Origin of the sequence: Streptomyces naganishii JCM 4654 (assembly GCF_014650575.1) — a bacterium.
Taxonomy (GTDB): Bacteria; Actinomycetota; Actinomycetes; order Streptomycetales; family Streptomycetaceae; genus Streptomyces; species Streptomyces naganishii.
Genome location: NZ_BMVF01000006.1, coordinates 115,343 through 172,199 on the forward strand (window position 1 = coordinate 115,343; position 56,857 = coordinate 172,199).

At 73.2% G+C, this 56,857-nt stretch carries 53 protein-coding genes and 1 riboswitch (2 of these 54 cut by a window edge); of the genes, 33 read left to right on the forward strand and 20 right to left on the reverse strand.

What is annotated here, in order from left to right:
* Positions 1–432, forward strand: partial view of a citrate synthase/methylcitrate synthase gene (locus IE217_RS12835; RefSeq protein WP_190177960.1) — the final stretch only. Its footprint begins 735 nt before the window's first position; the window shows 432 of its 1,167 coding nt (coding positions 736–1,167); the start codon falls outside the window, past its left edge; the stop codon is at positions 430–432.
* A gap of 102 nt (positions 433–534) precedes the next feature.
* Here IE217_RS12835 and IE217_RS12840 read toward each other — a convergent pair whose 3' ends face one another.
* Complete coding sequence (locus IE217_RS12840) at positions 535–771, reverse strand: hypothetical protein (RefSeq protein WP_190177961.1); 237 nt, start codon at positions 769–771, stop codon at positions 535–537.
* A gap of 197 nt (positions 772–968) precedes the next feature.
* On the reverse strand, positions 969–1,733 hold the full coding sequence (locus IE217_RS12845; RefSeq protein WP_308432724.1) for a DUF6082 family protein: 765 nt from the start codon (positions 1,731–1,733) through the stop codon (positions 969–971).
* Between the two features lie 122 nt (positions 1,734–1,855).
* On the opposite strand from IE217_RS12845, the gene IE217_RS12850 reads away from it, so the two are divergent.
* The gene (locus IE217_RS12850) at positions 1,856–2,995 is read left to right on the forward strand and encodes a CobW family GTP-binding protein (protein ID WP_190177963.1); all 1,140 of its coding nucleotides are present in this window, start codon (positions 1,856–1,858) and stop codon (positions 2,993–2,995) included.
* Between the two features lie 531 nt (positions 2,996–3,526).
* On the opposite strand, the gene IE217_RS12855 is transcribed toward IE217_RS12850, so the two are convergent.
* Complete coding sequence (locus tag IE217_RS12855; RefSeq protein ID WP_190177964.1) at positions 3,527–5,983, reverse strand: DNA gyrase/topoisomerase IV subunit A; 2,457 nt, start codon at positions 5,981–5,983, stop codon at positions 3,527–3,529.
* Between the two features lie 345 nt (positions 5,984–6,328).
* Here IE217_RS12855 and IE217_RS12860 point away from each other — a divergent pair, with 345 nt between their 5' ends.
* The 4 genes from IE217_RS12860 to IE217_RS12875 all read left to right on the forward strand — a co-directional run bounded on the left by IE217_RS12860 (position 6,329) and on the right by IE217_RS12875 (position 11,154).
* Positions 6,329–7,702 (forward strand): M16 family metallopeptidase, encoded by a 1,374-nt coding sequence (locus tag IE217_RS12860; RefSeq protein ID WP_190177965.1) that lies wholly within the window; start codon positions 6,329–6,331, stop codon positions 7,700–7,702.
* The gene (locus IE217_RS12865; RefSeq protein ID WP_190177966.1) at positions 7,699–9,087 is read left to right on the forward strand and encodes a M16 family metallopeptidase; all 1,389 of its coding nucleotides are present in this window, start codon (positions 7,699–7,701) and stop codon (positions 9,085–9,087) included. Before IE217_RS12860 ends, IE217_RS12865 begins: the two co-directional genes overlap by 4 nt.
* A gap of 237 nt (positions 9,088–9,324) precedes the next feature.
* A riboswitch (cyclic di-AMP (ydaO/yuaA leader) is annotated at positions 9,325–9,489 on the forward strand.
* A 12-nt stretch (positions 9,490–9,501) separates the two neighbouring features.
* Positions 9,502–10,260 carry a M23 family metallopeptidase gene (locus IE217_RS12870; RefSeq protein ID WP_190177967.1) on the forward strand — a complete coding sequence of 253 codons (759 nt, stop codon included), beginning with the start codon at positions 9,502–9,504 and terminating at the stop codon, positions 10,258–10,260.
* A gap of 195 nt (positions 10,261–10,455) precedes the next feature.
* Positions 10,456–11,154, forward strand: coding sequence for a GntR family transcriptional regulator (locus IE217_RS12875; protein WP_190177968.1), 699 nt, complete (start codon positions 10,456–10,458; stop codon positions 11,152–11,154).
* Between the two features lie 186 nt (positions 11,155–11,340).
* Here IE217_RS12875 and IE217_RS12880 read toward each other — a convergent pair whose 3' ends face one another.
* Positions 11,341–11,622, reverse strand: a complete 282-nt coding sequence (locus IE217_RS12880; protein ID WP_190177969.1) for an HPr family phosphocarrier protein — start codon at positions 11,620–11,622, stop codon at positions 11,341–11,343.
* Between the two features lie 191 nt (positions 11,623–11,813).
* On the opposite strand from IE217_RS12880, the gene IE217_RS12885 reads away from it, so the two are divergent.
* From IE217_RS12885 to IE217_RS12900, 4 genes are all read left to right on the forward strand, one after another.
* Positions 11,814–14,960: a bifunctional acetate--CoA ligase family protein/GNAT family N-acetyltransferase gene (locus tag IE217_RS12885; RefSeq protein ID WP_190177970.1), complete on the forward strand. Its 3,147-nt coding sequence runs from the start codon at positions 11,814–11,816 to the stop codon at positions 14,958–14,960.
* An 89-nt stretch (positions 14,961–15,049) separates the two neighbouring features.
* Positions 15,050–15,646 (forward strand): DUF5998 family protein, encoded by a 597-nt coding sequence (locus IE217_RS12890; protein WP_190177971.1) that lies wholly within the window; start codon positions 15,050–15,052, stop codon positions 15,644–15,646.
* The gene (locus IE217_RS12895; RefSeq protein ID WP_190177972.1) at positions 15,646–16,836 is read left to right on the forward strand and encodes an alkaline phosphatase family protein; all 1,191 of its coding nucleotides are present in this window, start codon (positions 15,646–15,648) and stop codon (positions 16,834–16,836) included. The genes IE217_RS12890 and IE217_RS12895 overlap by 1 nt, the downstream gene beginning before the upstream one ends.
* A gap of 60 nt (positions 16,837–16,896) precedes the next feature.
* A complete protein-coding gene (locus tag IE217_RS12900) occupies positions 16,897–17,547 on the forward strand; it encodes a thymidine kinase (RefSeq protein WP_189705029.1) in 651 nt (216 codons plus the stop codon).
* A 13-nt stretch (positions 17,548–17,560) separates the two neighbouring features.
* Here IE217_RS12900 and IE217_RS12905 read toward each other — a convergent pair whose 3' ends face one another.
* Positions 17,561–18,373 (reverse strand): VOC family protein, encoded by an 813-nt coding sequence (locus tag IE217_RS12905; protein ID WP_190177973.1) that lies wholly within the window; start codon positions 18,371–18,373, stop codon positions 17,561–17,563.
* Between the two features lie 295 nt (positions 18,374–18,668).
* On the opposite strand from IE217_RS12905, the gene IE217_RS12910 reads away from it, so the two are divergent.
* Positions 18,669–19,520 carry a sulfurtransferase gene (locus IE217_RS12910; RefSeq protein ID WP_190177974.1) on the forward strand — a complete coding sequence of 284 codons (852 nt, stop codon included), beginning with the start codon at positions 18,669–18,671 and terminating at the stop codon, positions 19,518–19,520.
* Between the two features lie 126 nt (positions 19,521–19,646).
* On the opposite strand, the gene sepH is transcribed toward IE217_RS12910, so the two are convergent.
* The 4 genes from sepH to IE217_RS12930 all read right to left on the reverse strand — a co-directional run bounded on the left by sepH (position 19,647) and on the right by IE217_RS12930 (position 24,532).
* Positions 19,647–20,678 carry a septation protein SepH gene (gene sepH / locus IE217_RS12915; protein WP_190177975.1) on the reverse strand — a complete coding sequence of 344 codons (1,032 nt, stop codon included), beginning with the start codon at positions 20,676–20,678 and terminating at the stop codon, positions 19,647–19,649.
* A gap of 650 nt (positions 20,679–21,328) precedes the next feature.
* Positions 21,329–21,787 carry a hypothetical protein gene (locus IE217_RS35240; RefSeq protein ID WP_190177976.1) on the reverse strand — a complete coding sequence of 153 codons (459 nt, stop codon included), beginning with the start codon at positions 21,785–21,787 and terminating at the stop codon, positions 21,329–21,331.
* Positions 21,788–22,014: 227 nt separating this feature from the next.
* Positions 22,015–23,334: a D-arabinono-1,4-lactone oxidase gene (locus IE217_RS12925; RefSeq protein ID WP_190177977.1), complete on the reverse strand. Its 1,320-nt coding sequence runs from the start codon at positions 23,332–23,334 to the stop codon at positions 22,015–22,017.
* Complete coding sequence (locus IE217_RS12930; RefSeq protein WP_190177978.1) at positions 23,294–24,532, reverse strand: MFS transporter; 1,239 nt, start codon at positions 24,530–24,532, stop codon at positions 23,294–23,296. Before IE217_RS12930 ends, IE217_RS12925 begins: the two co-directional genes overlap by 41 nt.
* Positions 24,533–24,658: 126 nt before the next feature.
* Between IE217_RS12930 and IE217_RS12935 the strand changes: the two genes are divergently transcribed.
* Positions 24,659–25,786: a ferrochelatase gene (locus IE217_RS12935; protein ID WP_190177979.1), complete on the forward strand. Its 1,128-nt coding sequence runs from the start codon at positions 24,659–24,661 to the stop codon at positions 25,784–25,786.
* A gap of 8 nt (positions 25,787–25,794) precedes the next feature.
* Complete coding sequence (locus IE217_RS12940; RefSeq protein ID WP_190177980.1) at positions 25,795–26,610, forward strand: inositol monophosphatase family protein; 816 nt, start codon at positions 25,795–25,797, stop codon at positions 26,608–26,610.
* Positions 26,611–26,786: 176 nt separating this feature from the next.
* Here IE217_RS12940 and IE217_RS12945 read toward each other — a convergent pair whose 3' ends face one another.
* The gene (locus IE217_RS12945; RefSeq protein WP_019981855.1) at positions 26,787–26,960 is read right to left on the reverse strand and encodes a hypothetical protein; all 174 of its coding nucleotides are present in this window, start codon (positions 26,958–26,960) and stop codon (positions 26,787–26,789) included.
* Between the two features lie 429 nt (positions 26,961–27,389).
* Between IE217_RS12945 and IE217_RS12950 the strand changes: the two genes are divergently transcribed.
* The 4 genes from IE217_RS12950 (at position 27,390) to IE217_RS12965 (ending at position 30,966) form a co-directional block, all read left to right on the forward strand.
* Positions 27,390–28,043 (forward strand): response regulator transcription factor, encoded by a 654-nt coding sequence (locus IE217_RS12950; protein ID WP_028424348.1) that lies wholly within the window; start codon positions 27,390–27,392, stop codon positions 28,041–28,043.
* 6 nt (positions 28,044–28,049) lie between these two features.
* Positions 28,050–29,282, forward strand: coding sequence for a sensor histidine kinase (locus IE217_RS12955; RefSeq protein ID WP_190177981.1), 1,233 nt, complete (start codon positions 28,050–28,052; stop codon positions 29,280–29,282).
* A gap of 405 nt (positions 29,283–29,687) precedes the next feature.
* On the forward strand, positions 29,688–29,984 hold the full coding sequence (locus tag IE217_RS12960; protein ID WP_005481602.1) for a DUF4193 domain-containing protein: 297 nt from the start codon (positions 29,688–29,690) through the stop codon (positions 29,982–29,984).
* 13 nt (positions 29,985–29,997) lie between these two features.
* Positions 29,998–30,966 (forward strand): hypothetical protein, encoded by a 969-nt coding sequence (locus IE217_RS12965; RefSeq protein ID WP_190177982.1) that lies wholly within the window; start codon positions 29,998–30,000, stop codon positions 30,964–30,966.
* Between the two features lie 42 nt (positions 30,967–31,008).
* On the opposite strand, the gene IE217_RS12970 is transcribed toward IE217_RS12965, so the two are convergent.
* Complete coding sequence (locus tag IE217_RS12970) at positions 31,009–31,485, reverse strand: DUF3093 domain-containing protein (RefSeq protein WP_190177983.1); 477 nt, start codon at positions 31,483–31,485, stop codon at positions 31,009–31,011.
* 57 nt (positions 31,486–31,542) lie between these two features.
* Between IE217_RS12970 and IE217_RS12975 the strand changes: the two genes are divergently transcribed.
* The 8 genes from IE217_RS12975 to IE217_RS13010 all read left to right on the forward strand — a co-directional run bounded on the left by IE217_RS12975 (position 31,543) and on the right by IE217_RS13010 (position 38,946).
* Positions 31,543–32,127: a PaaI family thioesterase gene (locus IE217_RS12975; RefSeq protein WP_190177984.1), complete on the forward strand. Its 585-nt coding sequence runs from the start codon at positions 31,543–31,545 to the stop codon at positions 32,125–32,127.
* A gap of 83 nt (positions 32,128–32,210) precedes the next feature.
* Positions 32,211–32,747 (forward strand): dUTP diphosphatase, encoded by a 537-nt coding sequence (gene dut / locus IE217_RS12980; RefSeq protein ID WP_190178200.1) that lies wholly within the window; start codon positions 32,211–32,213, stop codon positions 32,745–32,747.
* 1 nt (position 32,748) lies between these two features.
* Entirely contained in the window at positions 32,749–33,510 is a 762-nt protein-coding gene (locus IE217_RS12985) for a DUF3710 domain-containing protein (RefSeq protein WP_190177985.1), read from the forward strand.
* Between the two features lie 137 nt (positions 33,511–33,647).
* Entirely contained in the window at positions 33,648–34,340 is a 693-nt protein-coding gene (locus IE217_RS12990) for an ABC transporter ATP-binding protein (protein ID WP_190177986.1), read from the forward strand.
* 142 nt (positions 34,341–34,482) lie between these two features.
* Positions 34,483–37,053: an ATP-binding protein gene (locus IE217_RS12995; RefSeq protein ID WP_229865248.1), complete on the forward strand. Its 2,571-nt coding sequence runs from the start codon at positions 34,483–34,485 to the stop codon at positions 37,051–37,053.
* Entirely contained in the window at positions 37,050–37,736 is a 687-nt protein-coding gene (locus IE217_RS13000; protein WP_190177987.1) for a response regulator, read from the forward strand. Before IE217_RS12995 ends, IE217_RS13000 begins: the two co-directional genes overlap by 4 nt.
* A 43-nt stretch (positions 37,737–37,779) precedes the next feature.
* Positions 37,780–38,178 (forward strand): OB-fold nucleic acid binding domain-containing protein, encoded by a 399-nt coding sequence (locus tag IE217_RS13005; RefSeq protein WP_105968602.1) that lies wholly within the window; start codon positions 37,780–37,782, stop codon positions 38,176–38,178.
* A 3-nt stretch (positions 38,179–38,181) separates the two neighbouring features.
* On the forward strand, positions 38,182–38,946 hold the full coding sequence (locus tag IE217_RS13010; RefSeq protein WP_190177988.1) for a DUF3159 domain-containing protein: 765 nt from the start codon (positions 38,182–38,184) through the stop codon (positions 38,944–38,946).
* Between the two features lie 77 nt (positions 38,947–39,023).
* On the opposite strand, the gene IE217_RS13015 is transcribed toward IE217_RS13010, so the two are convergent.
* Together IE217_RS13015 and IE217_RS13020 are read right to left on the reverse strand one after the other, a co-directional pair.
* A complete protein-coding gene (locus tag IE217_RS13015) occupies positions 39,024–39,701 on the reverse strand; it encodes a potassium channel family protein (RefSeq protein WP_190177989.1) in 678 nt (225 codons plus the stop codon).
* Positions 39,701–40,372, reverse strand: coding sequence for a potassium channel family protein (locus IE217_RS13020; RefSeq protein ID WP_190177990.1), 672 nt, complete (start codon positions 40,370–40,372; stop codon positions 39,701–39,703). The genes IE217_RS13015 and IE217_RS13020 overlap by 1 nt, the downstream gene beginning before the upstream one ends.
* 711 nt (positions 40,373–41,083) lie before the next feature.
* Between IE217_RS13020 and IE217_RS13025 the strand changes: the two genes are divergently transcribed.
* From IE217_RS13025 to IE217_RS13045, 4 genes are read left to right on the forward strand one after another with little or no spacing between them, the layout of a single operon-like run.
* Positions 41,084–41,920 (forward strand): AfsR/SARP family transcriptional regulator, encoded by an 837-nt coding sequence (locus tag IE217_RS13025; protein WP_229865249.1) that lies wholly within the window; start codon positions 41,084–41,086, stop codon positions 41,918–41,920.
* Between the two features lie 43 nt (positions 41,921–41,963).
* Positions 41,964–45,119 carry a beta-ketoacyl [acyl carrier protein] synthase domain-containing protein gene (locus IE217_RS34670; protein WP_229865250.1) on the forward strand — a complete coding sequence of 1,052 codons (3,156 nt, stop codon included), beginning with the start codon at positions 41,964–41,966 and terminating at the stop codon, positions 45,117–45,119.
* Positions 45,116–46,291 (forward strand): L-prolyl-[peptidyl-carrier protein] dehydrogenase, encoded by a 1,176-nt coding sequence (gene redW, locus IE217_RS13040; protein WP_190177992.1) that lies wholly within the window; start codon positions 45,116–45,118, stop codon positions 46,289–46,291. Before IE217_RS34670 ends, redW begins: the two co-directional genes overlap by 4 nt.
* A 49-nt stretch (positions 46,292–46,340) precedes the next feature.
* Entirely contained in the window at positions 46,341–46,688 is a 348-nt protein-coding gene (locus IE217_RS13045) for a RedY/HapK family protein (RefSeq protein ID WP_190177993.1), read from the forward strand.
* Here IE217_RS13045 and IE217_RS13050 read toward each other — a convergent pair.
* From IE217_RS13050 to IE217_RS13080, 7 genes are all read right to left on the reverse strand, one after another.
* Positions 46,652–47,287 carry a helix-turn-helix transcriptional regulator gene (locus IE217_RS13050; protein WP_190177994.1) on the reverse strand — a complete coding sequence of 212 codons (636 nt, stop codon included), beginning with the start codon at positions 47,285–47,287 and terminating at the stop codon, positions 46,652–46,654. The genes IE217_RS13045 and IE217_RS13050 overlap by 37 nt on opposite strands.
* Before the next feature lie 262 nt (positions 47,288–47,549).
* Positions 47,550–48,740 (reverse strand): RedV protein, encoded by a 1,191-nt coding sequence (locus IE217_RS13055; RefSeq protein WP_229865251.1) that lies wholly within the window; start codon positions 48,738–48,740, stop codon positions 47,550–47,552.
* 49 nt (positions 48,741–48,789) lie between these two features.
* Positions 48,790–49,605, reverse strand: a complete 816-nt coding sequence (locus IE217_RS13060) for a 4'-phosphopantetheinyl transferase family protein (protein ID WP_190177995.1) — start codon at positions 49,603–49,605, stop codon at positions 48,790–48,792.
* On the reverse strand, positions 49,592–50,482 hold the full coding sequence (locus IE217_RS13065; protein ID WP_190177996.1) for a DUF6206 family protein: 891 nt from the start codon (positions 50,480–50,482) through the stop codon (positions 49,592–49,594). The genes IE217_RS13060 and IE217_RS13065 overlap by 14 nt, the downstream gene beginning before the upstream one ends.
* A gap of 7 nt (positions 50,483–50,489) precedes the next feature.
* The gene (locus tag IE217_RS13070; protein ID WP_190177997.1) at positions 50,490–50,930 is read right to left on the reverse strand and encodes a DUF6041 domain-containing protein; all 441 of its coding nucleotides are present in this window, start codon (positions 50,928–50,930) and stop codon (positions 50,490–50,492) included.
* 54 nt (positions 50,931–50,984) lie between these two features.
* The gene (locus IE217_RS13075; RefSeq protein WP_190177998.1) at positions 50,985–52,259 is read right to left on the reverse strand and encodes a beta-ketoacyl-[acyl-carrier-protein] synthase family protein; all 1,275 of its coding nucleotides are present in this window, start codon (positions 52,257–52,259) and stop codon (positions 50,985–50,987) included.
* On the reverse strand, positions 52,256–52,501 hold the full coding sequence (locus tag IE217_RS13080; RefSeq protein ID WP_190177999.1) for an acyl carrier protein: 246 nt from the start codon (positions 52,499–52,501) through the stop codon (positions 52,256–52,258). Before IE217_RS13080 ends, IE217_RS13075 begins: the two co-directional genes overlap by 4 nt.
* Positions 52,502–52,870: 369 nt before the next feature.
* Here IE217_RS13080 and IE217_RS13085 point away from each other — a divergent pair, with 369 nt between their 5' ends.
* From IE217_RS13085 to IE217_RS13100, 4 genes are all read left to right on the forward strand, one after another.
* Positions 52,871–53,881 carry a beta-ketoacyl-ACP synthase III gene (locus tag IE217_RS13085; protein ID WP_190178000.1) on the forward strand — a complete coding sequence of 337 codons (1,011 nt, stop codon included), beginning with the start codon at positions 52,871–52,873 and terminating at the stop codon, positions 53,879–53,881.
* Between the two features lie 31 nt (positions 53,882–53,912).
* Positions 53,913–54,176 (forward strand): acyl carrier protein, encoded by a 264-nt coding sequence (locus tag IE217_RS13090; protein ID WP_190178001.1) that lies wholly within the window; start codon positions 53,913–53,915, stop codon positions 54,174–54,176.
* Positions 54,173–56,119 (forward strand): aminotransferase class I/II-fold pyridoxal phosphate-dependent enzyme, encoded by a 1,947-nt coding sequence (locus IE217_RS13095; RefSeq protein WP_190178002.1) that lies wholly within the window; start codon positions 54,173–54,175, stop codon positions 56,117–56,119. Before IE217_RS13090 ends, IE217_RS13095 begins: the two co-directional genes overlap by 4 nt.
* A gap of 142 nt (positions 56,120–56,261) precedes the next feature.
* On the forward strand, positions 56,262–56,857 hold the 5' end (the start) of the coding sequence (locus tag IE217_RS13100) for a D-alanine--poly(phosphoribitol) ligase (RefSeq protein ID WP_190178003.1). Its footprint extends 1,003 nt past the window's final position; 596 of the gene's 1,599 nt are visible here — the first part of the coding sequence; it begins with the start codon at positions 56,262–56,264; its stop codon lies off the right edge, out of view.

Here is a 56,857-nt window from a genome sequence, read left to right on the forward strand (position 1 = left end):
GACGCGATCGGCACACCCGATCGCATCGACTCCTGGATCCGTGCGCGCGTCCTGGCCGGCGACCGCATCATGGGCTTCGGGCACGCCGTGTACCGCACCGAGGACCCGCGTTCCCGCATGCTGCGGGAGACGGCCCAGCGCTTCGGCGGCCCGCGTGTGGAGTTCGCCGTGGAGGTCGAGCGCCGGGTGGAGGCCATCCTCGCCGAGCTCAAACCGGGGCGCGAACTCCACACGAACGTGGAGTTCTACGCGGGCGTGGTCATGGAACTGTGCGGCCTGCCGCGGGAGATGTTCACGCCGACCTTCGCGGCGGCCCGGGTGGTCGGCTGGAGCGCCAACATCCTCGAGCAGGCCGAGGACTCGAAGATCATCCGCCCGGTCGCGCGCTACGTCGGCCCGAAGGCCCCGGTGGCCGTGCCGCACGCGGCCTGACGCGGCGGGCCGGGGCACCGCACCGAACCGCACCGAACCGCACCGAACCGCACCGAACCGCACCGAACCGCACCGAACCGCACGGAGCCGGGCCGGAGTTCGTCAGGCGTCGGGGATGTCGTGCTTGGCGCGCACCAGAGTCTCGCGGGTGATGACCACGATCCGCTCGTAGTCGGCCCGTGCGGCGTCGGTCGGCAGTTCCGGGTCGAGCTCCGCGGTGGCCTCGCGGCCCACGACCGCGAAGTCGCCGTTGCTGAGCTCGAAGATGTCGGGGCACGTCTGGCCCGTAGCACTGCCGCGCTCCCGGGGCGAGGCCCCGACACGTCGCACGATCTTCACCGAGAGATACCGCCTCACAGCTCGAAGGGATGGTTCTTCTTCCTCCGAGCCTGCATCTCCGAACCGGTGTCTGAACGGAGCGATCTGTCTCCGGGCGTGCGGGTGTTCGCCGGAGTGCCCGGAGAGGGCCAGGCGACAAGATATCCACTCCGGAGCGCGAGTTGAGCGACTTCACACCTGGCGAGTGAGTGAAATTCCTACTCCGGTTCGTCCGGCGGCTCGCCGACGACCCACCACTCGTCGGAGTCCGAGTCGGTCAGCTCCTGGATCAGATCGTCCATCATCAGCCCCAGCGCGTACTCCTCCGAGGTCACCGGCAGGCTCTTGCGGTGATGCCGGGTCGCCTCCCAATAGTCCCGGAACACCTGGTTCTGCCCCATGACCCGCAGATGCCCGTACAACTCGCCGCGGGACATGGCCCCGATCCGGTGGAAGTGCAGCGCGTTGATGTAGAGGGCGTTCGCGAAAAGGAACTGGCGCTGCTTGTCCAGGGGGATCTCGGTCTCGTAGGTGTCGAGGACTGCGGTCAGTGCGGGGTCGTCCATCGCTTTGCAGAGCAGGTCGAAATGGAGCCGGTGCTGTTCGGTGAGGGCGACTCTGCGCCGGTGCCGTGACGCCGGTGCGGCGACGGACTCGGTAGCGGCAGCGAACCCCGCTTTGAATGCCGAAACGATCCTCCGTACTCCGGAACTCTGTGTGGCCATGTCAACCCCCGAATCCAGGCGGCCGTCCGCCGGTCGTCGGGGCGTGGGGCGGGTGACGGGGACCGGCGAGCGGTGGGCGGCGCTTGCCGTCTCCCAGGGTGCCGAGCGGCTCCGATCGGCGGGGAGGCGGAGAGGAGGCGCACGGAGGGAAGCGAGGGTCGCACGGTCCGGCGCCATGTCCATCGTCTGCCCCGCGCGTGCTGCTAACAATCGTTCACCACAGCGGGGATTCCGGCGGCTCGTATCCTGGACCGGCATTCCATCCCCCCAGGTGCACCGCGGACGTGAGCCGGTGCACGCGTCGGCGTGAGAGAGGTCGCACGGTGAGTCAGCCGAGTCCGGGTCAGGGGCCGCATCCGAGCACACAGGCCGTTTCGGGCGTGGAGACGGGCGTGCCGCAGATCCCCGTGGTGGTGCTCGCCGGATTCCTCGGCTCCGGCAAGACGACGCTCCTCAACCACCTTCTGCACCACAGCGGCGGCACCCGCATCGGCGCGATCGTGAACGACTTCGGCGCGATCGAGATCGACGCCATGGCCGTCGCCGGAGCGCTCGGGGACTCCACGGTCTCGCTCGGCAACGGGTGTCTGTGCTGCGCGGTCGACGCCGGCGAACTCGACCACTACCTCGGCCGGCTCACCGCCCCCGCCACCGGCATCGACGTCATCGTCATCGAGGCCAGCGGGCTCGCCGAACCCCAGGAACTCGTCCGCATGGTGCTGGCCAGCGAGAACCCCCGAGTCGTCTACGGCGGCCTCGTCGAGGTCGTCGACGCCGCCGAGTTCGACGACACCCGCGCCCGGCACCCCGCGATCGACCGGCACCTCGCGCTCGCCGACCTCGTCGTCGTCAACAAGCTCGACCGGGCCGCCGACGGCGAGCGCGTCCTCGGGCTCGTGCGGTCCCTCGTCGACGGCGGCGCGGTCGTGCCGGCCCGCCACGGCCGCGTCGACCCCGAGTTCCTCTTCGACAAGAGGCCGAGCGAGGAGCGGATCGGCCAGCTGTCCTTCGACGACCTGGCCGCGCCCCACGAGGACGACGGGGCCGAGGGCCACGCCGGGCACTTGCACGCCGGCTACGATAGCCTGGCCTTCGTCTCCGCCGCACCGCTCGACCCGCGGCGGCTGATGGGGTTCCTCGACAGCCGGCCCGAGGGCCTGTACCGGATCAAGGGTTACGTCGACTTCGGCCCCCACGACACGCGGAACCGCTACCTCGTGCACGCGGTGGGCCGCTTCCTGCGCTTCTATCCGCAGCCGTGGCCTGCCGTCGAGCCCGCCCGGCTCACCCAGCTCGTGCTCATCGGCTCCGGCGTCGACACCGAGGCGCTCGGCAAGGAACTCAGGGCGTGCGAGAGCGACGCCCCGCACGCCGACGAACACGGCATGTGGGGCGTCCTGCGCTACGTACGCGACGGCGAGGACCCGGAGGCCGGGGGACAGGACCGCGAGGACCCGTACCCGGCCGACGCGTACGCCGAGGATCCGGCCGCGGCGGCCCTGGACCCCGAGACCCCTTAACCCCGGCCCCGGAGCCGACGCTCCGGACCCGAGGCCCGGCCGCCGAGGCCCAACCCCCGTCACGGGCTTGCGGGGTGAAACCGCCGAGCCCCTAACCTTCGGCACCGGCCCGGAGGGTCCGGCCGCCGAGGCCCGCACCTCCGGCGCCCGGACCCGAGTACGCGCCCGCCGGGGCCGGCCCCCGGCCGGGTGCCGAGGACCGGGATGCCCACGATCGGGCCATCCAAGCCCGGAATTCCCGCGCACCCGGCCTCGCCACCCCGGCCCCGAAACCCGAGCCTGCGCGTCCCCGGACCCGAGGCCCGCCACCGAAGCCCAAGCGGCCGTGCACCCGGTCCCGAGTCCCCGCACCCGAGGCCTAAGCCCCGCGCCCCGCACCCCGGACCGAGACCCTGGCCCCGAAGCCCGAGACCCTGGTCCCGAAGCCCGAAGCCCGAAGCCCGAAGCCCGAAGCCCGAAGCCCGAAGCCCGAAGCCCGAAGCCCCGCCCCCGAGAGCCCGCCCCCCGGTCGATCTCCCGTCGATCTCCCGTCTACGCCGGTCCCGCCACCGCTGCCACCGTCTTCGCCAGGGACACGCCCGAGCCGTCGCGGCGGGGGTCGATGTCCGGGAGTTCGGCCGGGTTGCCGTTCTTCTGGGCGGCGCGGGCCGGGACCGGGCCCGCCCAGGCGAAGGACAGGCAGTCCTCGCCCTTGAGGAACCGCTGGCAGCGGACGCCACCGGTGGCGCGGCCCTTGCGCGGGAACTGGTCGAACGGGGTCACCTTGGCCGTCGTCTGCACGGAGTCGTCGAGTGTCCCGCGCGAGCCGGCGACCGTGAAGACGATCGCGTCCGCGGCCGGGTCGACGGCCGTGAACGAGATGACCTTGGCGCCCTCGGCGAGTTTGACGCCCGCCATGCCGCCGGCCGGACGGCCCTGCGGCCGCACCTGGGAGGCCTGGTAGCGCAGCAGCTGGGCGTCGTCCGTGATGAAGACCAGGTCCTCCTCGCCCGTGCGCAGCTCGGCCGCGCCGACGATCCGGTCGCCCTCCTTGAGGGTGATGACCTCCAACTCGTCCTTGTTGGAGGGGTAGTCGGGGACCACGCGCTTGACGACACCCTGCTCGGTGCCCAGCGCGAGGCCCGGCGAGGACTCGTCCAGCGTGGTCAGGCACACCGCCGTCTCGTCGCCCTCCAGGGTGACGAACTCGGCGAGCGGCGCGCCCCCGGAGAGGTTCGGCGCGGACGCCGTCTCCGGGAGCTGGGGCAGGTCCACGACGTTCACCCGCAGCAGGCGGCCCGCCGAGGTCACCACGCCCACCTCGCCGCGGGCCGTGGAGGGCACCGCCGAGATGATCACGTCGTGCTTGTGCCGCTTGCCGTCGGCGTCCTTGGGGAGCGGATCGCCGTTGGCCGTACGGGCCAGCAGACCCGTGGAGGACAGCAGCACGCGGCACGGGTCGTCCGCCACCTGCAGCGGCACCGCGGCGACCGGGACCGAGGCGGACTCCAGCAGCACCGTGCGCCGAGGGCTGGCGAACTTCTTGGCGACCGCGGCCAGTTCGGCCGAGACCAGCTTGCGCAGCTCGGCGTCCGACTCCAGGATCCGGGTCAGCTCCTCGATCTCCGCGGTGAGCTTCTCCTTCTCCGCCTCGAGCTCGATGCGGTCGTACTTGGTCAGGCGGCGCAGCGGGGTGTCGAGGATGTACTGGGTCTGCACCTCGCTCAGCGAGAAGCGCTCCATCAGGCGCTGCTTGGCCTGCGCGGAGTTCTCGCTGGAGCGGATCAGCCGGATGACCTCGTCGATGTCCACGAGGGCGGTGAGCAGGCCCTCGACCAGGTGCAGCCGGTCGCGTCGCTTGCCGCGGCGGTACTCGCTGCGGCGCCGCACGACGTCGAAGCGGTGGTCGAGGTAGACCTCCAGCAGCTCCTTCAGGCCCAGCGTCAGGGGCTGGCCGTCGACCAGGGCGACGTTGTTGATGCCGAAGGACTCCTCCATCGGCGTCAGCTTGTAGAGCTGCTCCAGGACGGCCTCCGGCACGAAGCCGTTCTTGATCTCGATGACCAGGCGCAGTCCGTGCTCGCGGTCGGTGAGGTCCTTGACGTCGGCGATGCCCTGGATCTTCTTGGAGCCGACCAGGTCCTTGATCTTGGCGATCACCTTCTCCGGGCCGACCGCGAACGGCAGCTCGGTGACGACCAGGCCCTTGCGGCGGGCCGTCACGGTCTCCACCGACACCGTGGCGCGGATCTTGAACGTGCCGCGCCCGGTCTCGTAGGCGTCGCGGATCCCGGACAGGCCGGCGATCCGGCCGCCCGTGGGCAGGTCGGGGCCCGGGACGTGCTTCATCAGCGCGTCCAGGTCCGCGTTCGGATAGCGGATCAGGTGGCGGGCGGCCGCGATCACCTCACCGAGGTTGTGCGGCGGCATGTTGGTGGCCATGCCGACGGCGATGCCGGAGGAGCCGTTCACCAGCAGGTTCGGGAAGGCGGCGGGCAGGGCGACCGGCTCCTGCTCCTGGCCGTCGTAGTTGGGTGCGAAGTCGACGGTGTCCTCGTCGATGGACTCCGTCATCAGGGACGTCGCCTCGGCCATCCGGCACTCGGTGTACCGCATGGCGGCCGGCGGGTCGTCGTTGCCCAGCGAGCCGAAGTTGCCGTGGCCGTCGACCAGGGGGACGCGCATCGAGAAGGGCTGGGCCAGGCGGACCAGCGCGTCGTAGATCGACGCGTCGCCGTGGGGGTGCAGCTTGCCCATGACCTCGCCGACGACACGGGCGCACTTGACGTAGCCGCGGTCGGGGCGCAGGCCCATCTCGTTCATCTGGTAGACGATCCGGCGGTGCACCGGCTTGAGCCCGTCCCGGGCGTCCGGCAGGGCGCGGGAGTAGATGACCGAGTACGCGTACTCGAGGAAGGAGCCCTGCATCTCGTCGACGACGTCGATGTCGAGGATCTTCTCCTCGTACGGGTCGTCGGGCGGCGGGTTCTTGGTGCTGCGGCGGGCCATCGCTGCCGGCTCCTTGCTGAAGCGAGAGACGGATCTGACGCGGACCATTGTGGACCGCCGCACTGACAACACCGACCAGCCCCCGGCAACCGGCCGCCCGCCCCACCGCTGCCGAGCCCCCCGACACGCCGGTGACTCCCAGGTCAGGGACCGTCCCGCCGGGATCTCGCCGGCGCGCGGGCCGGAACGGGCCCCGCCCCACAGGCGTCCGGCGCGCCACCCGGGGTCTCGCTCTCGGCGTACGGCCTCCGGGAACTTCGCCAGGCGTCCGCACGCTTGCATACAGTGGCAGGACCGGCAGGGAAACGGCGGTTTCCGGACCGCCAAGCGATCGAAGGGACGTACATGCCCATGGGTCACACGGCCACAGCCGAGGCAGGCTCCGGCGGCCTGACAGCGACCGAGCACCGCCTGGCCAACGGGCTGCGCGTGGTGCTCTCCGAGGACCACCTGACCCCGGTCGCGGCGGTGTGCCTCTGGTACGACGTCGGCTCCCGCCACGAGGTCAAGGGACGCACCGGTCTGGCTCACCTTTTCGAGCACCTGATGTTCCAGGGCTCCGCCCAGGTCAAGGGCAACGGTCACTTCGAGCTGGTGCAGGGCGCGGGCGGCTCGCTCAACGGCACCACCAGCTTCGAGCGCACCAACTACTTCGAGACCATGCCCGCCCACCAGCTGGAGCTCGCCCTCTGGCTGGAGGCCGACCGCATGGGCTCCCTGCTCGCGGCCCTGGACGAGGAGTCCATGGAGAACCAGCGGGACGTGGTCAAGAACGAACGCCGGCAGAGGTACGACAACGTGCCCTACGGCACCGCCTTCGAGCGGCTCACCGCCCTCGCCTACCCGGAGGGCCACCCGTACCACCACACGCCGATCGGGTCCATGGCCGACCTGGACGCGGCCACCCTGGAGGACGCGCGCGCGTTCTTCCGCACGTACTACGCGCCCAACAACGCCGTCCTGTCGGTCGTCGGCGACATCGACCCGCAGCAGACGCTCGCGTGGATCGAGAAGTACTTCGGCTCCATCGCCTCCCACGACGGCAAACCCGCGCCCCGCGACGGCGCGCTGCCCGACGTGATCGGCGAGCAGCTGCGCGAGGTCGTCGAGGAGGAGGTCCCGGCGCGCGCCCTGATGGCCGCCTACCGGCTCCCGCACGACGGCACGCGCGCGTGCGACGCGGCCGACCTCGCGCTCACCGTCCTCGGCGGCGGCGAGTCCTCCCGCCTCTACAACCGGCTGGTGCGCCGCGACCGCACGGCGGTCGCCGCCGGCTTCGGCCTGCTGCGGCTGGCCGGGGCGCCCTCGCTCGGCTGGCTGGACGTCAAGACCTCCGGCGACGTCGAGGTCCCCGTCATCGAGGCCGCCATCGACGAGGAGCTCGCCCGGTTCGCCGAGGAGGGCCCCACCGCCGAGGAGATGGAGCGCGCCCAGGCCCAGTTGGAGCGCGAGTGGCTCGACCGGCTCGGCACGGTCGCCGGCCGCGCCGACGAACTGTGCCGCTACGCCGTCCTGTTCGGCGACCCGCAGCTCGCGCTGACCGCCGTCAAGCGCGTCCTCGAGGTCACGCCCGAGGAGGTCAGAGAGGTCGCCAAGGCCCGCCTGCGCCCCGACAACCGCGCGGTGCTCGTCTACGAGCCGACCGCCGCCGACGCGACCGAACAGGCACCGGACGCGGAAGCCGCGGCCACCGACGACACCGAGGAGGCGGCGAAGTGACCGAGCTCGCCACGATGGAGTTCCACCCCCGCCCCCAGGCCGGCGAGGCCAGGCCGTGGGCGTTCCCGGCGCCCGAGCGCGGCACGCTGGACAACGGCCTGACGGTGCTGCGCTGCCACCGCCCGGGCCAGCAGGTCGTCGCCGTGGAGGTGCTCCTGGACGCGCCCCTGGACGCCGAGCCGGCCGGCCTCGACGGCGTCGCCACGATCATGGCGCGGGCGTTCTCCGAGGGCACCGACAAGCACTCGGCCGAGGAGTTCGCGGCCGAGCTGGAGCGCGCGGGCGCCACCCTCGACGCGCACGCCGACCACCCCGGCGTACGGATCAGCCTGGAGGTCCCGGCCTCCCGCCTGGCCAAGGCCCTCGGCCTGCTCTCCGACGCGCTCAGGGCCCCCGCGTTCGCCGACTCCGAGGTCGAGCGGCTGGTGCGCAACCGGCTCGACGAGATCCCGCACGAGCTGGCCAACCCCTCGCGGCGCGCCGCGAAGGAGCTCTCCAAGGAGCTGTTCCCGGCCACCGCGCGCATGTCGCGCCCGCGCCAGGGCACCGAGGAGACCGTCCGCGCCATCGACTCGGCCGCCGTACGCGCCTTCTACGACCGGCACGTGCGCCCGGCCACGGCCACCGCGGTGATCGTCGGCGACCTCGACGGCGTCGACCTGGAGAAGCTGCTCGGCGAGAGCCTGGGCGCTTGGGCCGGCTCCCCGGCCAAGCCGCGCCCCGTGCCGCCGGTGACCGCCGACGACACCGGCCGCGTGGTGATCGTCGACCGCCCCGGCGCCGTGCAGACGCAGCTGCTCATCGGCCGCATCGGAGCCGACCGGCACGACCGCGTGTGGCCCGCCCAGGTGCTCGGCACCTACTGCCTCGGCGGCACCCTCACCTCCCGCCTGGACCGGGTCCTGCGCGAGGAGAAGGGCTACACCTACGGTGTGCGCGCGTTCGGCCAGGTCCTGCGCTCCGCGCCGGACGGCTCGGGCGCCGCGATGCTCGCGATCAGCGGCTCCGTCGACACCCCGAACACCGGCCCGGCCCTGGACGACCTGTTCACCGTGCTGCGCAGGCTCGCCGCCGAGGGACTCACCGACGCCGAGCGGGACATCGCCGTGCAGAACCTCGTCGGCGTGGCGCCGCTGAAGTACGAGACGGCGGCCGCCGTGGCGGGCACCCTGGCCGACCAGGTCGAGCAACACCTGCCCGACGGCTACCAGGCGACGCTCTATCAGCAGCTCGCCGCCACCGGCACGGTCGAGGCCACCGCGGCCGTCGTCAACGCCTTCCCGGTGGACCGCCTGGTGACGGTGCTCGTCGGCGACGCGGCCCGGATCAAGGAACCCGTCGCGGCGCTCGGCATCGGTCAAGTCACCGTCGTCCCGGCCGAGTAGAGGACGCCGTCGCGCACCCGCGCGGGAGCGCGACGGCGGCGCGCTGCGGGCACGCGCGCGTGGGGCCCTGGTGACCGGAGCGTCACCAGGGCCCGCTCATGTCCGAATTGCGGGAGAGGCTGCCCGTCTGCCCTGTGGCCTGCGCTACAAAACCTCTGATCCGTTTGAGGATCGAAAGCGCCCCCGTCTAGCGTCGGGACGGCTGTCCGTCAGGCAGTGCGCCGCACCCGCGGCACCGGACAGTCATCGCCGAGTCCCCGTACGGCGCGAGCCAGGGGAGCCGGGGACCCATCGAAGTCCCTGGGGTGAATCGGGCGCCCGCGCGAGCCGCGAGGGGGCCCGTAGGAGACCTTCCTGCTCCGAACCCGTCAGCTAACCCGGTAGGCGAGAGGGAAGGAAAGGACCAGCCACCACATGGCGTTCACGCGCGCCACCGGGAAGCACCGCCGTCCCAGCCGGGTGCACCGCACCACCGCCCGCGCGGCCGGCGTCGCGGCCCTCACCACCACGGGCGTCATCGGCACCCTCGCCGCCGCACCGGCCCTCGCGGCCGAGGCACCCGCCCCCGAGGACACCGGCCTCACCCCGGTCATCACCCTCGGCGACACCGTCGCCCAGAGGGTGGACGCCCAGGCCCTAGCCCAGCACAAGGCCGCCGCGCAGAAGCAGGCCGAGGAGGCCGCGCGCAGGAAGGCCGCCGAGCAGGCGAAGCAGGAGCGCGAGGCCAAGGCGCGCGCCGCCCGCGAGGCCGAGCGCAAGCGCCTCAACACCTTCGTGCCGCCGGTCTTCGGCTCCTACGTCTCCACCGGCTACAAGACCGGTGGCTCCCTGTGGTCCTCCGGCTCCCACACCGGCATCGACTTCCACGCCGCGAGCGGCACCGCCGTGCACGCCGTCGGCACCGGTACGGTCGTCGAGACCGGCTGGGGCGGGGCGTACGGCAACCAGATCGTGATCAGGATGGCCGACGGCATGTACACCCAGTACGGCCACCTGTCGTCCATCGGCGTCTCGGTGGGCCAGAAGGTCACCCCCGGGCAGCAGATAGGCCTGTCCGGCGCGACCGGCAACGCCACCGGGCCCCACCTCCACTTCGAGGCACGCACCGGCCCGGACTACGGCTCCGACATCGACCCCGTGGCCTACCTCCGCCGGCACGGCGTGAACGTCTGACCGACGCACGCGCGCCCACCGCGGCGACGGCCCCCGGCTCACCGAGCCCGGGGGCCGTCGCCGTTTTGCCGGCCGCTGTCCAAAAAATATCCATGGATTCCGGCTCCTCGCCGGAAAGGGCCGGACGCTGCAATAGAGTCGGTCGAACACGCGCCAATCGGCCGCGTTTCACGGGAATTGAGGCGGAGGTCGGTCATGCGCATTCCGGCGCACTCGGTGTGCACCGCGATCCGGGACGACATCGTCGCCGGCGTCCACGTGCGCGGCAGCCGGCTCACCGAGGAAGTCCTCGCCCGCCGCTACGGCGTCTCGCGCGTGCCCGTGCGCGAGGCGCTGCGCACGCTGGAGGCCGAAGGGTTCGTGGTGACCCGCAGGCACGCGGGCGCGTGCGTCGCGGAGCCCACCGAGCAGGAGGCGGCCGATCTGCTGGACGTGCGGACGCTCCTGGAGCCGCTGGGCGCCGCCCGCGCGGCCCAGCGGCGCACGGAGGCCCATCTGAAGGTGCTGCGCGGGCTGGTCAGACTGGGCCAGGAGCGGGCCAGGCAGGGGGGCGGCGAGGAACTGCGCGCCCTGGGCGGCTGGTTCCACGAGACGCTCGCCCAGGCCTGCGGCAGCCCGGCGCTGACCTCGATGCTGACCCAGCTGCGGTACAAGATCGCCTGGATGTTCACGGTGGAGGGGCCGGCCGACCCGGTGGAGTCCTGGACCGAGCACGGCGCCATCGTGGACGCCGTGGCGCGCGGGGACGGCGAGCGCGCGCGGGCGCTGACCGCCCTGCACGCCGAGCGCGCGACGGGCGCGCACCGGCTGCGCGCCGCCGGTGCGGCGACGGCCCGCGCGGACCGTGTGAGGACTTCGCAACCTGACGTCAACATGTCGGGTCTCCGGCTTTAACACGGCCGCCGTATACAAGAGAAGATATTCGGCGGGGCGTCCCGGGAATTCGCGCACGCCCTTTTCCGTACCGTAATTCCAGTAATTCCCCGCGCGGTGCGGCAGCCGTGCGGCCGAAAAGCGAAACCGCGCCGCCCTCGGTGGGCGACGCGGTTCACTGTCCGGTCCACGCTGCGGACGGACGGATCAGACCGTCTCGGGCAGCTCCTCCAGGCCCTCCGAGACCAGCTTGGCCAGCCGGTCCAGGGCCGCGTCGGCGCCCTCGGCGTCGGAGGCCAGGACGACCTCCTCGCCGCCCTGGGCGCCGAGCCCGAGGACGGCCAGCATGGAGGCCGCGTTGACGGGGGCGCCGTCGGCCTTGGCGATCGTCACGGGGACACCTGCGGCCGTGGCGGCCCGGACGAAGATGGAAGCGGGGCGGGCGTGAAGGCCCTCGGCCCAGCCGACGTTGACGCGGCGCTCAGCCATGTGATGCTGCCCTTCGGAGTATCAGGGTTGTCTAGACCAGTTTCCCACACGTGGAGCACGCCGGGAGCGGGAACCCGCCCCTGGGCGGCGCCGGACCGCGGCCTCGGTCCGGTGTGTGTCCCCACAGACTGCCTCGCGCCGTAGCCGGACGCTAGCCGGACGTTGTCATGGGCCGGCCGTACGCTGGGGCCATGCAGAGCTCGCCGGACCAGCACGAGTACCCCGCCCACTGGGAGGCCGACGTGGTGCTGCGCGACGGCGGCACCGCCCGGATCCGGCCCATCACCGCCGAGGACGCCGACCGGCTGGTCAGCTTCTACGAGCAGGTGTCGGACGAGTCCAAGTACTACCGCTTCTTCGCGCCCTATCCGCGTCTGTCGGCGAAGGACGTCCACCGCTTCACGCACCACGACTTCGTGGACCGGGTGGGACTCGCGGCCACGGTCGGCGGCGAGTTCATCGCCACCGTACGCTACGACCGCGTCGGCGCCGACGGCATGCCGGCATCCGGACCCTCCGACGAGGCCGAGGTCGCCTTCCTCGTCCAGGACGCCCACCAGGGCCGCGGGGTCGCCTCCGCCCTTCTGGAGCACATCGCGGCCGTCGCCCGCGAGCGCGGCATCCGCCGCTTCACCGCCGAGGTGCTGCCCGCCAACACCAAGATGATCAAAGTGTTCACGGACGCCGGCTACACCCAGAAGCGCAGCTTCGAGGACGGCGTCGTGCACCTGGAGTTCGGCATCGAGCCGACCGACCGCTCGCTGGCCGTGCAGCGCGCCCGCGAGCAGCGGGCCGAGGCGCGCTCGGTGCGCCGGCTCCTCGCCCCGGGCTCCGTCGCCGTCGTTGGAGTGGGCCGCACGCGCGGGGGCGTGGGCCGCAGCGTCCTCGACAACATCCGCGACGCCGGCTTCACCGGCCGGCTGCACGCCGTCAACCGCGCGTTCGGCGAGGACCGGAAGGACGTCGACGGGGTGCCCGCGTACCGCTCGGTGCGCGACATCGACGGCCCCGTCGACCTCGCGGTCGTCGCCGTGCCCGCCGAGCACGTCCCCGAGGTGGTCGCCGAGTGCGGCGAGCACGGCGTGCAGGGCCTCGTCGTGATCTCCGCCGGGTACGCGGAGAGCGGCCCCGAGGGACGCGAGCGCCAGCGCGCCCTCGTGCGGCACGCGCGCACGTACGGCATGCGCCTGGTCGGACCCAACGCCTTCGGCATCGTCAACACCTCGCCCGAGGTCCGGCTGAACGCCTCCCTCGCCCCCGAGATGCCCCGCCCCGGCCGCATCGGGATGTTCGCGCAGTCCGGCGCCATCGGCATCGCGCTGCTGTCCCGGCTGCACCGGCGCGGCGGCGGAGTCACCGGCGTGACCGGCGTGTCGACCTTCGTCTCCTCCGGCAACCGCGCCGACGTCTCCGGCAACGACGTCCTGCAGTACTGGTACGACGACCCGGACACCGACGTCGCCCTCATGTACCTGGAGTCCATCGGCAACCCCCGCAAGTTCACCCGGCTCGCACGGCGCACCGCGGCGGCCAAGCCGCTGGTCGTGGTCCAGGGCTCCGGTTCCGCCCCCCAGGGCCACACCGTACGGGCCACGCGGCTGCCCCACGCGACCGTGTCCGCGCTGCTGCGCCAGGCCGGAGTGATCCGCGTCGACACCATCACGGAACTCGTGGACACCGGGCTGCTGCTCGCCCGGCAGCCGCTCCCGCCCGGCCCGCGCGTGGCGATCCTCGGCAACTCCGAGTCGCTGGGCGTGCTGACGTACGACCGCTGCCTGGCCGAGGGCCTGCGGCCGCAGCCGCCCCGGGACCTGACCACGGCGGCGTCGGCCGAGGACTTCCGGGCCGCGCTCTCGCGCGCGCTCGCCGACGACACCGCCGACGCGGTGGTCGTCACCGCCATCCCCGCCGTCGGGGAGGGCGCCGCGCAGGACGCGGCGCTGGCCGAGGCCCTGCGGTCGGCCGCGGCCGCGGTGCCCACGAAGCCGGTCCTGGTCGTCCACGTCGAGCTCGGCGGCCTGGCGGAGGCCCTGTCCGCCGCCGCGAGCACGGGGCCGCAGGCGGGGGCGGCCGCCCAGGGGGAGGCCACCCCGGCCCCTGCGGGCCCCGGCTCGGCGTCCGCCTCCGGGCAGCCCGCAACCCCGCCGGCCCCTGCGGCCCCGGCGTTCACGTCCGCGCAGCCCTCAGCCCCGCCGGCCGCCCCGGCCCCCGCCCCGGCCCCCGGCTCGGCGCCCGCCTCCGGGCAGCCCGTCCCGGCGCCGCCGTCCACGACCCCGCGCCCGCCCGCGCCGGGCCAGACCGCCCCCGCGCCGCCCGCGCCGGGCCAGACCGCCCCCGCGCCGCCCGCGCCGCCCGCGCCGGGCCAGACCGCCCCCGCGCCGCCCGCGCCGCCCGCGCCGGGCCAGACCGCCCCCGCGCCGCGCCAGGCCGCCCCCGCGCCCACCTCGGCGCCCGCCGGAACCGCCGGCGCCTGCTCCCGGCTGATCCCCGCCTACCCGGCGGCCGAGCGGGCCGTCCGGGCGCTGGCCGAGGCCGTACGGTACGGCCAGTGGCGGCGCGAGGCCGGCGACCCCGGCAAGGTGCCCGAGTACGACGACATCGACGAGAAGGGCGCCGCCGCGCTGATCAACGGGCTGCTCGCGCGCGGCCAGGGCCTCACCCTCGGCACCGAGGAGACCTGCGAACTCCTCGGCCGCTACGGCATCCACGTCCGCCGCGCCTTGCCCGCCCCCACCCCCGACGCCGCCGCCGAAGCCGCCCGCGCCCTCGGCTACCCCGTCGCCCTCAAGGCCACGGCCCCCCACCTGCGCCACCGCGCCGACCTGGGCGGCGTCCGTCTGGACCTGGCCGACGAGGAGCAACTGCGCCGCGCCTACGCCGAGTTGACCGAGCTGTTCGGGAAGCCCGAGGAGCTGCGGCCGGTGGTGCAGCCCATGGCGCCCCGGGGTGTCGACACGCTCGTACGCGCGGTCATCGACCCGGCGGCCGGCGCGGTGCTCTCCTTCGGCCTGGCCGGGGCCGCCTCGCAGCTCCTGGACGACATGGCGCACCGGCTGGTCCCGGTCACCGACCGGGAGGCCACCTCGATGATCCGCTCCATCCGGACCGCGCCCCTGCTGTTCGGCTGGCGCGGCTCGGCGCCGGTCGACACTCCGGCGCTGGAGGAGCTGCTGCTGCGGGTGTCCCGGCTGGTCCACGACCACCCGGAGGTGGTGGCGGTCACCCTGGAGCCGGTCGTCGTCGCCCCGCGCGGGGTGAGCGTCCTCGGTGCCGCGGTACGCCTCGCCCCCGCACCGGCCCGCGACGACCTGGGCCCCCGAACCCTCCCGCTGTACTGAGGGCCGCCGAACGGCGCGCGCCCCCGCCCGGCACCGCTCCGGTTTCCCCGGTCCTCGGCGGTGCCTCGCAGTCAGTGGGCCCCCGTAGGATGGACGGCATGGCCAAGACCAGTACGACGACCCAGGGGCTGCGGGCGGCGATCGAACGCAGCGGTTACTACCCGGCTCTCGTGGCCGAGGCGGTGGAGGCCGCCGTGGGCGGCGAGCCCATCCGGTCGTACCTGGTCCACCAGGAGACCACGTTCGACCAGAACGAGGTGCGGCGGCACGTGACCGTGCTCGTCCTCACCGGCAACCGCTTCATCGTCAGCCACACCGACGAGCAGGCCGCCGACAGCACCTCCCCGACGCCGTACGCCACGACCTCGACCGAGTCGGTCAAGCTCGGCCGCGTCTCGTCGGTCGTGGTCAGCCGCGTGGTCGCCAACCCGGAGCAGTACACGCCGGGCACCCTGCCCCGCGAGGTCGTGCTGACCATCGGCTGGGGCGCCGTCTCCCGCATCGACCTGGAGCCCGCCGCCTGCGGCGACCCCAACTGCGAGGCCGACCACGGCTACACCGGCAACTCCACGGCCGACGACCTCAGCCTGCGGGTCAGCGAGGCCGGGGACGGACCCGAGACCGTGCGCCAGGCGCTCGCCTTCGCCCAGGCCGTCTCCGAGGCCACCGCGGACCTGACCAGCTGATGTCACAGTCCACCGCCTGGGACCACCCCGAACCCCTCGCCGTCGAGTCCGCGCCCGTACCGCAGTACGGGTCGGGCTCGCTCGCCGACCTCCTGCCCACCCTGGCCGCCGGCATGGGCGTGCCGGACATGACCGCGGCGATCACGGAGCTGACCCCCGTCGACCGCGCCTGCGTCTTCCTGATCGACGGCCTCGGCTGGGAGCAGCTGCGGGCGCACCCCGAGGAAGCCCCTTTCCTGGCCTCCCTGCTGGCCGGCTCGCGCGGCGGCACCGGCCGGCCGATCACCGCCGGTTACCCGGCCACCACCGCCACCTCCCTGGCCTCCGTCGGCACCGGTCTGCCGCCCGGCGCGCACGGCCTGCCCGGCTACACCGTGCGCAATCCCGCCACCGGCGAGCTGATGAACCAGCTGCGCTGGCAGCCGTACTCCGATCCGCGCGCCTGGCAGCCGTACCCCACGGTCTTCGAGCTCGCCCACCGCGCCGGGGTGCACTCCGCGCAGGTCTCCTCCCCGACCTTCGAGAACACCCCGCTGACCAGGGTCGCCCTCAGTGGCGGAACGTTCCTGGGGCGGCTCACCGGCGAGGACCGCATGGACCTCGCGGCCGAGCAGCTCGCCGCCGCCGACCGCGCCCTGGTCTACACGTACTACGCCGAGCTCGACGGCGCCGGCCACCGCTACGGCGTCGACTCCGACACCTGGCGCGGACAGCTGATGTGCGTCGACCGGCTGGCGCAGCGCCTGGCCGAGCAGCTCCCGCCGCGCAGCGCGCTCTACGTCACCGCCGACCACGGCATGGTCGACATCCCCTTCGACGAGCCGCACCGCATCGACTTCGACGAGGACTGGGAGCTGCGCGCCGGGGTGGCCCTGCTCGGCGGCGAGGGGCGGGCCCGGCACGTGTACGCGGTGCCGGGCGCCGAGGACGACGTGCTGACCTGCTGGCGCGAGGTGCTGGGGGAGCAGTTCTGGGTGGCCTCCCGCGAGGAGGCGGTCGCGGCGGGCTGGTTCGGGCCGCGGATCGATCCCCGGGTGTACGCGCGCATCGGCGACGTCGTCGCGGCCGCGCGGGACGACGTCCTGCTCATCGCCTCGGAGCGGGAGCCGAAGGAGTCGGCGATGGCCGGCAACCACGGTTCGATGACGCCTGCCGAGCAGCTCGTCCCCCTGCTCGAAGTACGCTCCTGACGCCACCGTCCGCGACCCGCCCTCCTCCTCCGCAGCCTGCCGAAAGGTTCCCGACTTCCCATGCCCGAGCTGGTGTTCTTCTCCGGAACGATGGACTGCGGGAAGTCGACGCTGGCGCTGCAGATCGAGCACAACCGTTCGGCGCGTGGCCTGGCGGGCATGATCTTCACCCGTGACGACCGGGCGGGGGAGGGCAAGCTGTCCTCGCGCCTCGGCCTGGTCACCGACGCGGTGGAGGTCGAGGACGGAGCGGACCTGTACGCCCATCTGGTGGACCACCTGTCCCAGGGCGGCCGGGCCGACTACGTCATCGCGGACGAGGCGCAGTTCCTCGCGCCGGAGCAGATCGACCAACTCGCGCGCGTGGTCGACGATCTGGAGATCGACGTCTTCGCGTTCGGCATCACGACCGACTTCCGCTCCAAGCTGTTCCCCGGCTCCCAGCGCCTGGTCGAACTGGCCGACCGCGTCGAGGTCCTCCAGGTCGAGGCCCTGTGCTGGTGCGGCGCACGTGCCACCCACAACGCCCGCACGGTGGGCGGGGTCATGGTGGTCGAGGGTGCCCAGGTGGTCGTCGGCGACGTCACCCGGTCCGCGGACGAGATCGGCTACGAGGTGCTGTGCCGCCGGCACCACCGCCGCCGTATGACGGCCGCCTCGGCCCGCGCCGCCGCCCTGTCACCGGACGTCCTCCCGGTGTCACCCTCCTGAGCGAACCCCTGAGTCAACACGAGCCCTGGATCAGGGCAAAACGGGCACCCTCGGGGTCCGTCACCGTGGCCGTCCGGCCGTGCGCGCCGTCGTGGGCCGGGGTCAGCACCTGGCCCCCGAGTCCGGTGACCCGCTCGGCCGCCTCCTCGGTGTCGGCGACCTCGAAGTACGTCAGCCAGTGCGGCCCCCGGTCCCGGAGCAGCGCGTGGTCCGCGCCGCGCACACCGGCGACCGGACGCCCGTCCAGGCACAGGGCCACCTCGTCGGCACCGAAGGCGCCGGAGGAAGCGGTGCGCTTCTCCTCGTAGCCGAAGACCGTCTCGTAGAACTTGGCGACGGTCGCGGTCTCGAAGGTCAGCAGCTCGTTCCACGCGGGTGTGCCCGGCGCGCCCGTGATCCCCGTGCCCCGGTGGGCCGCGGCCTGCCAGACGCCGAAGACGGCGCCCGAGGGGTCCGAGCCGATCGCCAGGCGCCCGGCGTCGCCGGCCTCCAGCGGGCCCACCCCGACGGTGCCCCCGCACAGCCGTACCGTTTCGGCCGTCAGATCGGCGTCGTCGGAGGCGAAATACGGTGTCCAGGCGACGGGCAGGTGCCGGTCCGGGGGCAGCCGGCCGATGCCCGCCACCTCCTGACCGTCCAGCAGCGCCCGCACGTACGGGCCGAGCCGGGCGGGGCCCGGCTGGAACTCCCAGCCGAAGAGCTCCTCGTAGAAGGCTTGGGTGGCGGCCATGTCGTGGACCATCAGGCTCACCCAGCATGGTGTGCCGGGCGTGTACCGAGTGTGTGCCCGGCCGTTCGGGCCGGCCGGCTCCGGTGCCTCGGTCATCGTCACTCTCTTCTCGGCCCCCTGCGGCGGCCGCCTAGACTGCGCTCTCCGGGCCCCCGAGCCGATGCTCGCACCACCCGTGGTGGGGCGCGCTCCGGGTGCGTCCCCCGGGCGGTGTCTGTCCGGAGGGTGCCCGGTCTGCGGTTTCCTGCCCGTTTCCATGCGCTTGCCGACGGATGTCGATCGGCTGTACAGCACGTGCCCGATCCCGTACGCCTCGTGACCGGACCTGTCCGGCCGAGCAGATTAGCCCGACCTGGACGCCGCGGCCACCCCGTGCGCGAGGATGGTGACCATGAACGCCATCATCTCCGCATCCGAACTCGCCGACGCCCTGGGGGGACCGCGCCCGCCGGTGCTGCTCGACGTCCGCTGGCAGCTCAGCGTGGCGAAGGCGGGCGGCGAGCCGCCCTTCGACGGACGCGCCGCCCACGAGTCCGGACACATCCCCGGCGCCGTCTACGTCGACCTGGACCGCGAACTCGCCTCCGCGCCGGGGAAGGAGGGCCGTCACCCGCTGCCGGACGTCGGGGAGTTCGGCGCCGCGATGCGCCGCGCGGGCGTGTCCGCGGACCGGCCGGTGGTCGTGTACGACGGCGGTCAGGGCTGGGCGGCGTCCCGCGCGTGGTGGCTGCTGCGCTGGACGGGGCATCCCGACGTACGGGTCCTGGACGGGGGCCTGGCCGTGTGGGAGGGGCCGCTGGAGACCGGGACGCCCGAGCCGGCCGAGGGCGACTTCACGCCGGAGCCCGGCGCCGTGGCGCTTCTCGATGCGGAGGCAGCCGGTGAGTTGGCGCGTTCCGGCCTGCTGCTGGACGCCCGCGCGGGGGAGCGGTACCGCGGTGAGGTGGAGCCGATCGACCCGGTCGGCGGCCACATCCCGGGTGCGGTGTCCGCGCCCACGAACGACAACGTCGGCCCGGACGGGCGCCTTCGGCCCGCGGCGGAACTCAGGGCACGGTTCGAGGCGCTGGGCGCGGACGGGGACACCGAGGTCGGCGTGTACTGCGGCTCGGGCGTGTCGGCGGCGCACGAGATCCTGGCGCTGGCCGTCGCGGGCATCCCCGCGGCCCTGTACGCCGGTTCGTGGTCGCAGTGGTCGGCGGACCCGTCGCGGCCGGTGGCCGTGGGGCCGGACCCGCAGTAGCCGTCCGGGGTCCTTTCCGGCGGACGAGGGAGGAGCCGGCGGCCCGGGACCGCACGCCTCTCGGGGCGTGGTCACGGGCCGCCGGCTCCCGGCAGCCGTCACGGGTGGGCGTCGCGGCCCGCCCGGCTACTCCTGCTTCTTCCGGCGCGTCCCGAACACGATCTCGTCCCAGCTCGGGACGGCGGCCCGGCGGCCGGGCCGGACGCCGTCGGCCTCGGCCTGGCGGTCGGTGGCGCCGATGAGCCGGTCCCGGTGGCTGCCGACCGAGCGCGGCATGAGCACGTCGGCGTAGGCGGATCCGGCGGACGCCGCGGGCGCCGGGGGTTCCTCCACCGCCGGTTCCTGGTCCGGCTCGTCCAGGGGCTCCGGCGCACGCTCGGGCACCACCAGGTCGCCCCGGAAGCTCGGCACCGCCTCCAACAGGCTGGTCAGCGAGTCGCGTTCGCCGGTGCTCTCCTCGGCGGGCTCTGAGGCCTGCGCGGGCAGCGCCGGCCGCTCGCGGTCGCGGTCCCGGTCGTAGGAGCGCTCGCGGGGCAGCCGCGCGATGCGGGGCACGAACGGGAAGCTGGGCTCCGGCGTGCCGAGGTCGTCGGACTCGCCGATCAGCGCGCGCGCCTCGTCGTCGACGGCCTGCACCAGGCGCCGCGGCGGGTCGTACGTCCAGCTCGCCGAGTGCGGTTCACCCGCGACCCGGTAGACCAGCAGCACCTCCCAGGTGCCGTCGTCACGGCGCCAGGAGTCCCACTGGACGGTGTCCTTCTCGGCGCCGCGCAGCAGCAGACGCTCCTGGACGGCCTCGCCGAGCAGCGGGCCGGAGTTCTCGCCGGGTCGGCGGACCGGGGTCTTGCGGGCCCGCTCGGCCATGAAGGCGCGCTCGGCGAGCACGGGGCCCTCGAACCGCCGTACGCGGTCCACGGGAATGCCGGCGAGCTGGGCGACCTCTTCCGCGGTCGCGCCGGCTCGTATACGCGCCTGGATGTCGCGGGGGCGGAGATGGCTCTCCACCTCGATCTCGATCTGGCCGAGGCGGGGACGGTCGCCGCGCACGGCGGCGCGGAGCCGTTCGTCGATCGGAAGCGTGTACTCCGTGCTGTCCGCAGCCTTCAGCACCAGCCGTGTGCCGTCATTGGAGACGGCCACGACACGCAGTTCGGGCATGGGGACCTCCCGGGTGGTGCCTGCCGACGTCACGTGCGTCGCTGCTTCCGCTAGTCGAGTGTGGCCTGCCCGGGTGCAGCCTGCCACAACCTTGCCGAGTTGCCCGGCGTGTCGGGCGCGGGCCCTGGATCGCCGTTATGGCACGGTTACCTGTTCACAACGCTAAGTGACCAACTTTGTCACCCTGTGCAACCAGCCCCCTCCCGGCGGTCCAGCTAGGCCCCGGACACCCTGGCGGGAGACCGGACCCAGGGCTCGCAACAGTACTCCATTTGGGCCACGTGCGTGGATTGGCACGCCGCCCAACTTCTGGCAAGGAGCGGGACTTGGCCGCCACTGGCCGGATTTCTCGATCATGCCCGTGGCGTACTTCACGTAATCACCGGAATCGGAACTAACCGTTTCGTCCGTACGTCCCTTTCTCGTGCAGACGGCCGGTCACGTCCCGAAGGACCGGCCATGTACGGGAGAGGCAGGCAAGGTCCGGGAATGCGTGAAAGGCCCGACAGCGGTGGTGTGCCGAACGGAGGCGAGGAGGTGGGCGGCGGCAAGGAGGCAGGTGGCAGGCGGATCGACCTGAGCGTGCCTCAGGTCGCGGGCAGCGCCGTGGCCGCGGTGGTCGCCGCGAAACTCGCGTCGTACTTCGGTGTCTACGGCACGATCCTCGGCGCCGGCGTCGTCAGTGCCGTCGCCGCGTGCGGGGGCCCGGTCCTCCAGCACCTCTTCCGGCGCACGGGCGAGCAGTTGCGGGGCGCGGCCACCATCGGGGGACCGGTGCCGGCGACCGCGTCCGCCCCGCGGGCACCCGCTTCCGCCTTGTCCCCGGGCGAGTTCACGCCGGGCACCGTCCACCGGGCCCGGGTCAGGGGGTGGCGGCGCTCCGTGCTCGCGGCCGCGCTGGTCTTCGGCGTCACCATGGCCGGGATCACCACGTACGAGGTGGCGGCGGGCAGCCGATTCGGGGGCGGACACGGCACGACGGTCGGCGCGGCCATGACGGGCCACCGCGCGTCGCCGTCCTCGTCCGGCGACCGCTCGCCCGCTCCCGCGCCGTCCCTTCCGTCCGGCACCGGCGGCGGCTCGCGGACGAGCGGCCCGGGACCGGGCACCGAGGGACCGGGTGGTTCCGCGGCGGGCGCGGCGGGCGGTGCGGGTTCGGGCGGCGGTACGCCGGTGAGCCGGGCGCCGACGACCGGAGCCGGCGGGACCCCCGGAACGGGAACTGCCGGAACGGGGACCACTGGCGCCGGCACCGGCGGCACCGGTTCCAGCGGATCCGCCGGGAGCCCGGCGCCGGGAGGCTCCGGCGCGCGGTCCCCGGAGCCGGGCGCCTCCGCTACGCCCCCAGCACCCGCCGCAAGTAGTCGTTCTGGAACAGCCGCTGGGGATCCAGCCGGTCCCGCAGCGCCGTGAACTCGGTGAAGCGCGGGTACACCCCCGCGAGGTACTCGGCGTCCCGCGTGTGGATCTTGCCCCAGTGCGGGCGGCCCTCGTGCGCCGTGAAGATGCTCTCGGCCGAGGTGAAGTACCGCTGGTAGGGGGTGCCCCGGAACATGTGGACGGCGACGTAGGCGCTGTCCCGGCCGGAGGCGGTGGACAGCGTGATGTCGTCAGCCGGCGCGGTGCGCACCTCGACCGGGAAGCTCACGCGGAGCCCGGAGCGGTCCACCATCGCCTTGAGTTCGCGCAGCGTGTCGGCCAGGGCCGCGCGCGGGACGGCGTACTCCATCTCCACGAAGCGCACCCGGCGCGGGGAGGTAAAGACCTTGTACGGGATGTCGGTGTACGTCCGCGCGGACAGCGCCCGGCTGGAGATCCGTGCTATCGCCGGGACGGTGGCGGGCACGGCCCGGCCGACCCAGTTGGCCACCTGGAAGACCCCGTTGGAGAGGAACTCGTCCTCGAACCATCCGGCCAGCCGGCCCACCGGCTTCTCGGGGCCGGCGCTGCGGTTGTTGCGCTTGGTGTTGGTGTTGCCGGTGTGCGGGAACCAGTAGAACTCGAAGTGCTCGTTCTCCGCCCAGAGCTGATCGAACTCGGCGAGCACCCGGTCGAACGGCATCGGCTCCTCGCGCGCCGTGAGCAGGAAGACCGGCTCCACGGCGAAGGTGATGGCGGTGATGATCCCGAGCGCGCCCAGGCCGATGCGGGCGGCCGCGAAGACCTCCGGGTTCTCCTTTTCCGAGCAGGTGAGCACCGAGCCGTCCGCCGTGACGAGTTCCAGGCCCTTGATCTGGGCGGCGATCGAGGCGGACTCGCGGCCGGTGCCGTGCGTCCCGGTGCTGATGGCGCCCGACACGGTCTGCTCCATGATGTCGCCCATGTTGGTGAGCGACAGGCCCTCGCGCGCGAGGGCCGCGTTGAGCCTCTTGAGCGGGGTGCCGGCCTCCACGGTGACCGTCATGGCATCGCGGTCGATGGCGCGGATACCGGTCAACAGTTGAGGGCGGATCAACACACCGTCCGTGGCGGCGATGCTGGTGAAGGAGTGGCCGGTGCCGACCGCTTTCACCTTCAGGCCTTCCTCGGCCGCCTTGCGCACCGCCTCGGCGAGTTCCCCGGCCGAAGCCGGAGTGACCTGCCGCGCGGGACGCGCACCGACGTTGCCGCCCCAGTTACGCCACGTGCCGTTCTGCGCGCTCGCTGTGCTGCTCAACGGAGCCTCCCCGAACCGGAGCCGGCCTGCTGAGCCGGCGGTACCCGAGGAAACCGACCGCGACCGCGACTGCCCCGGACACCGCCGGGACCCCGTACCCCGCCCGCGCGCCGGCCGTGTCGATCACCCAGCCGGCCACCGACGAGCCGAGCGCCACCCCGACCGCGAGCCCGGTGCTCACCCAGGTCATCCCCTCGGTCAGATGCGCGCGTGGTACGTGCTCTTCGACGAGGGCCATCGTCGTGATCATGGTGGGAGCGACGGAGAGGCCCGCGACGAACAGCGCCACGGCCAGAAACGGCAAGTTTCCGACCAGTAGGAGGGGGATCATACTCACGGCCATCGCGCCTATGCCCAGCAGCCAGCGGCGGGCGGGCGCACCGCCCGGGCGCAGCAGCCCGAAAAGGACACCGGCCGAGCACGATCCGGCGGCGTACAGCGCCAGCACGACACTGGCGGCGCTCTTGTGGCCCCGCTCGTCGGCGAAGGCCACCGTGACCACGTCGACCGCCCCGAAGATCGCCCCGGTCGCCACGAAGGTGGCCACCAGCACCCGCAGCCCGGTCGAGCGGAGCGCCGATCCGCCGTCGTGGTGCTCGCGCGGGTGCGGCGCCGGCTCGGTGGCCCGCTGCGAGGTCAGCCAGAAGACGCCGGCGGCCAGGAAGCACCCGGCCAGCAGCGGTCCCGCCTCCGGGAACCAGGCCGTGGACAGCCCGATGGAGATGATCGGCCCGAAGATGAAGCACACCTCGTCGATCACCGACTCGAAGGAGTACGCGGTGTGCAGGTGGGGGGTGCCCCGGTACACGGCCGCCCAGCGGGCCCGGACCATCGCCCCCAGGCTGGGCACGGACCCGATGCCGGCGGCGCTCACGAAGAGCACCCAGTCCGGCCACCGCAGGTGCGCGGCGAGCAGCAGCCCGGCCGCGGCGGCCAGCGCGGCCAGCGTCGCCGGGCGCAGCACCCGGCGCTGCCCGTGCAGGTCGACCAGCCGGGATATCTGCGGCCCGAGGACCGCGGCGGCCAGCGCGATGGTGGCCGACAGCGCGCCCGCGAGCCCGTACCGCCCGGTCAGCTGGGAGATCATCGTGACCACGCCGATGCCCATCATCGACAGCGGCATCCGGCCGAGGAACCCGGCGGCGGAGAAGCCCTTCGACCCGGGGGCGGCGAACAGGGCGCGGTAGGGGCTGGGCACAGGGACTCCGGAGATCCGGTAAGGCGCGAAAGGAGCTGATACAGCTTACGTGGTCCGGGGGCCCTCACACACCGCCCGTGCGGGTCGGAATCCCGGCTGTCAGCGCCGGGTGGCAGGATCGGAGTCATGCCAGACGCGCTCGATCCCAGTCCGTACGACGCCCTGCTCCTGCTCTCGTTCGGCGGCCCCGAGGGGCCCGACGACGTGGTCCCGTTCCTGGAGAACGTGACGCGCGGACGCGGCATCCCCAAGGAACGCCTGAAGGAGGTCGGGCAGCACTACTTCCAGTTCGGCGGGGTCAGTCCCATCAACGACCAGAACCGCGCCCTGCTGGACGCCCTGCGCAAGGACTTCGCCGGCCACGGCCTGGACCTGCCGGTCCACTGGGGCAACCGCAACTGGGCTCCCTACCTCACGGACACCCTGCGGGACATGGTCCGCGACGGCCACCGCCGCATCCTCGTCCTGGCCACCAGCGCCTACGCCTCCTACTCCGGCTGCCGCCAGTACCGCGAGAACCTGGCCGACGCCCTGGCCGCCCTGGAGGCCGAGGGCCTTGAGCTGCCGAGGATCGACAGGCTGCGGCACTACTTCAACCACCCGGGCTTCGTCGAGCCCATGATCGACGGCGTGCTGGAGTCCCTGGCCGGCCTCCCCGACGACGTCCGCGACGGCGCCCACATCGCCTTCACCACCCACTCGATCCCGATCTCGGCCGCCGACACCTCCGGCCCCGCCGAGGGACACGGCGACGGCGGGGCGTACGTCCGCCAGCACCTGGACGTGGCGAAGCTGATCGCCGACGCGGTCCGCGAGCGCACCGGCGTCGACCACCCCTGGCAGCTCGTCTACCAGTCGCGTTCCGGCGCCCCGCACATCCCGTGGCTGGAGCCCGACATCTGCGACCACCTCGAGGAGCGGCACGCGGCCGGGGTCCCGGCCGTCGTCATGGCGCCCATCGGCTTCGTCTCCGACCACATGGAGGTCCTCTACGACCTCGACACCGAGGCCACGGCCAAGGCCGCGGAGCTGGGCCTGCCGGTCCGCCGCTCGGCGACGGTCGGCGCCGACCCGCGCTTCGCTGCGGCCGTCCGCGAACTGATCCTGGAACGCGCGGCGACCGAGCGCGGCGCCCGGGTCACGCGGTGCGCGCTCGGCACCCTCGGCGCGAGCCACGACGTCTGCCCGGTGGGCTGCTGCCCGGCCCGCGCCCCCCGCCCCGCCGCCGCGGGCGCCGACAGCCCCTACGCGTGAGGAGCGCCGTGACCGACGCCCTGCACGCCGAACTGCTCCAGCTCGCCCTGCAGGCCGCGGCCCGCGCGGGAGACCTGCTCCGGGACGGCCGCCCCGCCGACCTGGCGGTCGCCGCGACCAAGTCGAGCCCGGTGGACGTCGTCACCGAGATGGACCTCGCCGCCGAGAAGCTGATCACCGGCCTGATCGCCGACCGCCGCCCCGACGACGGCTTCCTCGGCGAGGAGGGCGCCGCCACCGAGGGCACCAGCGGCGTCCGCTGGGTGATCGATCCCCTAGACGGCACGGTGAACTACCTCTACGGGCTGCCCACCTGGGCGGTCTCCATCGCCGCCGAGCAGGACGGCGAGACCGTCGTGGGGGTGGTGACCGCCCCCATGCGCGGCGAGACCTTCCACGCGGTCCGCGGCCGGGGCGCCTGGGCCACCGGCGCCTGGGCGGGCGAGCGCAAGCTGTCCTGCCGCTCCGCGGCCCCCCTGGACCAGGCCCTGGTCTCGACCGGCTTCGCGTACGTGGCCGAGGTCCGCACCCGCCAGGCCGAGGTCGCCCAGCGCCTCATCCCGCTGGTGCGGGACATCCGCCGCGGCGGCTCGGCCGCGATCGACCTGTGCGACGTGGCCGCCGGCCGCCTCGACGGCTACTACGAGCGCGGCCTGAACCCCTGGGACTTCGGCGCCGGCGACCTGATCGCCCGGGAGGCCGGCGCGCTGACCGGCGGCCGCCCCGGGGAGCCCGTCTCCCGCGACCTGACGATCGCGGCCACCCCAGCCGTCTTCGGCCCCCTCCAGGAGCTCCTGGGGGACTTGGGCGCCTGGACGGACTGAGGCGCGCAACAGGGGCCCGAACCGACGGCAAGGGCCCACCAGCCCCCACTGGACCCCACGCGCCGGCCGCGAGGGAGCCGCAGGGCGGACCCGCAGGCGACCGAGCAGTCGCAACGAGGCCCCGGCGCTGGATTCGCCGGGGCCCCGTTGTCGTGCAGCTGCTCGCGTACGGGCTGTCAGACGCCGGACACGCCGACCTCCACACCGTGTTCGGCGGCGAGGCGGCGCAGGTCGTCGAGTTCGGCCAGCTCCACCTCGACGAGGAAGTCGTCGCCCTCGTCACGAGCCCGGGTCAGGTCGGACTCGGTCGCCTTTATGCGCTGCAGAAGTCCTGCGGTGAATGCGTCCATGCTGCGCCCCCTCGTCCTGGGTCGTGGGCCGGTGGCACGGGGGTGTGCCTTCGGAAGGGACGATCACGTCTCCAGTAGGTGCCCAGCGCCCCCCAGCCGGGCGGCGACGGTGCCGGACACCCACGCCGCTCTGCGGAAGCGGAGCGCGGTGTACCGCATGGTGCTGCGGCACATGCAGAGCGTGATCGCGGGGTGTAAAGCCGTCCTCCCCCGGCTCCCTCCCGCGGAAACCTCGACCGCACGAAGTTTTTCGGCATTCCCCCGCTCTTCGCCCGCCCTTCCTCCTCCTGTCGGCCCCGGCCGTCGTTTCCCCGGCTTACAGCCGACTTATGGCCGAAAAGGGCAGGATGGAGGCACACACCCATGAAGACCCCTGCCCGCGTGTGCCCGAGTGGCACGCGCGGTCGGACATCAGGAAGGACAAGCGACGTGCGCGTACTCGTCGTCGAGGACGAGCAGCTGCTCGCCGATGCGGTGGCCACCGGACTGCGCCGGGAGGCCATGGCCGTCGACGTCGTGTACGACGGTGCGGCCGCCCTGGAGCGCATCGGCGTCAACGACTACGACGTGGTCGTCCTCGACCGCGACCTCCCCCTCGTGCACGGCGACGACGTCTGCCGCAAGATCGTCGAGCTGGGCATGCCCACGCGCGTGCTGATGCTCACCGCCTCCGGCGACGTCAGCGACCGTGTGGAGGGCCTGGAGATCGGCGCCGACGACTACCTGCCCAAGCCGTTCGCCTTCAGCGAGCTGACGGCGCGCGTGCGCGCGCTGGGCCGGCGCACCAGTGTCCCCCTGCCGCCCGTCCTGGAGCGCGCCGGCATCAAGCTCGACCCCAACCGCCGCGAGGTCTTCCGCGACGGCAGGGAGGTCCAGCTGGCGCCGAAGGAGTTCGCGGTCCTGGAGGTCCTCATGCGCAGCGAGGGCGCGGTGGTCTCCGCGGAGCAGCTGCTGGAGAAGGCCTGGGACGAGAACACGGACCCGTTCACCAACGTCGTGCGCGTCACGGTGATGACCCTGCGCCGCAAGCTGGGCGAGCCGCCGGTGATCGTCACCGTGCCCGGCTCGGGCTACCGGATCTGATCCGCCGTGGCTGCCACCCCCGCGCCGCCCCAGGCGCCCCCGAAGCCCACCTGGGACCCCAGGAGGCCCGACCCGCCCTTCCCGTGGCTGCGCCCGACCATCCGGATACGGCTCACGCTGCTGTACGGCGGGATGTTCCTGATCGCCGGCATCCTGCTGCTGTCGATCATCTACCTGCTCGCCGCCCACGCGCTGAACGTGGGCAGCGAGCTGCCCTTCAAGATCATCTCGGGTCAGGTCCAGAGCGACGTCTGCAACTTCCCCACGCAGACGACGGCGTCCGACCTCAACCACGCGATGAACCAGTGCGTGAACCAGCAGCGCCAGCACGCCCTGGACGACCTGCTCAGCCGCTCGCTGCTGGCCCTGCTGGGCCTCGCCGTGATCGCCTTCGCGTTCGGCTACGCGATGGCGGGCCGCGTCCTGTCCCCGCTGGGCCGGATCACCCGCACCGCGCGCGCGGTGGCCGGCTCGGACCTGTCCCGGCGGATCGAGCTGGACGGCCCGGACGACGAGCTGAAGGAGCTCGCGGACACCTTCGACGAGATGCTGGACCGCCTCCAGCGCGCGTTCACGGCCCAGCAGCGCTTCGTGGGCAACGCCTCGCACGAGCTGCGCACGCCGCTGGCCATCAACCGCACGCTGCTGGAGGTCCACCTGTCGGACCCGCAGGCGCACGTGGACTTCCAGCAGCTCGGCAGGACCCTGCTGGCCACCAACGAGCGCAGCGAGCAGCTGGTGGAGGGCCTGCTGCTGCTCGCCCGCAGCGACAACCAGATCGTCGAGCGCAAGCCGGTGGACCTCGCGGAGGTCGCCTCGCAGGCCGTCGACCAGGTGCACGCCGAGGCCGAGGCCAAGGGCGTCAAGATCCGCGGCGAGCGCAAGCCCGCCGTGGTCCAGGGCAACGGCGTGCTGCTGGAGCGGATCGCCCTGAACCTCGCGCAGAACGCGGTGCGCTACAACGTGCCAGAGGACGGCTGGGTGGAGGTCACCACGGATGTGCAGCACGGGCAGGCGGTCCTCGTCGTCACCAACACCGGGCCGGTCGTCCCGGCGTATGAGATCGACAACCTGTTCGAGCCGTTCCGGCGGCTGCGGACCGAGCGCACGGGCAGCGACAAGGGCGTGGGCCTCGGCCTGTCCATCGCGCGTTCCGTGGCGCGGGCGCACGGCGGGCACATCTCCGCCCAGCCGCGCGAGGGGGGTGGCCTGGTGATGCGAGTCACGCTGCCGATCTGAGAGCATGGCGCCCGCCAGGGAGCCGACACACGGGGATGTTCGCTTTGGGCGGAATACCTCGGGGCCTTTCCGGGGTTCCCCGTGTGTGATCGATCACATGGGCGGTTTTCCGGACATCCACGCTCTGTGATCATGAGGGTCGCCGAAAAGCCGGGAAAATCCGGGTTTTCGGGGGTCCTGATCACGGGAAGTACACGGTGAGACCGCTTTGAAGTGCGACATTCGGACCGTGTACGGTCCCGATCGCCATCCAAGCCGATCACTCTTGAGGAGTGCGGTTGGGTGTCGATTGAGTAACAGACCTTGATGTGAGGCAAAATCTCCGCCTCGGGTCGGGCACAAGTCCGGCCTCTCACGCGTTACGTGCGCTGGAGACACCGCAGACACCCAGAGGGGGAGAGCGACATGGCAACCGATTACGACACCCCACGCAAGACCGACGACGACGTCGACTCGGACAGCCTGGAAGAGCTCAAGGCCAGGCGGAACGACAAGTCGACCTCCGCCGTGGACGTCGACGAGTTCGAGGCCGCCGAAGGCCTGGAGCTGCCCGGGGCCGACCTCTCCAATGAGGAGCTGGCCGTCCGGGTACTGCCCAAGCAGCAGGACGAGTTCACTTGCATGAGCTGCTTCCTGGTGCACCACCGCAGCCAGCTGGCCCGGGAGAAGAACGGTCAGCCGATCTGCCGCGACTGCGACTGAGGGCGGGTCGGCCGTGACTGGCTCGACCCCTCCCTGGAAGCGCCGCTTCCCGCGTGGGAAAGCGGACCCGGAGCCGTCCCACGGCTCCCACGGCGCGCGTGACCCCGAGCGAGGCCGATCCCGTGCGTCCGGCACCACCGGACCGTCGGGATCGGCCTCGCTCGAACCGCTGTCCGGGCGCGGTGACTCCGCCGCCCCGGCGGCAACCCCCGCACCCGGCACCCGGCCGTCCGGCACCCGGCGGGCGGCGATCCGGGACAAGGCCGGGCAGGCGGCCCGCGACGGACTGCGCCACGGCCGGGTGCGCCTGAAGTCCGGACTGGGCTACGTCACCGACCGGATCATCGACATCGCCCCCCGTATCCCGGTGCGCGACCTCGCCGCCCTGAGGCGGCAGTTCCCGGGCCTGGACCCGGAACAGCTCGCCGACAAGCTGGTGGCCGGCGCGGCGGCCGGGACGTCCACGGTCGGGGCGGGGATCGGCGCGGCGGCCATGCTGCCGGTGCCGCCCGCGATGCCGACCGAACTGGCCGCGGAGATCACCGGCGTGGCGGCGATCGAGCTCAAGCTGATCGCCGAGCTCCACGAGGTGTACGGGGTGCGGCCCCCCGGAGGAATCAAGGCCCGCAGCACCGTGTACCTGACCTCGTGGTCGGGAGAGCGCGGGATCGACGTGACGAAGCCGTCGACCGTCGACGCGGCCCTGGGCGGCCGCATGAAGCGGCAGCTGCGCCAGCAGATCATGAAGCGGACCGTGCGGGGCCTGCCCAAAGTGATGCCGTTCCTGGTGGGCGCCGCGGTCGGCGCCACCCTGAACCGGCGCGACACCAGGAGACTCGCGGCCCGCGTCCGCGCGGACCTGCGCAAGATCCAGGTGCCCTGGGACGAACTGCCCGCGCTGCCGCCCCTGGACGCCCCCGAGGACCCCCTGCGGTTGGAGGACGTCACCGACGTCCCGCCGCGCGACGAACCCGGACGGTGAGGCGTCACTCGTACGGGCCATGAGGGGCCCGTACGACGGCCGTCACGCGGCTCCGGGCGCCGCCGCCTGCCGGGCCTCCCGCAGGGCCGCCGCCAGCCGCTCCGGGTCCCGCGTCGACAGGTACAGGTACGGCGTCGGGTCCTCCGGGTCGGTGACCTCCACGCGCAGCGCGGTCGGGATGTAGGCGCGCAGCAGCAGGAACGCGCGCGTGTCCGCCTTGTAGGTGCGCCAGGCGCGCGCCTCCTCGGCGTCCAGGATCTCCGCCGCGCCCAGCGCCGTCACCGGGACCTTCGCCTCGCCGGCCAGCAGCAGGCCGCCCACCACGCGGATGCGCACCGAGCCGTACGAGCTCGCCACCACGGCCGCGGCCGCGGTGCCGCCGACCAGGCCGCCGAGCATCGGCAGGGTGCCGAAGGGCAGCAGGATCAGGGCGAAGGAGACACCGATCAGGAAGCTGATCAGCCACCAGGAGCGGGGCGCGGTCAGACGTTCCTCGTAGGGCTGGGCGGAGAGCTGCATGAAGCTAGCTTGGCACGGTGCCCGCGATCCCCGGACGCGCGGGTAAGGTCTGCGCCTGTGAGTGGTAGTTCCGCAGCTCTTCAGCCCCCCGCCGACGCCGTGACACCCGTACGGCACCCCGACGCCCCCGCGCCCGGCGAGCTCCTCGGCGCGCACTACGGCGAGTGTTTCGGCTGCGGGGGTGAGCAGCCGCACGGCCTGCACCTCCAGGCCCGCGCCGGAGAGGGCGTCAGCATCACCGCCGAGTTCACCGTGCAGCCCGCCCACCAGGGCGCGCCCGGCCTCGCGCACGGCGGGGTCCTCGCGACCGCCCTGGACGAGACCCTTGGCTCGCTGAACTGGCTGCTGCGCACGATCGCGGTGACCGGCCGGCTGGAGACCGACTTCGTGCGGCCGGTGCCGGTCGGCACGACCCTGTACTTGGAGGCCGAGGTCACCGCGGTGGCCGGGCGGAAGATCTACTCGCGGGCCACCGGACGCGTCGGCGGCCCCGAGGGGCCGGTCGCCGTCCGTGCCGAGGCCCTGTTCATCGAGGTCCAGGTCGACCACTTCGTGAACCACGGCCGGCCGGAGGAGATCAAGGCGGCCATGAGCGACCCGGACCAGATCCGGCGCGCCCGCGCCTTCGAGGTGAACCCGTGAGCCGGAACCGCCCCGACGACTCCGCGGGCCCCGTGAGCCGGGACCGCTCCGACGACTCCGCGGGCGCCCAGAGGCGCGGGCTCCTGGACGTGCTGATCCGGCGCGTCGATCCGGACGTACCGCTTCCGGCGTACGAGCACCCCGGCGACGCGGGCGCCGATCTGCGGACCACCGTGGCCTGCGAACTCGCGCCCGGGGAACGCGCCGTGCTGCCCACGGGGGTGTCTGTGGCGCTCCCCGAGGGGTACGCGGCCTTCGTGCACCCACGTTCCGGCCTCGCCGCCCGCTGCGGTGTCGCCCTCGTGAATGCCCCGGGGACGGTTGATGCCGGGTACCGTGGGGAGATCAAGGTGATCGTGGTGAATCTCGACCCGCGCGAGTGCGTGCGGTTCGAGCGCTTCGACCGGATTGCCCAACTGGTCGTCCAGCAGGTCGAGAGGGTCCGCTTCCAGGAGGTGGCGGAGCTTCCCGGCTCGGCGCGGGCCGAGGGGGGCTTCGGGTCCACCGGTGGCCACGCCGCGGTGGACGGCGGGAGCGGCACAAGCGGTCGGGCCGCCATGAGCGGCCAGGCGGGTGGGAATCGATACGCTTCGGTCGTATCCGACCGGGAAGGACAGTGACGTGTTCGGACGTCGCAAGAAGAAGGGTGCCGCCGAGGACGCGGCCGGCGAGGCCGAGCAGGTCGTCGACAGCGTCGACACCGAGGCGGACGAAGAGGTCGGGCACGAGCGGGTGAGGCTCGAGCCCGAACCGCGGCCCGACGGCCCCTGGGACGGCTCCGAGGTGCGCGACCCGGCCGAGGGCCGCGTGGACCTCGGCGGGCTTTTCGTGCCCGGTGTGGACGGCATGGAGCTGCGGGTGGAGGTCGCGGGCGACGCGATCGTCGCGGCGACCGTCGTCCTGGGGGACAGCGCGGTCCAGCTCCAGGCCTTCGCCGCGCCCAAGCGCGAGGGCATCTGGGGCGAGGTGCGCGAGGAGATCGCCACCGGCATCACGCAGCAGGGCGGCATCGTCGACGAGGTCGAGGGGCCGCTGGGCTGGGAGCTGCGCGCCCAGGTGCCGGTGCAGCTGCCGGACGGCACGGGCGGTTTCCAGGTCGTGCGGTTCGTCGGTGTGGACGGCCCCCGCTGGTTCCTGCGGGGCGTGATCTCGGGCCAGGGCGCGGTGCAGCCGCAGGCGGCCGGGCTGCTCGAGCAGATCTTCCGGGACACGGTCGTGGTCCGCGGCGAGGGCCCGATGGCGCCCCGCGACCCGATCGTCCTGAAGCTGCCCAACGACGCCCAGATGGTGCCCGAGGGCGTCCAGCAGGACGAGGGCCAGTCCCGCTTCGCCGGCGGCATGGGCCAGCTCCAGCGTGGCCCGGAGATCACCGAGGTCCGCTGAGCGGCGGGCGATCGGCACTCGTGGCGCAGGGCCGCACCCCTCGGGGTGCGGCCCTGCGCCACGAGGAGGTTGAGGGGACCGGCACGGGTGGTGATACTGGCGCCCGGTCCACGGGGGACAGCGACGGGGGAGGGCGCATGAGCCAGGTCGTCACCGAGACGATGGTGCGGGTGGAGAACGTCCACAAGTCCTACGGGCAGGGCGCGGCCGCCGTGCACGCCCTGCGCGGGGTCTCCTTCGAGGTGCCGCGCGGCGAGCTCGTCGCCCTCAAGGGCCGCTCGGGCTCCGGCAAGACAACGCTGCTCAACATCGTCGGCGGACTGGACCAGCCGGACCGGGGCAGCGTGCACGTCGACGGCAGCGACCTCGGCGCGCTCGGCGAGGACGGGCTCCTCGCGCTGCGCCGGGACCGCGTGGGGTTCGTCTTCCAGTCCTTCGGCCTGCTGCCGATCCTCACGGCCGCGGAGAACGTCGGGGTGCCGATGCGGCTGCGCCGCGCCGACCCGCGCGAGCGGGAGGAGCGCGTCGGGCTGCTGCTCTCCCTGGTCGGCCTCGCCGACCACGCGCGGCAGCGGCCCGGAGAGCTCTCCGGTGGCCAGCAGCAGCGCGTGGCCATCGCCCGCGCGCTCGCCAACGACCCGGTGCTCCTCATCGCCGACGAGCCGACCGGCCAGCTGGACGCCGAGACCGGCCTGGCCGTGATGGAACTCCTGCGCGCCGTCGTCCACAGCCGCCGGGTCACCGCCCTGGTCGCCACCCACGACGCGGCCCTCCTGGACCTCGCCGACCGCGTCCTGGAACTGCGCGACGGTGAGGTGACCGAGCACTGACGCGCCGCCGAGCGGCACGGGTGGCGTCGCGTCAGGGTCGCGTCAAAGACGTCCCTCCGGCTTCGCAGGATCCCCTATGTCTGGATCAATGGCCGTAAGGTCGACGCGGCGCAGGCGAGTGTCACGGGAAGACAATGGGGCCATGGGACGCGGCAAGCTTCGGATCTACCTCGGTGCGGCACCGGGCGTCGGCAAGACCTGCGCCATGCTCGCCGAGGCGCACCGCCGGGTGGAGCGCGGCACCGACTGCGTCGTCGCGTTCGTGGAGCACCACGACCGCCCCCGCACCGAGGTGATGCTGCACGGCCTGGAGCAGGTGCCGCGCCGCCGCCTGGAGCACCGCGGCGGCAGCCTCACCGAGATGGACGTCGACGCCGTACTGCGCCGGGCCCCCGCCGTCGCCCTGGTGGACGACCTCGCCCACACCAACGTCCCCGGCTCCCGCAACGCCAAGCGCTGGCAGGACGTGGCGGAACTGCTCGCGGCCGGCATCGACGTCGTCTCCACGGTCAACATCCAGCACCTGGAGTCCCTCGGCGACGTCGTCGAGTCCATCACGGGCGTACGGCAGCGCGAGACCGTACCGGACGAAGTGGTGCGCCGGGCCGACCAGATCGAGCTGGTCGACATGTCCCCGGAGGCGCTGCGCCGCCGCATGGCGCACGGCAACATCTACCAGCCCGACAAGGTCGACGCGGCCCTGTCCAACTACTTCCGCCCCGGCAACCTCACCGCACTGCGCGAGCTGGCCCTGCTGTGGGTGGCCGACCGGGTCGACGAGCACCTCCAGCGGTACCGCAGCGAGCACCGGGTCTCGCGCATCTGGGGCTCCCGCGAGCGGATCGTGGTCGGACTGACCGGCGGACCCGAGGGCCGCACCCTGATACGCCGGGCCGCCCGCCTGGCCGAGAAGGGCGCCGGCGGCGAGGTGATGGCCGTCTACATCGCCCGCAGCGACGGCCTGACCGGCGCCTCCCCGAAGGAGCTGGCCGTCCAGCGCACCCTCGTCGAGGACCTCGGCGGCACCTTCCACCACGTGGTCGGCGACGACATACCCGCCGCCCTGCTGGACTTCGCGCGCGGCGTGAACGCCACCCAGATCGTGCTGGGCTCCTCGCGCCGCAAGAGCTGGCAGTACGTCTTCGGGCCCGGCGTCGGCGCCACCGTCGCCCGCGAGTCGGGCCCCGACCTCGACGTGCACATCGTCACCCACGGCGAGGTCGCCAAGGGGCGCGGACTGCCCGTGGCCCGCGGCGCGCGGCTCGGGCGGGCCAGGATCGCCTGGGGCTGGGTCGTGGCGCTGCTCGGCCCGGTGGTGCTCGCGCTGCTGCTGAACACCGTGGACCTCGGCCTGGCCAACGACATGCTGCTGTTCCTCACCCTGACGGTGGCGGCGGCGCTGCTCGGCGGTCTGCTCCCGGCGCTCGCCTCGGCGGCCGTGGGCTCCTTCCTGCTGAACTACTTCTACACACCGCCCCTGCACCGGCTCACCATCGCCGACCCCAAGAACATCGTCGCCATCGTGATCTTCGTCGGCGTCGCCGTGTCCGTGGCGTCCGTGGTCGACCTGGCCGCCCGCCGCACCCACCAGGCGGCCCGGCTGCGCGCCGAGGCGGAGATACTCTCCTTCCTCGCCGGCAGCGTCCTGCGCGGCGAGACCAGCCTCGAGGCGCTGCTGGAGCGGGTGCGCGAGACCTTCGGCATGGAGTCGGTGGCCCTGCTGGAACGGCAGAGCGACGTGGACCCGTGGACCTGCGCCGGCCGCGTCGGCACCGGCCGGCCCCTCGAACGCCCCGAGGACGCCGACGTGGACATGCCGGTCGGCGACCACATGGCGCTGGCCCTGACCGGCCGGGTGCTGCCCGCCTCCGACCGGCGCGTGCTCGCCGCCTTCGCCGCCCAGGCTGCCGTCGTACTCGACCGCCGCCGCCTCCAGGAGGAGGCCGACCGGGCCCGCGCCCTGGCCGAGGGCAACCGCATCCGCACCGCCCTGCTCGCCGCCGTCAGCCACGACCTGCGCACCCCCCTCGCCGGGATCAAGGCGGCCGTCTCCTCGCTCAGGTCCGGGGACGTCGAGTGGTCCGAACAGGACCGGGCGGAGCTGCTGGAGGGCATCGAGGAGGGCGCCGACCGGCTCGACCACCTGGTGGGCAACCTGCTCGACATGTCCCGCCTGCAGACCGGCACCGTCACCCCGCTCATCCGCGGCATCGACCTCGACGAAGTGGTGCCGATGGCGCTGGGCGGCGTGCCCGAGGACAGCGTGGACCTCGACGTGCCCGAGACCCTGCCCATGGTCGCGGTGGACGCGGGCCTGCTGGAGCGGGCCATGGCCAACATCGTGGAGAACGCCGTGAAGTACAGCCCGCCCGGAGAGCCGGTGCTGGTCTCCGCCAGCGCGATGGCCGGCCGGGTGGAGGTGCGGGTCGTCGACCGGGGGCCGGGCGTCCCGGACGAGGCCAAGGACCGTATCTTCGAACCCTTCCAGCGGCACGGCGACGCTCCGCGCGGCGCGGGCGTCGGCCTCGGCCTCGCGGTGGCGCGCGGCTTCGCCGAGGCCATGGGCGGCACGCTGAACGCCGAGGACACCCCCGGCGGCGGCCTCACCATGGTGCTGACCCTGCGCGCCGCCGGCACGCGCACCGGAACGCCGAGCCCCGGCGGTCCCGAGTGGGCCGGACGGCCCGTACATCCCGAAAGGCAGGCCTCATGACCCGGGTGCTGGTGGTCGACGACGAGCCGCAGATCGTGCGCGCCCTCGTGATCAACCTCAAGGCACGCAAGTACGAGGTCGACGCCGCGGCCGACGGCCGCACCGCCCTCGACCTCGCCGCCTCCCGCCACCCCGACGTCGTCGTCCTCGACCTGGGCCTGCCCGACATGGACGGCGTCGAGGTGATCAGGGGCCTGCGCGGCTGGACCCGGGTGCCGATCCTGGTGCTCTCGGCACGGCACTCCTCCGACGAGAAGGTGCAGGCGCTGGACGCGGGCGCCGACGACTACGTCACCAAGCCCTTCGGCATGGACGAGCTGCTGGCCCGGCTGCGCGCCGCCGTGCGCCGCCTCGAGCCCTTCGGGCCGGGGGAGGACGACGTGACGACGGTGGAGACCGAGGGGTTCACCGTCGACCTGGCCGCCAAGAAGGTCAACCGGGGCGGCAAGGACGTGCGGCTGACGCCCACCGAGTGGCACCTGCTGGAGGTGCTGGTGCGCAACACCGGGCGGCTGGTCAGCCAGAAGCAGCTGCTCCAGGAGGTGTGGGGGCCGTCGTACGGCACGGAGACGAACTACCTGCGGGTGTACATGGCGCAGCTGCGGCGGAAGCTGGAGGCGGATCCCTCGCACCCCGAGCACTTCCTCACCGAGCCCGGGATGGGCTACCGCTTCGAGAAGTGAGCGCGGTTACGGTGCTGTCGGCAGGCCCCGGTACGCTTCAGATATGAGTGCTGTTCCTCGTTCCGAAAAGCCGGTGGGCCGGTTCCGGCGCATGCTCGACCGGCTCTCCTCGTCGCAGGAGGACCTGGAGTCCGAGGAGCTGCGGGAGGACGCCGAGACCGCGGGCTGTACCCGTATCGGTGACTGCCACGACCGGCAGATCGTCACGGTTACTGGTACCTTGCGCACGGTCACCCTCCGTCCGCGTGCCGGAGTCCCGGCCCTGGAGGCGGAGCTGTTCGACGGCTCGGCCGCCCTGGACGTGGTGTGGCTCGGCAGGCGCTCCATCGTGGGGATAGAACCGGGGCGCAAGCTGATCGCATCGGGCCGGATCTCGATGAGCCGGGGCCGCCGGGTGCTGTTCAACCCCAAGTACGAACTGCGACCCCTCGGACGGGAGTAGCCCGTGACGTCACTCGACAAGCCGACCGAAGAGACGACCGCCGACGAGGCCAGGGCGGTGACGGAGGCCGCGCTTTTCGAGGCGTTCGGCGGGGTCCGGGGCATGGTCGAGACGGTGCTGCCCGGTCTCCTCTTCGTCACCATCTTCACGATCAACAAGGACCTGCACTGGTCCGCGATCGCCGCGCTGGCCGTCTCCCTGGTGCTGGTAGTGGTGCGCCTGGTCATGCGGGACACCGTCAAGCACGCCTTCAGCGGCGTCTTCGGCGTCGTCTTCGGCGTGGTCTTCGCGATGATGACCGGCAACGCCAAGGACTTTTACCTGCCCGGCATGCTCTACACGCTGGGCCTGGCGCTGGCGTACATCGTGACCACCCTCGCCGGGGTCCCGCTGATCGGCCTGATCCTCGGCCCGGTCTTCAAGGAGAACCTCTCCTGGCGCACCCGCAACCCGGGCCGCAAGAAGGCCTACGCGAAGGCCAGCTGGGCCTGGGGCCTGATCCTGCTCGCCAAGTGCGCGATCCTCTTCCCGCTGTACTGGTGGGCCGACACCACCCAGCTCGGCTGGGTCCTGGTCACCCTGAAGATCCCGCCCTTCCTGCTGGCGGTCTGGCTGACCTGGGTCTTCCTGGCGAAGGCGCCCGCGCCGATCGATGTCTTCGCGGAGATGGAGGCGGAGGAGAAGGCCGAGGAGGAGCGCCGCGCCGCCCTGGCGGCCGAGCAGGGGGAAACCCCCGCCCGCCCGGCCCCGGGCCGCCACCGCCGCTAGCGCCCGACGGCAACGCGACGGGGGCCGCCGGGATGTCCCGGCGGCCCCCGTCGCCGTACTGCCGATGGGCCGGGGCCTCAGCCCTCCCTGTCCTCGCGGCGGACCGAGAGCAGGTCCTCCAGCTGGCCCTCACGGGCCTGGGCGGCGACGAAGAGGAGCTCGTCGCCCGGCTCCAGGGAGTCCTCCTGGGACGGGGTGAGGACGCGGGTGCCGCGGATGATGGTGACCAGGGAGGTGTCCTCCGGCCACTGCACGTCCCCGACCTGCGTGCCGGCCAGCGCCGACTCCTCGGGCAGCGTCAGCTCCACCAGGTTCGCGTCGCCGTGGCTGAAGCGCAGCAGGCGGACCAGGTCGCCGACGCTCACCGCCTCCTCGACCAGGGCCGACATCAGACGCGGGGTGGACACGGCGACGTCCACGCCCCACGACTCGTTGAACAGCCACTCGTTCTTCGGGTTGTTCACCCGGGCCACGACGCGCGGAACGCCGTACTCCGTCTTCGCCAGCAGCGAGACGACGAGGTTGACCTTGTCGTCCCCGGTCGCGGCGATCACCACGTTGCAGCGCTGCAGCGCCGCCTCGTCCAGGGACGTGATCTCGCAGGCGTCGGCCAGCAGCCACTCCGCCTGCGGGACGCGCTCGACCGAGATGGCGGTCGGCGCCTTGTCCACGAGCAGGACCTCGTGGCCGTTCTCCAGCAACTCGCCCGCGATCGAGCGCCCGACCGCGCCGGCACCGGCAATGGCGACCCTCATCAGTGACCGCTCTCCTCTTCGGGGCCCTCGGCGAACGCCGCCTCGACCTTCTCCACGTCGTCCGTCCGCATCATCACGTGCACGAGGTCGCCCTCCTGCAGCACCGTCTGCGAGGACGGCAGCATCGCCTCACCGAGGCGGGTCAGGAACGCCACCCGGACGCCCGTCTCCTCCTGCAACGTGCTGATCTTGTGCCCCACCCACCGGGGCGAGGCGTGCACCTCGGCGAGCTGCACCCCGCCGGTCGGGTCGCGCCACAGCGGCTCGGCGCCCGAAGGCAGCAGCCGGCGCAGCATCTGGTCGGCGGTCCAGCGGACCGTGGCCACGGTCGGGATCCCCAGGCGCTGGTAGACCTCGGCGCGGCGCGGATCGTAGATGCGGGCCGCGACGTTCTGCACGCCGAACATCTCGCGGGCCACGCGCGCCGAGATGATGTTCGAGTTGTCGCCGCTGGAGACGGCGGCGAAGGCGCCCGCCTCCTCGATGCCCGCCTCGCGCAGGGTGTCCTGGTCGAAGCCGACGCCGGTGACCCGGCGGCCCCCGAACCCGGGGCCCAGTCGGCGGAAGGCGGTCGGGTCCTGGTCGATCACGGCGACCGTGTGCCCCTGCTGCTCCAGGGTCTGGGCGAGAGCGGAACCCACTCTCCCGCAGCCCATGATGACGATGTGCACGGCGCTACACCACACTCCCCACAGGCCTTGTGACCTGCGTACGCGTCCTGCTCATATCTCTCTCTCGGCTCGGCCGGCGGGCAACGGTCGCGGCCCGGTCGTGGGCCGCCGGAGACCATCATGCAGGTGTCTCGCCGTTCCGGACTTTCCCGGGGACCCTCCAATGCCCGTTTCCCGGCCTTCCAACGTAGCGGCTGACCCTCTCGGGCCGGGCGACCGGTCCGGTGAGGGAGCCCGGGGCGCCGTGCGGGACGTTTCGGCCACCACCGCCGCGGGCCGTGCGGACAGACGGAATCATTTACGCAAATGAGCGGCCCGCCGGCGTACGCGAAAGCGCGGGTGGGGTGGGCGGAACGTTGAGGTCCCGCTCGGTACATGGGCGGGTGGCGCGTGCCGCGTTCGGTGAGGAGTGCTGAGATCCGTTCCGCCGGGCCTCAACGCCCGCACGGCCCGGGGCGGCCGGACGCTACGCGTGTTGAGTCTTCAATCAGACCGTTCGGTGGATGACGCCTCCGGCCGTCCTTGCCAGGATGGGGCTGCCAACGACGGTGGATTCAAGACACGGACGCCGCACACGGGTCCGTCTCATGCGGCAGGTAGCGGCAGCGGCCGGCAGGGCCGGCGGTCCGCGAGCACGCAAGCAAGCCGCTGGACGGCCGGTCCGGTCGGCGGTACCGGTCCGCCGCGAACATGCGCAACTTCGGGGGAAGTGTGGAGATCAACATACTGGGGCCCGTTTCGCTGACCATGCCGCGCGAGAGCGGCGCGATCCGGGCGGCCAAGGTCCGTACGCTCGTGGCGACGCTCGCGCTCGACGCGGGCCGGGCCGTCTCGCACGCGGACCTGGTGGACGAACTGTGGGCGGCTAATCCGCCGGACAACGTCCTCAACGCACTGCAGGCGCACGCCACCCGTGCGCGCAAGGTGCTGGCGTCGCCCGGACAGGCCGGCGGCGGACAGCACGGCGGCGTCCTGCGGTCGGTGCCGGGCGGATACCTGCTGACCGTCGAGCCCGACCGGGTGGACGGCAACAGGTTCCTGCGGCTCGTCTCGCAGGGAGCCGCCGCCGTGCCCTCGGAGCCCCGGCGGGCCGTGGAACTGCTCGAGGCCGGACTCGGCCTGTGGCGCGGACCCGCCCTGATCGACGCGGGGGAGGGGCCGCGGTGCCGGGGGGCGGCGGCACTGTTCGAGGAACGCCGGCTGGCCGCCCTGGAGGACCTGCTGAGCGCCACGCTGCTGCTGGGCGGGGAGGCCCAGGCCATCGCGCGGCTTCAGCAACTGGTGGCCCAGTACCCGCTGCGTGAACGGTTCTGCGAGCTGCTCATGATCGCGCTGTACCGGGCCGGGCGGCAGGGCGACGCGCTGGAGTCCTACCAGCGGGCCCGCAAGCGGCTGGACGACGAACTCGGCATCCAGCCCGGCGTCCGGCTGCGGCGGCGGCACGCCGAGATCCTGGCGCAGGACCCCCGCCTGAAGCAGCCGGCCGCGCTCCGGCGCGCGACGCAGGACCAGGCGGACCAGGCCGACAGCGGCCTGCTCTACGCCTGACGGCCCGCAGCGGCATCCGGACACAGCAACGAGGAGTCGCCTCATGCACGCCGGCCCGGCACCGAGCCCCGCCGAACCGATCGCCATCGTGGGCATGTCCGCCCTCTACCCGCACGCACGTGGACTGACCGAACTCTGGGACCTGCTGACCACCGACGCACCGCCCCCGGCCCGGCCCGGCCGGGACACCTCGACGGGCAGTGTGTCCTTGCTGGACGACGTCGACGTCGACGTGGCCCGGTTCGGCGTTCCGCCCGCGCAGGCCCGTTCCATGGCACGGCTGCAACTGCTCATGCTGGAGGCCGCCCGGCAGTGCCTCGCGGACGCCGGCACCGGCGTCGAGGGCGGCCGGCTGCCCGACCATACCGACGTCGTCGTGGGCACCTGCCTCGGGCTCGACCGGCAGTACGCCAACGCCCTGCGCGTCGACGGCGCCCGGTACGCCCGGGATCTGGCGGTCGCGGTGGAGGAGCTGAAAAGCGTGACCGGCCTGGAGGGGCCGGGGGACGGGAGGGGCACGACGGCCGTCCTGGACGGGCCGGAGGCGGAACGTGAGCTCAACGCCGTCCTGACGCGCAGGCTCGGCGCTTCCCCGCACGACCGGGTCGGCGAGATGGCCAGTACGATCCCGGCCCGCATCGCGGCCGCGTTCAAGCTGCGCGGCCGCACCCTCGCCGTCGAGTCCGCGGACGCGACGTCGTACTGGGCCCTCGCGCACGCCGTCGACGTGCTGCGGGCCGGGCTGGCCGACGCCGTGCTGGCGGTGGTGGGTCAGCGCGCCGAGGGCCGCCTCCTGCCCCGGGCGCTGGCCGCGAAGGGGCTCCTGGCCGAGGAGACCCGGCTCGACGCCGGGGACGCGGGCGGCTCCGCGCCGGCCGAGGGGCTCGGCGCGCTGCTGCTCAAGCGCGAGTCGACCGCCCGACGGGACGGCGACCGGATCTACGCCGCCGTCCTCGACTGCGTGCTGGGGCACGACGCCCGGCCAGGCCCCTTCCGCTACCCCACCGCGGCCGCACACCGCCGGCAGGCCGCGCAGGCGGCCCACCGCGCCACGGGCGTGCCCACGGCGTCGGTCGGGTACGTGGAGTGCGCCGGATACGGGGTCGCCGCGGAGAGCCGGGCCGAACACGAGGCCCTGGCCGCACTGCACGCCGGAGCGCCGGAAGGCACCGTGGCGCTGGGCAGCGCCCGGGACCGGCTGGGGCACACCTTCGCCAACGCCGGACTCGCCAGCATCACGAAGGCGGCCCTGGCGCTCCACCACCGCGTCCTCCCCCCGCTGAGGACCGGGCACGGCGCGGCGCGGCTGCCCGTGCCGCAGGCCCCGTTCCGCCACCCGGCCGCCCCCGAGCGCTGGAACCCGTCATCCGACGGCGCCCCCCGTCACGCGGCGGTCGCCGCCGCCTCCCTGACCGGCACGGTCGCCTACGTCCTCCTCCGGGAGGGGACCGCGGGGGAGGCCCGGGACCGGCGGCCGTCTTCCGGCGGCGAGGCGGATTCCTCCGGCCCCGGAGCCGCGTCCGGAGCCGCGCGCACCGCCGTCGGCGGGCCGGGCGGAGGGCCGGGTGGCGGACCGGGTGGCGGGACCCATGGAGGGACGGGCGCCGGCCGGGCGGCGGCCGGGGGTGATCCTGTCCCCGGGTGCTCCGGGGGGCCCGTGCGCATTGCCGTCCAAGCCGGGCCGGGCTCCGATGTCGTCCCCGGCACCGGCCCGGGTTCCGGCACCGGTCCTGACGTCGCCCCCGGCACTGGCCCGGGTTTCGGGACCGGCTTCGGGACCGGTGTCCGGCCCGGTCCCGAGCCGATCGCCGTCGTCGGTTTCGGCGGCCGTTTCGCGGGGGCTGACGACGCGGACGGCTTCTGGCGGGTCATGCTGTCGGGACGGGACCGGATCGGGCCGCTGCCGAGGGAGTTGTTCGACCGGGAGGTGTACCACTCGCCGGGTGCCATGCGGCTGGGGCGCAGCTACACCGATCTGGGGGCACCGGTGGCCGTTCCGGCACAGGCGCCCGAGGGGCTGCGCGTCGCACCCGACCGGTTCGCCGGCATGGACCCGGCGCAGCGGCTCGGACTGACCGTGGCCGCCGAGGTGTTCGCCCGGTACGGGCGTGTGCCGAGCGCGCTGGAGGGCACCGGAGTCGTCGCCGTGGGCAGCAACCTCGGCCTCTCCCTGGAGAGGCGGTTGCACACCGGTCTCTGTCTCGACGACCTGGAGGCCGACGTACGCGGGCTCGGCGCGCTCGGCGGGCTGCCGCCGGACGCGCTGCGCGCTCTGCTCAAACTGGTGCGGGAGCGCTTCGGGGAGCCCGGGTCCGTGGACGTACCGACCGCGCTCGACGGCTGCCTCGCCAGTGGCACCGCCGCCCTGCTGGCCAACGAGCACGGCCTGGACGCCGTACCGGTGGCGGTCGAGGCCGCCTGCGCGTCCTCCCTGGCCGCCCTGGACGTCGCCGTCAACCGGCTGCGGTCCGGCAGCGCCGACTACGCGATCGCCGGCGGGGTCGAACTGCCGTGCAACCCACGTGACCTGGTGCTGTGCGCCTCGCTCGGTCTGCTCTCGCACGAGCGGATCACCCCCTTCGACGCGGCCGCCGACGGCTTCACGCCGGGCGACGGATGCGCCCTGTTCCTGCTCAAGCGGCTCACGGACGCCCGCCGGGCGGGCGACCGGGTGTTCGGGGTGGTACGGGCGGTCGGCGCGGCCAACGACGCCAGGTCCCTGATCGCCCCGGACGTGGAGGGCCAGGCCAGGGCCGTACGGCAGGCCTTCGACCAGGTGGACTTCGACCCGGCCGAGGTGGACTACCTGGAGGCCCACGGCACCGGCACCCGGCTGGGCGACCGGGTCGAGATCGCCGCGGCCGCCGAGGTGTACGGCACCGGCCGGCGCGGCGCGCCCCTGCACATCGGGACCGCGAAGTCCTTCCTGGGCCACACCTTCGCCGCCGCGGGCGCCGCCGGGCTGCTGCGGGCGCTGCAAGCCGTGCGGCACGCGACCCTGCCGCCCAGCGTCAACCTCACCACCCTCAGCCCCGACCTGGCGCCGGTCCTGGACGCGATACCGGCCCGGGTGGCCACCGAGGCCGCGCCGTGGCCCGCGCGGCGGGGCGGCCCGCGCCGCGCCGGTGTCAGCTCGTTCGGCACCGGCGGCATCAACTACCACCTCCTGATCGAGGAAGACACGGACGGAACGCGATGAACTTCGACTTCGACGCCGAGACCGAGGACATGCGCGACATGGTCGTGCGGTTCGCCCGTCGCGAACTGGACCCACCGCGGGACTTCGCCTCCCTCGACGACGACGGCGCCGACTTCCGGCGGCGTTGGCGGCTCGCGGGCAAGCAGGGCCTGGTCGGCACCACCGTGCCGGACGAACACGGTGGCAGCGGGCTCGACGCGGTGGCCGCGGCCGCCGCCATGGAGGCGCTGGGCTACGGCTGTTCCGACACGGGCTTCGCCTTCTCCGTCGCGGCGCATCTGTTCGCCGGCGTCATGCCGGTCGTCGAGTTCGGCACCGAGGCGCAGAAGAAGGAGTGGCTGCCCGCCCTCGCCTCCGGCGAGGCGATCGCGGCGCACGCCGTCACCGAACCGGAGGCGGGCTCGGACGCCCTGCGGCTGCGTACCCGCGCGCGGCGGCAGGGCGACACCTACGTGCTCAACGGCACCAAGTGCTTCACCACCAACGCGCCCGTGGCCGACCTGTTCGTGGTCCAGGCGGCCACCGCGCCCGAGGGCGGCTTCTTCGGCCTGACGACGTTCCTGGTGCGGGCCGGCACCCCGGGGCTGACCGTGGGGCGCCCCTACGACAAGGTGGGGCTGCGCGGTTCACCGACGGCCGACGTCCACCTGGAGGACTGCGTGGTGCCGGCGGAGTCGGTGCTGGGCACGGAGGGCTCCGGAGCGGGCGTCTTCTCCGCGTCGATGAAGTGGGAACGTACCTGCCTGTTCGCCGCCTATCTCGGGGCGATGCGCCGGGTGCTGGAGTCCACGGTCGAACACGCCCGACAGCGTGAGCAGTTCGGCACCCCCATCGGCGGCTTCCAGGCGGTCAGCCACCGCATCGTCGACATGCTGGGGCGCTACGAGGCGGCCCGCCTGTTGCTCTACCGGGCGGCGCAGGCCCTGGCGGACGGCACTGCGGACGAGATCGGCCCGGCCCTGGCCAAGGTCGCGGTGAGTGAGGCGGCCGTCCAACTCGGCCTGGACGCGGTGCAGTTGCGGGGCGCACTGGGCGTACTGGACGGAGAGGCCGAGCTGCTGCTGCGGGACGCGCTGCCCGCGCGGATCTTCTCCGGCACCAACGAGATCCAGAAGAACAACGTCGCGCGGGCACTGGGTCTGGGAGCCCGGCGCCCGCGCCGCCGCCGTTGAGACCGTCGAGACCGCTGAGACCCACGACCGGACCGGGAGCACAGGTTCCATGGACATCATCACGCACCGCATCCGCCTGCACGACGGGGTCGACCCCGCGCGCTTCGAATCCTGGGTGCAGAACGTCGACTACGCGACCTGCCCGCTGCTGCCCAGCGTGCGGGCGTTCAGCGTGCAGCGGGTGGCCGCGGCGACGGCGGAAGCGCAGGCGCCCTTCCACTACTTCGAGGTGATCACGGTCAGCGGTCTGGACGACTTCGCCGAGGACATGAAGTCCGAGGCCTTCCAGGCGCTGGTCACGGACTTCGAGTCGATGGCCTCGGTCGTCGAGGAGGTGTGCGGCAGCCGCATCGGACCCGGCTACCGGGCGTCCGTCCGCATGAGCCCCGACTCGTAGGCGATGGCGACCGCCTGGGCGCGCGTCGACGCGCCCAGCTTGCGCAGCACGTGGTGGACATGGGACCTGACGGTGGTGCTCGACACCGACAGCCGCTTGGCGATTGTGGCGTTCGACTCGCCCCTGGAGAGGAGCCGCATCACCTCCGTTTCCCGGGGCGTCAGTCCGTACGGGATGCGGTTCGGCGTCTCTTCCCGCCGGAATTGCTCCAGGCCTTTTCGCGCCTCTTCCGGGACGATCATGACATTGACTTCGGTGACGGTTCGGACGACGTGCACCAATTCCTCGACCGATATCTCCGCCGACAACACCGCGCGCACCCCGAGGTGAAGCGCTTCGAACGCGCGGTGGGTGTTCTCCGGCTTGGCCAGCAGGACGACCCTGCTCAGCCGCGCGAGTTGGGTCAGCTCGACCGAGTCGTCCATGGTCAGCAGCGGGGCGACGACGATGAGCACATCCGGCCCCATCTCCGCGGCGGCGTTGACGGCGCTGCGTACGGTCGTCTCCACCTGGACTTTCAGGCTGTGCTGCTCCAGCAGTGCCCGTATTCCCTCACCCATGATGAGGCGGTCGCAGCACACCAGGGTGCGGGTCGTCATGCCTGGGCGCTCCGGTGGGGAAGGCGGGGTGCCGTTTTGCGGTCGGTACTCCAGGGCTGCTCTGTGGTGAAGAATCGGTCAACTTCTCGTGAGAATCCCCCGATTGGCCTCATGTCCTCAAGCTAGCACGGGTGTGCGGTCTTTCGGGACGTCGTTCGTGGCGAAAACTTGACCCATCGGGATTCCCCCGCGGTGCGACCCCGTTCTCATGCTTGCTGCAACTTGAATATTCCCGCTTCAACTACTGCCTGGTAATTGGGATTCACACCGTCTCGTACAGGGCCTCGGTGATCCGCCGGTGCGAACGCGGGGCGGCCGGTCCGGCCGGCACGCCGAGCCTGGCGACGAAGAAGGTCCGCCCCGGCAGCCCGAGCCGGCGGCGCAGCAGCTCCCTCAGATCGTCGTGCTGGATGACGACGCTGATCGGATGCAGCGACAGACCGAGCCGCGTCGCCCGCCACCAGTAGTCGGCCAGGCGCGCCCCGCCCCGCAGCAGGGCGCCGCGTCCCGGCTCGGCCCCGGGCAGGCCCATGGTCACCACCGCGGGACTGTGCCGCACCAGGTCCGCCAGACCGGCGGCCAGCAGCCGGTGGTATCCGACCGGGCCGAGGACGGCCATGGCCGCCGGTGCCAGCGCACCGCGCATCACCAGCCGGCGGGGTCCCGACAGCGGGCCGAAGAGCTGGTCCAGGGTGAAGCCGTCGCCCCGCTCCGCGGCGGCCCCGGCGCTGAAGCGCACGTACGAGTGCGTCTCCCGCCAGGCTCGACGATGGGCGAAGTCGCGCCCGGCCCAACGGGCCACGAAGGAGGCGAAGTCACGCAGCTCCTCCGGCCGGGTCAGGTGACGGACGGTCACCGCCGGCTCGTCCGCCTCGTACGGGCCCGTAGGCGGGTCCTCCTCCAGGTCCCGCAGCAGTTCCGCGGCGAGCGGCTCGGGCCGGTAGGGGCCCCGGTGGGTGCGCCGGGCGAGGCCCGTCGCGTGGAGCTCGGCCGGCCGTTCGCCGGACGGCGGCCCGGGGCGCAGGGCCGCCACGCACAGCGGGGTCCAGAACTCCCGTGCTTTCGGGCGGAGTTCGTCTCCCTCACCGTCCTGAAGGACGCGTACGGCCGAGGCGGTCCAGCCCCCGGCGGCCAGGCCGCGCAGCAGAAGACGCCAGTACACGCCACAGCTGAGCTCCATCTCGACGGCGTGCGCGGGCAGCGCCACCAGCTGGTGCCGGCGGTCCAGGCCCAGCACCAGGTACTCGGGCGCGTCCTGCCCCACCAGCGCCGCGGCCGCGCGCCGGGCCCCGGGCGTCACCACCCGGGTGAGCGCCCACGGCTGGCAGTTGTGCGAGGAGGGGCTCAGCACGGCCGTCAGCGCCGCCTCGCCGAGCACCTCCGGGAAACTGTGCGCGCGGGCCGGCGGCCCGCCGTCCGGTGCCGGCGTTCCGGCTGCCTCGGGGATCGTCACGTCGGTCGCTCCTGCGGTGTCGGGCGGACAGGGGATCGGCGGGCAGGCGTCACGTCCATACGAGGGCCAGGAAGTGGCCCTGCAGCCGGCGGGCCCAGCCCGCGGGCGGTCGGGTGTCCGCCGCGGGGGCGTGACGCAGCAGTCCGCCACCGGGCCGCCAGGTGAAGCCGCCGTCGGGGCGCCAGCCGGTCAGCGCCACCTCGCGGGCGTCGACGCGCAGCCCGAAGCCGTAGTGTTTGAGCACCGCCTCCTTGCACGCCCAGCGCAGCGCGAGCGGCATGGCCCGCAGGCGGCGGGCGTCCGGCGACACCGCGGCCGGGTCGTGGTCCGCGGCGAGCAGTTGCGCCAGAAGCGGCGGGATACGGCGGTCGTACTCGAGGTCGACGCCGATCGCGTGCGGGCCGCACACGGCGACGGCGAAGTCACCCGCGTGGGACAGCCCCACCTCCAGCGGCGCGTCCACCACCGGTTTGCCCGCCTGGATGCCGCGGGTCACCGTGCGGACGCCGACCTCGGGCGGCTCCAGCGCGATGCCCCGGTAACGGCGCTGGTGGGCGGCGACGGCGTGCTTGAGCGCCAGTCGCCCGGCCAGCCAGTCGTAACGCCGCCGGGGTGCGGGCAGCGACCGGGCGTACGCGTCCTCGGAGGCGGTGAAATGACGGCCCGTCATGCCGTCGAGCTGGGCGGGCGTCAAGGCGCGCAGCCGGCGGATGGACACCACGGCGAGGGTGAGCCGCTCGGCCGGCGGCGCGAGATGGGTGACGTACAGCGGCCGCGACGGGTCGAACAGCACCCGGTCACCGATGCCGTCGGCGGCGGGGAGCGGGAGGCGTGGCGCCGCCGGCGCCGCCTCAGCGGGCGACATCGGGCGGCAGCAGGAACGGGTACGGGCGGCGCAGCACCTTGCGGTGGACGAAGCGGTCCGCCTTGCGCAACCGCTGGATGAGCTCCCACATCCGGGCGTCGTCGCGGTAGTACGCCCTCACCTCCTCGGCGGTGAACGGCTTGTCCAGCCGGGTGTTGGCCTGCTCGATGAAGCGGGGGACCAGGTGGCCCAGGCGCTCCTTGTGCAGGTTGCCGAGGAAGTCCAGTACGACGCCGCGCGGTTCGTAGAACTTGTCGAAGATCGACTTGGTCATGGACACCCTGACCACGTCCCGCAGCAGCCAGGGCAGCGAGGTGAAGAACAGCGGCACGTCCAGGAGTTCGCGGTCCCGCTCGTCGCGTATGAGCGGTGTGGTCACGTCGACGTAGACGAGCTCGCCGCCGGTGTCGATCCAGTTGGCGGCCTGCCCGTCCAGGCCGAGACGCGGCATCATGGCGCCCTCGATCCGGTCCAGGAGCCGCTCGAAGAACCCCTCGCGCCAGTCGTCGCCGGCAGTGTGCAGCAGGCGGGAGCACAGCCGCTCCGCCGGGAGCGCCTGCTGCACGCAGTACGCCACGACCTTGCCGGAGGGCAGCGCGCGGTGCCATGGCACGGTCTCGGCGACCTTCATGCCGCCCTTCTCCAGGCGGGTGATGTAGTCGTCGACCAGCCGCTGGTGCCGCTCGAACCGCTCGCGGGTGGGAAAGACGGGCAGACGCTTGCAGGCGAACGAGCCGTGCGCGGTGTCGAGCCGCAGGACGAGCGTCACCTCGCCGTAGCCGAGCACGGTGAGTGCGCGGTCGTCGGCCGTGCGCAGGGCTTCGGTGACCGCGTCCTCGAGGGCCTCGAGTTCGCGGACGGGGATGGCGAAGGGCATGGGAGTGTCACCCGGCTTCGTAGCTCGGACCCGCCGGCGCGGCGGGGGCACGGCCGCCGGACGAGTGGTACCGGTAGATGAGGAAGATGGCGGCGGCGAAGAACGCGGCGTCCAGACCCAGGATCTGGGGCACGCTGCCGACGAGGATCAGCACGAACATCACGAGCATCAGCAACTGGCCGTAGAGCGCGGCGATCACGAGCGGCCGGCGGTTCCACAGCATGGCGACCCCGGCGGACACCATGGCCAGGGCGACGAACCACATCACGCCCGTGGGGTGGCGGTCCAGCCAGTCGGTGAAGCCGGACATCACGGTGCCGTGGTTGGCCTTCGCCGCGTCGTCGAGGCGCTTTTTCACCGACTCCAGCTGCGGGAAGAACTTCCCGATGCCCGCCAGGATGTACAGGGCGCCGACGATGCGCTGCAAGAGGAGAGTGCGTCCGGTCACGTGACAGCTTCTTCCGGTGAGATGACGGCAGTTGGGTGTGTGCCGAGGGTGGGCTCAGGCGGCGGTGAAGACAAGGACCGCGTTCTGCCCGCCGAAGCCGAAGGAGTTGCTCATCGCCACCTCCACCTTCTGCTCACGCGGAGTACCTGCGACGACGTCCAGGTCGACCGCCGGGTCCGGCCGCCGCAGGTTCGCGGTCGGCGGCACCGTCGAACGCTCCACGGACAGCACGGTCAGCGCGGCCTCGATGGCGCCGGCCGCGCCGAGGGTGTGGCCCAGGACGCCCTTGGCGGAGGTGACGGTCGCCCGGTCGCCCAGCAGACCGCGCAGCACCGAGGCCTCCACCGCGTCGTTGAGCCGGGTCGAGGTGCCGTGCGCGTTCACGTGGTCCACCTCGTCGCCGCCGACGCCGGCCTGCGCGAGGGCGGCGCGCATCGCGCGCAGCGCCCCGGCGCCCTTCGGGTCGGGCGCCGTCAGGTGGTACGCGTCCGCCGACGCGCCGTAGCCCGCCAGGCGCGCCCGGACCCGCGCGCCGCGTGCCGCCGCGTCCCGCGCGCGCTCCAGTACGAGCATGCCGCTGCCCTCGCCGATGACGAAACCGTCCCGGTCGGCGTCGAACGGGCGGGACGCCGCGGCCGGTTCGTCGACGCGCCGGGACAGCGCGCCCATCCGGGTGAAGCCGGTCACCATCAGCGGGCTCACCCCGGCCTCGCTGCCACCCGCGACCACCACGTCGCAACTGCCGTCGCGCAACAGCCCGGCCGCGGTGCCGATCGCGGTGCCGCCCGAGGCGCAGGCGGTCGCGGTGACCAGGTTGGGACCGGTGGCGCCCAGGTCCATCGCCAGGTGCCCGGCGGCCATGTTGGGCACCAGCATCGGCACCAGCAGCGCGGACACCTGGTCCGCGCCCAGCTCCAGCAGCCGGGAGTGCTGCGCCTCCCACGTCGACACCCCGCCCAGACCACAGCCCACGACCACGCCCACCCGGGCGCCGTCCCAGGTCTTCGGGTCGAGACCGGAGTCGGCGACGGCCTCCCGCGCGGCGACGACGGCCAGCTGCACGAAGCGGTCCTGCGTGAGCGGGCTCCGCCGCCCCACGTGCCGCACCGGGTCCAGGCCGGGGACCCCGCAGGCGATGTCCACGGGCAGCCCGGCGAGCCGGTCGTCCCGGGCGCCCGCCGAGTCGCCCCGGCACACGCCCTCCCAGGAGGCGTCGACGCCGATGCCGGCCGCGGTCACCAGACCGACACCGGTCACGGCGAGGGCGGTGGCGGGACCGGAGGAGGAGCCGGTGCCGTCGGTGGCGGGGTCGAGAGCCCGGTGGGTCATGACGCCGTGGCCGCGATCTCGCCGTCGACGAGTTCGACCGCGTGCGCGACGGTGTCCGTCGGGACCGCCGCGTCCTCGCTGATCCGCACCCCGAACTCGGACTGGATGGCAAGGAGCAGCTCCACGAGGAACAGCGAGTCCATCTCGAGCTCTTCGAAGGTGACGTCGGGCCGGATCGCCGCGCGGTCCACCGCGAAGTGGTCGGCCATCAGGTCGACCAGCCTGTCGTAGGTGGTGCTCATGAGGGGGGTCCGCCTTTCCAGTAGGTGGATCGGTCGCCGACCGCCGCGGGGCGGCCCTCAGCGGGCCGGCCGGGTGCGCGGCGCGGCGCGCTGCGGCAAGTCTGCGGGCGGCCCCTGACGGCGGGCTGACGGCTGGCTGACTGGACCGTGCGGCTCCCGGCGGGGCACCTCGGGGATCACGGGGCCGGCCGCCGGGCGACCTCCCGCGCCCTTGCCGGGCGGGCCGCGGAGCCGGTCAGCCAGCCGTCAGCCCGCCGTCAGCGGGGGCGGCAAGACTCGGGTCGGCACATCGTCCGCCGTCCCGTACCCGAGGAGCACCCACGTGGATTCCTGCCTCCTGAGCCGCACGCCGAGCCGGCGGGGCCCGTCGTGACGCGGGCGTCCGTGGTGGCCGGGGTCGGCAGCCGGCTCCCCTCCCGGTGCGTCACCAACGACGACCTGGCGCGCACCCTGGACACCTCCGACGAGTGGATCCGCGCGCGCACCGGCATCGCTCGCCGGTACGTGGCCGACGCCGGCACGGACACCTCCGACCTCGCGGCCGGGGCCGCCGAACGGGCCCTTGCATCGGCCCGCCTGTCCCCGGCCGGCGTCGACACGGTGATCGTGGCCACCACGACGCCGGACCGGCCCTGCCCGGCGACCGCTCCGACCGTCGCCGCGAAACTCGGCCTCGGCCCCGTCGCGGCCTTCGACGTCTCCGCGGTCTGCTCCGGTTTCCTCTACGCGCTCGCCACCGCCTCGGGTCTCATCGCCTCGGGCGCCGCCGAACACGTCGTGGTCATCGGCGCCGAGACGTTCTCCCGGATCCTCGATCCGGCGGACCGCTCCACGTCGGTGATCTTCGGCGACGGCGCCGGCGCCGTCGTCCTGCGGGCCGGCACCCCGGACGAGCCCGGCGCCCTCGGCCCGCTGCTGCTGGGCAGCGACGGCACGGGCGTGGACCTGATCACCGTACCGGCCGGAGGCCCGGGGCGCCCGGACGCCGCGGGGGCGGACACCGGCTCCGCCGGCCGGTACTTCACCATGCAGGGCAAGAAGGTGTTCTGGCTCGCCGTGCAGCGCATGGGCGAGTGCGCCGCGACCGTGCTCGGCCGGGCCGGATGGCGGGTGGAGGACGTCGACTGGCTCGTCAGCCACCAGGCCAACCACCGCATCACCGCCCGGCTCGCCGACGAGATCGGCATTCCGCCGGAACGCAGCGTCAGCAACATCGCCGAGGTCGGCAACACCGCGGCCGCCTCCATCCCGCTGGCGCTCGACCACGCCCACGCCCGGCGGCTGTTCCGGCCGGGAGACCGGCTGCTGCTCACCGCGTTCGGCGGCGGCCTCACCTGGGGCGCCGCCGCCCTGACCTGGCCCGCCATCGATCCGGTCTGAGGGCGAGACGACCGATGACCCAAGGACGACCATGACTCCTCGGAAACTGATCACCGACTACATCGCCGACGTCTGGATGGACGGCGACGCCGAAGGGCTGGAGCCCGAGACCCCGATCGCCGAACTCAACATCATCGACTCCGCCGGCATCTTCGACCTCGTCCACTACCTGCAGGGCGAGTTCCGCGTCACGGTGCCGTTGCAGGAGGTCACGCCCAGGAACTTCCGGTCCGTCGACGCGATCTGCGCGCTGGTCGAGCGCCTGCGGCAGGACGAGGGAGGCAGCGCCGCATGACGTACCTCGTGAACGGCGACCCGGACCTCGCGCGGATCGGCGAGCGGGTGGTCGACATCATCGCCTCGCGGACCCTCTACGACACCTCCTACCTGCGCCCCGACAGCGACTTCGAGGCCGACCTCGGCATCGACTCGGTCATCATGGAGTCCGTGCTGGCCTCCGTGCGGGAGCACTTCGGCCTGGCCGCCACCGGCCTGCGGTCGGGGCCGGCGACCATCGGCGAACTGGTCGCGGCGGTGGGCGCGGCCGTGGCCGGGGCCTCCGGCGCCGGTGCCGACAGCGCGTCCGCGTCCGTCGCGGGAAGTGCGTCCGCCGCGGGAGGCGCGTCCGCTCCCGCCGCGGAGTCCGCACCGGATCCGGTCCTGGACGCCGTGGTCACCGCCGCGATGCGTCAGACCCAGTACCAGCGGCACCAACTCCCCTCGGACGCCGATCTGGAGAGCGAGCTGGGCATCGACTCCGTGGTCGTGACCTCCGTCGTCGCCGAGGCCGCCGAGCGGCTCGGCCTGCCGGGCGGCACCACGCCGGACGAGATACGGGCCACCACCCTGCGCGGCCTGGCCGACGCCCTGCGCCGCACGACGCCCTCGTCCGGGCCGTCGGGGGACCACCGCCCGGCCGGTCCCGGCGCCGAGGCCGGCACGCCGCCCGCCGCCGCGTCCCGGGCGGCGGACGGCTGGGACGACCGGTCCATGAAGGACTTCACCGAGCAGCGTGACCCGGACCTGTTCGCCAAGACCCGCAGCTTCGCCGCCTACCTGCGCTCCCGTGAGCGCGAGCGGCTCTACTGGTACGGCATGCCGCTGCACTCGCGGTGCGCGAACCGGGCCGTCATCTTCGACGAACTGGAGGGCCGCAAGCGCGAGTTCCTCATGTTCGCCTCCAACAACTACCTCGGTCTGGCCAACCACCCCGCGGTTGTCGAGGCGATCTGCGACGCCACCCGCACCTACGGCGCCACCCACACCGGCTCCCGCTTCATCGGCGGCACGAACATGCTGCACAAGGAACTGGAGCGCAGGCTGGCGGCGTTCAAGCGGCGTCCCGCCGCGATCGTCTATCCCGGGGGTTACTCGGCGAACCTCGGCGCGATCTCCGCCCTGGTCAAGAGCTACGACACGCTCGTCGTCGACCGGCTCAACCACATGAGCATCGTCGACGGCGCCCGGCTCTCCGGCGCCACCCGCAAGATCTACCGGCACAACGACATGGCCGATCTGGAACGCGTCCTCAGCCGCAGCGTGAAGGAGGCCACCGGGGGCCGGCTGATCGTCGCGGACGGCGTGTTCAGCATGCACGGCGACGTGTGCGACCTGCCCGAGATCGTCCGCCTGGCCAAGGCCTACGACGCCCGGGTGCTGATCGACGACGCGCACGCCACCGGCGTCCTGGGAGCCCGCGGCTCCGGCACCGCCGAGCACTTCGGACTCAAGGGCGAGGTCGACCTGGAGCTCGGCACGATGAGCAAGACCCTGGCCGGCATGGGCGGTTTCGTCGTCGGCGAGGAGGAGGTCGTCGAGTACCTGCGCTACTACTCCAACTCCTACGTCTTCGCCGCGAACATCCCCGCCGGTGTCGCCGCCGGGCTGATCGCCTCACTGGACGTCATCGAGGCGGAGCCGGAACGCGTCAAGCGGCTGTGGACCAACATCGGCACCCTGCGCGACCGGTTGCTGGAGGCGGGCTTCGACCTGGAGAACTCCCAGAGCGCGATCCTGCCCATCGTCATCGGCGACGAACGCCGGGCCATGGAGATGGGCCGGGCGGTGCGCGCCCGCGGGCTGTTCTGCCAGACCGTCGTCTACCCCGGCGTCCCGCTGGGCGACGCCCGGCTGCGGGTCAGCGTCACGTGCGAGCACACGCCCGAGGACCTGGACCTGGCCGCCGAGATCTTCGTCGACGCCGCCCGCGAGACCGGCGTCCTGCCCCCGGCCGGGTGACGCCGGCGCAACGGCCGGACCGGCCGGACCGCCGGCGAGGGGCCCGGCCTCCCGGCACGGGCCCGTGCCGGGCCGATGCCTCCGTACACCTGAGCCTCCGCACGCCGGAACCACCGCACGCCAAGGAGAAGGGCCCAAGACCATGAGCGCCGACACTCCCTCCGTCATACGCCTGCCCCGCGACCCTTCCCCGGCCCGCACCGCTAGCCCCGCCTTCGTCGGGCAGGGCCCGCTCACCTACGAGGAGTTCACCGCCCGGGTGGACTCCCTGACCGCCCGTCTGCTCGACCTCGGGGTCCGCGGCGGTGACCGGATCGCCATCTGGATGGACAAGCAGCCCCGCTACGCCGAGGCCGTCGTCGCCGCGCTGGAGTCCGGCTGCGCGTACGTCCCGCTGGACGGCGGCCAGCCGGTGAGCCGGGTACGGACGATCCTGGCGGACGCCGAGCCGGTGGTGCTGTTCACCGACGCGCACCACCTGGCGGCCCTGGCCGGGCAGGGACTGCCGCGCTCGGTCACCGCGGTCGTCGCCGTCGGGGACGGCCTGCCCGACCGGCTGGCGGGGGTGCCCGTCGGCCGCTGGGAGGCATGGGAGCGGGCCGCGGCAGGCCGGGTCGTCCTGCTCCCCTCCCTCACCCCCGACGACCTCGCCGCCATCCTCTACACCTCCGGCTCCACCGGCACCCCCAAGGGCGTACGGATCTCGCACGGCAACCTGGCCAACTTCGTGAGCTGGGC

Bases quoted from the DNA above. Each gene is read 5' to 3' on its own strand.
- IE217_RS12895 (WP_190177972.1), top strand. From the start codon at position 15,646: ATGTCACAGTCCACCGCCTGGGACCACCCCGAACCCCTCGCCGTCGAG.
- IE217_RS12905 (WP_190177973.1), bottom strand. From the start codon at position 18,373: ATGACCGAGGCACCGGAGCCGGCCGGCCCGAACGGCCGGGCACACACT.
- IE217_RS12910 (WP_190177974.1), top strand. From the start codon at position 18,669: ATGAACGCCATCATCTCCGCATCCGAACTCGCCGACGCCCTGGGGGGA.
- IE217_RS12960 (WP_005481602.1), top strand. From the start codon at position 29,688: ATGGCAACCGATTACGACACCCCACGCAAGACCGACGACGACGTCGAC.
- IE217_RS12935 (WP_190177979.1), top strand. From the start codon at position 24,659: ATGCCAGACGCGCTCGATCCCAGTCCGTACGACGCCCTGCTCCTGCTC.
- IE217_RS12990 (WP_190177986.1), top strand. From the start codon at position 33,648: ATGAGCCAGGTCGTCACCGAGACGATGGTGCGGGTGGAGAACGTCCAC.
- IE217_RS13075 (WP_190177998.1), bottom strand. From the start codon at position 52,259: ATGACCCACCGGGCTCTCGACCCCGCCACCGACGGCACCGGCTCCTCC.
- IE217_RS12890 (WP_190177971.1), top strand. From the start codon at position 15,050: ATGGACGGCATGGCCAAGACCAGTACGACGACCCAGGGGCTGCGGGCG.
- IE217_RS13015 (WP_190177989.1), bottom strand. From the start codon at position 39,701: ATGAGGGTCGCCATTGCCGGTGCCGGCGCGGTCGGGCGCTCGATCGCG.
- IE217_RS12875 (WP_190177968.1), top strand. From the start codon at position 10,456: ATGCGCATTCCGGCGCACTCGGTGTGCACCGCGATCCGGGACGACATC.
- IE217_RS13050 (WP_190177994.1), bottom strand. From the start codon at position 47,287: ATGACGACCCGCACCCTGGTGTGCTGCGACCGCCTCATCATGGGTGAG.
- IE217_RS13090 (WP_190178001.1), top strand. From the start codon at position 53,913: ATGACTCCTCGGAAACTGATCACCGACTACATCGCCGACGTCTGGATG.
- IE217_RS13060 (WP_190177995.1), bottom strand. From the start codon at position 49,605: ATGTCGCCCGCTGAGGCGGCGCCGGCGGCGCCACGCCTCCCGCTCCCC.
- IE217_RS13045 (WP_190177993.1), top strand. From the start codon at position 46,341: ATGGACATCATCACGCACCGCATCCGCCTGCACGACGGGGTCGACCCC.
- IE217_RS12945 (WP_019981855.1), bottom strand. From the start codon at position 26,960: ATGGACGCATTCACCGCAGGACTTCTGCAGCGCATAAAGGCGACCGAG.
- IE217_RS13095 (WP_190178002.1), top strand. From the start codon at position 54,173: ATGACGTACCTCGTGAACGGCGACCCGGACCTCGCGCGGATCGGCGAG.
- IE217_RS12970 (WP_190177983.1), bottom strand. From the start codon at position 31,485: ATGCAGCTCTCCGCCCAGCCCTACGAGGAACGTCTGACCGCGCCCCGC.
- IE217_RS13000 (WP_190177987.1), top strand. From the start codon at position 37,050: ATGACCCGGGTGCTGGTGGTCGACGACGAGCCGCAGATCGTGCGCGCC.
- IE217_RS12880 (WP_190177969.1), bottom strand. From the start codon at position 11,622: ATGGCTGAGCGCCGCGTCAACGTCGGCTGGGCCGAGGGCCTTCACGCC.
- IE217_RS12900 (WP_189705029.1), top strand. From the start codon at position 16,897: ATGCCCGAGCTGGTGTTCTTCTCCGGAACGATGGACTGCGGGAAGTCG.
- IE217_RS13080 (WP_190177999.1), bottom strand. From the start codon at position 52,501: ATGAGCACCACCTACGACAGGCTGGTCGACCTGATGGCCGACCACTTC.
- IE217_RS13005 (WP_105968602.1), top strand. From the start codon at position 37,780: ATGAGTGCTGTTCCTCGTTCCGAAAAGCCGGTGGGCCGGTTCCGGCGC.
- IE217_RS12870 (WP_190177967.1), top strand. From the start codon at position 9,502: ATGGCGTTCACGCGCGCCACCGGGAAGCACCGCCGTCCCAGCCGGGTG.
- redW (WP_190177992.1), top strand. From the start codon at position 45,116: ATGAACTTCGACTTCGACGCCGAGACCGAGGACATGCGCGACATGGTC.
- IE217_RS12845 (WP_308432724.1), bottom strand. From the start codon at position 1,733: ATGCCGGTCCAGGATACGAGCCGCCGGAATCCCCGCTGTGGTGAACGA.
- IE217_RS12860 (WP_190177965.1), top strand. From the start codon at position 6,329: ATGCCCATGGGTCACACGGCCACAGCCGAGGCAGGCTCCGGCGGCCTG.
- IE217_RS34670 (WP_229865250.1), top strand. From the start codon at position 41,964: ATGCACGCCGGCCCGGCACCGAGCCCCGCCGAACCGATCGCCATCGTG.
- IE217_RS13065 (WP_190177996.1), bottom strand. From the start codon at position 50,482: ATGCCCTTCGCCATCCCCGTCCGCGAACTCGAGGCCCTCGAGGACGCG.
- sepH (WP_190177975.1), bottom strand. From the start codon at position 20,678: ATGCCCGAACTGCGTGTCGTGGCCGTCTCCAATGACGGCACACGGCTG.
- IE217_RS12855 (WP_190177964.1), bottom strand. From the start codon at position 5,983: ATGGCCCGCCGCAGCACCAAGAACCCGCCGCCCGACGACCCGTACGAG.
- IE217_RS12885 (WP_190177970.1), top strand. From the start codon at position 11,814: ATGCAGAGCTCGCCGGACCAGCACGAGTACCCCGCCCACTGGGAGGCC.
- IE217_RS12995 (WP_229865248.1), top strand. From the start codon at position 34,483: ATGGGACGCGGCAAGCTTCGGATCTACCTCGGTGCGGCACCGGGCGTC.